41 protein-coding genes (2 of these 41 only partly in view) are annotated in these 57,671 nt (G+C 68.4%); 22 read left to right on the forward strand and 19 right to left on the reverse strand.

Translation table 11 applies throughout. From position 1 onward, the window contains the following. The 3 genes in view from brxD to BDW27_RS27220 are tightly spaced (at most 37 nt apart) and all read left to right on the forward strand, a layout consistent with a single transcriptional unit that may run on beyond the window. Positions 1 to 535 carry the end of a BREX system ATP-binding protein BrxD gene (gene brxD, locus BDW27_RS09295; protein WP_110049006.1) on the forward strand. 791 nt of this gene lie to the left of the window's left edge, so only the last 535 of its 1,326 coding nucleotides appear in the window; the start codon falls outside the window, past its left edge; it ends in the stop codon at positions 533 to 535. 32 nt (positions 536 to 567) lie between these two features. Beyond that, positions 568 to 2,724 (forward strand): DEAD/DEAH box helicase, encoded by a 2,157-nt coding sequence (locus tag BDW27_RS09300; RefSeq protein ID WP_110049007.1) that lies wholly within the window; start codon positions 568 to 570, stop codon positions 2,722 to 2,724. Between the two features lie 37 nt (positions 2,725 to 2,761). Continuing rightward, positions 2,762 to 4,294 (forward strand): hypothetical protein, encoded by a 1,533-nt coding sequence (locus BDW27_RS27220; RefSeq protein ID WP_158543571.1) that lies wholly within the window; start codon positions 2,762 to 2,764, stop codon positions 4,292 to 4,294. Between the two features lie 168 nt (positions 4,295 to 4,462). Here BDW27_RS27220 and BDW27_RS09310 read toward each other — a convergent pair whose 3' ends face one another. Genes BDW27_RS09310 through BDW27_RS09320 form a run of 4 tightly spaced genes read right to left on the reverse strand, consistent with a single transcriptional unit; the run spans position 4,463 to position 13,537 of the window. Beyond that, positions 4,463 to 7,261, reverse strand: a complete 2,799-nt coding sequence (locus BDW27_RS09310) for a pPIWI_RE module domain-containing protein (RefSeq protein ID WP_158543572.1) — start codon at positions 7,259 to 7,261, stop codon at positions 4,463 to 4,465. After that, positions 7,258 to 11,049: a hypothetical protein gene (locus tag BDW27_RS27225; protein WP_158543573.1), complete on the reverse strand. Its 3,792-nt coding sequence runs from the start codon at positions 11,047 to 11,049 to the stop codon at positions 7,258 to 7,260. Before BDW27_RS27225 ends, BDW27_RS09310 begins: the two co-directional genes overlap by 4 nt. A gap of 17 nt (positions 11,050 to 11,066) precedes the next feature. Beyond that, positions 11,067 to 11,972: an HU-CCDC81 and SPOR domain-containing protein gene (locus BDW27_RS09315; protein WP_110049010.1), complete on the reverse strand. Its 906-nt coding sequence runs from the start codon at positions 11,970 to 11,972 to the stop codon at positions 11,067 to 11,069. Continuing rightward, positions 11,969 to 13,537, reverse strand: coding sequence for a PD-(D/E)XK nuclease family protein (locus BDW27_RS09320; protein ID WP_110049011.1), 1,569 nt, complete (start codon positions 13,535 to 13,537; stop codon positions 11,969 to 11,971). The genes BDW27_RS09315 and BDW27_RS09320 overlap by 4 nt, the downstream gene beginning before the upstream one ends. Positions 13,538 to 13,819: 282 nt before the next feature. On the opposite strand from BDW27_RS09320, the gene BDW27_RS09325 reads away from it, so the two are divergent. After that, positions 13,820 to 15,148, forward strand: a complete 1,329-nt coding sequence (locus tag BDW27_RS09325) for a serine/threonine-protein kinase (protein ID WP_146223253.1) — start codon at positions 13,820 to 13,822, stop codon at positions 15,146 to 15,148. A 240-nt stretch (positions 15,149 to 15,388) separates the two neighbouring features. Here BDW27_RS09325 and BDW27_RS09330 read toward each other — a convergent pair whose 3' ends face one another. The 3 genes from BDW27_RS09330 to BDW27_RS09340 form a co-directional block, all read right to left on the reverse strand. Further along, entirely contained in the window at positions 15,389 to 18,277 is a 2,889-nt protein-coding gene (locus tag BDW27_RS09330; protein WP_110049013.1) for a dsDNA nuclease domain-containing protein, read from the reverse strand. A gap of 174 nt (positions 18,278 to 18,451) precedes the next feature. Further along, positions 18,452 to 19,678 (reverse strand): McrC family protein, encoded by a 1,227-nt coding sequence (locus BDW27_RS09335; RefSeq protein WP_110049014.1) that lies wholly within the window; start codon positions 19,676 to 19,678, stop codon positions 18,452 to 18,454. Then, a complete protein-coding gene (locus tag BDW27_RS09340; protein WP_199560594.1) occupies positions 19,675 to 21,369 on the reverse strand; it encodes an McrB family protein in 1,695 nt (564 codons plus the stop codon). Before BDW27_RS09340 ends, BDW27_RS09335 begins: the two co-directional genes overlap by 4 nt. Before the next feature lie 630 nt (positions 21,370 to 21,999). On the opposite strand from BDW27_RS09340, the gene BDW27_RS09345 reads away from it, so the two are divergent. Both BDW27_RS09345 and BDW27_RS09350 read left to right on the forward strand, forming a co-directional pair. After that, positions 22,000 to 22,404: a hypothetical protein gene (locus BDW27_RS09345; RefSeq protein ID WP_110049015.1), complete on the forward strand. Its 405-nt coding sequence runs from the start codon at positions 22,000 to 22,002 to the stop codon at positions 22,402 to 22,404. Further along, entirely contained in the window at positions 22,404 to 26,108 is a 3,705-nt protein-coding gene (locus tag BDW27_RS09350) for an AAA domain-containing protein (RefSeq protein ID WP_110049016.1), read from the forward strand. Before BDW27_RS09345 ends, BDW27_RS09350 begins: the two co-directional genes overlap by 1 nt. A 61-nt stretch (positions 26,109 to 26,169) precedes the next feature. Here the strand turns inward: BDW27_RS09350 and BDW27_RS09355 are convergent, their stop codons facing one another. Together BDW27_RS09355 and BDW27_RS09360 are read right to left on the reverse strand one after the other, a co-directional pair. Beyond that, positions 26,170 to 26,631, reverse strand: a complete 462-nt coding sequence (locus BDW27_RS09355; RefSeq protein WP_110049017.1) for a hypothetical protein — start codon at positions 26,629 to 26,631, stop codon at positions 26,170 to 26,172. Between the two features lie 125 nt (positions 26,632 to 26,756). Beyond that, complete coding sequence (locus BDW27_RS09360; protein ID WP_017544764.1) at positions 26,757 to 27,266, reverse strand: TspO/MBR family protein; 510 nt, start codon at positions 27,264 to 27,266, stop codon at positions 26,757 to 26,759. Positions 27,267 to 27,778: 512 nt separating this feature from the next. Between BDW27_RS09360 and BDW27_RS09365 the strand changes: the two genes are divergently transcribed. The 5 genes from BDW27_RS09365 to idi all read left to right on the forward strand — a co-directional run bounded on the left by BDW27_RS09365 (position 27,779) and on the right by idi (position 34,124). Next, positions 27,779 to 29,269 carry a cryptochrome/photolyase family protein gene (locus tag BDW27_RS09365; protein WP_110049018.1) on the forward strand — a complete coding sequence of 497 codons (1,491 nt, stop codon included), beginning with the start codon at positions 27,779 to 27,781 and terminating at the stop codon, positions 29,267 to 29,269. Between the two features lie 456 nt (positions 29,270 to 29,725). Next, complete coding sequence (locus tag BDW27_RS09370; RefSeq protein ID WP_017544766.1) at positions 29,726 to 31,129, forward strand: family 2B encapsulin nanocompartment shell protein; 1,404 nt, start codon at positions 29,726 to 29,728, stop codon at positions 31,127 to 31,129. Positions 31,130 to 31,160: 31 nt separating this feature from the next. Beyond that, on the forward strand, positions 31,161 to 32,411 hold the full coding sequence (locus tag BDW27_RS09375) for a family 2 encapsulin nanocompartment cargo protein terpene cyclase (RefSeq protein WP_110049019.1): 1,251 nt from the start codon (positions 31,161 to 31,163) through the stop codon (positions 32,409 to 32,411). A gap of 120 nt (positions 32,412 to 32,531) precedes the next feature. Further along, entirely contained in the window at positions 32,532 to 33,410 is an 879-nt protein-coding gene (locus BDW27_RS09380) for a geranyl diphosphate 2-C-methyltransferase (protein WP_017544768.1), read from the forward strand. Between the two features lie 111 nt (positions 33,411 to 33,521). After that, positions 33,522 to 34,124, forward strand: coding sequence for an isopentenyl-diphosphate Delta-isomerase (gene idi, locus BDW27_RS09385; protein ID WP_233515700.1), 603 nt, complete (start codon positions 33,522 to 33,524; stop codon positions 34,122 to 34,124). A 77-nt stretch (positions 34,125 to 34,201) separates the two neighbouring features. Here the strand turns inward: idi and BDW27_RS09390 are convergent, their stop codons facing one another. From BDW27_RS09390 to BDW27_RS09400, 3 genes are all read right to left on the reverse strand, one after another. Beyond that, the gene (locus tag BDW27_RS09390) at positions 34,202 to 34,504 is read right to left on the reverse strand and encodes a hypothetical protein (RefSeq protein WP_110049020.1); all 303 of its coding nucleotides are present in this window, start codon (positions 34,502 to 34,504) and stop codon (positions 34,202 to 34,204) included. Between the two features lie 110 nt (positions 34,505 to 34,614). Further along, positions 34,615 to 35,298 (reverse strand): HNH endonuclease family protein, encoded by a 684-nt coding sequence (locus BDW27_RS09395; protein ID WP_017544771.1) that lies wholly within the window; start codon positions 35,296 to 35,298, stop codon positions 34,615 to 34,617. A gap of 190 nt (positions 35,299 to 35,488) precedes the next feature. Continuing rightward, entirely contained in the window at positions 35,489 to 36,265 is a 777-nt protein-coding gene (locus tag BDW27_RS09400; RefSeq protein ID WP_233515701.1) for a hypothetical protein, read from the reverse strand. A gap of 379 nt (positions 36,266 to 36,644) precedes the next feature. On the opposite strand from BDW27_RS09400, the gene BDW27_RS09405 reads away from it, so the two are divergent. The 6 genes from BDW27_RS09405 (at position 36,645) to BDW27_RS09430 (ending at position 43,215) form a co-directional block, all read left to right on the forward strand. Beyond that, complete coding sequence (locus tag BDW27_RS09405; protein WP_110049021.1) at positions 36,645 to 38,201, forward strand: ABC transporter substrate-binding protein; 1,557 nt, start codon at positions 36,645 to 36,647, stop codon at positions 38,199 to 38,201. 70 nt (positions 38,202 to 38,271) lie between these two features. Further along, positions 38,272 to 39,183: an ABC transporter permease gene (locus tag BDW27_RS09410; protein ID WP_017544774.1), complete on the forward strand. Its 912-nt coding sequence runs from the start codon at positions 38,272 to 38,274 to the stop codon at positions 39,181 to 39,183. A gap of 3 nt (positions 39,184 to 39,186) precedes the next feature. After that, complete coding sequence (locus BDW27_RS09415; RefSeq protein ID WP_014910150.1) at positions 39,187 to 40,140, forward strand: ABC transporter permease; 954 nt, start codon at positions 39,187 to 39,189, stop codon at positions 40,138 to 40,140. Further along, complete coding sequence (locus BDW27_RS09420; protein ID WP_110049022.1) at positions 40,137 to 40,997, forward strand: ABC transporter ATP-binding protein; 861 nt, start codon at positions 40,137 to 40,139, stop codon at positions 40,995 to 40,997. Before BDW27_RS09415 ends, BDW27_RS09420 begins: the two co-directional genes overlap by 4 nt. Continuing rightward, positions 40,997 to 41,800 carry an ATP-binding cassette domain-containing protein gene (locus BDW27_RS09425; RefSeq protein WP_017544776.1) on the forward strand — a complete coding sequence of 268 codons (804 nt, stop codon included), beginning with the start codon at positions 40,997 to 40,999 and terminating at the stop codon, positions 41,798 to 41,800. Before BDW27_RS09420 ends, BDW27_RS09425 begins: the two co-directional genes overlap by 1 nt. A gap of 50 nt (positions 41,801 to 41,850) precedes the next feature. Continuing rightward, positions 41,851 to 43,215, forward strand: a complete 1,365-nt coding sequence (locus BDW27_RS09430; RefSeq protein WP_110049023.1) for an alpha/beta hydrolase domain-containing protein — start codon at positions 41,851 to 41,853, stop codon at positions 43,213 to 43,215. A 115-nt stretch (positions 43,216 to 43,330) separates the two neighbouring features. Here the strand turns inward: BDW27_RS09430 and BDW27_RS09435 are convergent, their stop codons facing one another. From BDW27_RS09435 to BDW27_RS09460, 6 genes are all read right to left on the reverse strand, one after another. Next, a complete protein-coding gene (locus tag BDW27_RS09435) occupies positions 43,331 to 44,428 on the reverse strand; it encodes a DUF5937 family protein (protein ID WP_110049024.1) in 1,098 nt (365 codons plus the stop codon). 95 nt (positions 44,429 to 44,523) lie between these two features. Beyond that, entirely contained in the window at positions 44,524 to 45,429 is a 906-nt protein-coding gene (locus BDW27_RS09440) for a GntR family transcriptional regulator (RefSeq protein ID WP_110049025.1), read from the reverse strand. Positions 45,430 to 45,577: 148 nt separating this feature from the next. Next, on the reverse strand, positions 45,578 to 46,600 hold the full coding sequence (pdxA, locus tag BDW27_RS09445) for a 4-hydroxythreonine-4-phosphate dehydrogenase PdxA (RefSeq protein ID WP_110049026.1): 1,023 nt from the start codon (positions 46,598 to 46,600) through the stop codon (positions 45,578 to 45,580). After that, positions 46,597 to 47,796: a four-carbon acid sugar kinase family protein gene (locus BDW27_RS09450; protein ID WP_110049027.1), complete on the reverse strand. Its 1,200-nt coding sequence runs from the start codon at positions 47,794 to 47,796 to the stop codon at positions 46,597 to 46,599. The genes pdxA and BDW27_RS09450 overlap by 4 nt, the downstream gene beginning before the upstream one ends. Next, on the reverse strand, positions 47,793 to 48,851 hold the full coding sequence (locus tag BDW27_RS09455) for a 2-keto-3-deoxygluconate permease (RefSeq protein ID WP_017544783.1): 1,059 nt from the start codon (positions 48,849 to 48,851) through the stop codon (positions 47,793 to 47,795). Before BDW27_RS09455 ends, BDW27_RS09450 begins: the two co-directional genes overlap by 4 nt. Positions 48,852 to 49,005: 154 nt before the next feature. Continuing rightward, positions 49,006 to 49,491, reverse strand: a complete 486-nt coding sequence (locus BDW27_RS09460) for a hypothetical protein (RefSeq protein ID WP_199560595.1) — start codon at positions 49,489 to 49,491, stop codon at positions 49,006 to 49,008. A gap of 123 nt (positions 49,492 to 49,614) precedes the next feature. Between BDW27_RS09460 and BDW27_RS09465 the strand changes: the two genes are divergently transcribed. After that, a complete protein-coding gene (locus BDW27_RS09465; RefSeq protein ID WP_110049028.1) occupies positions 49,615 to 50,445 on the forward strand; it encodes a hypothetical protein in 831 nt (276 codons plus the stop codon). A gap of 48 nt (positions 50,446 to 50,493) precedes the next feature. On the opposite strand, the gene BDW27_RS09470 is transcribed toward BDW27_RS09465, so the two are convergent. Continuing rightward, positions 50,494 to 52,779 (reverse strand): ATP-binding domain-containing protein, encoded by a 2,286-nt coding sequence (locus tag BDW27_RS09470; protein WP_110049029.1) that lies wholly within the window; start codon positions 52,777 to 52,779, stop codon positions 50,494 to 50,496. A gap of 370 nt (positions 52,780 to 53,149) precedes the next feature. Between BDW27_RS09470 and BDW27_RS09475 the strand changes: the two genes are divergently transcribed. From BDW27_RS09475 to BDW27_RS09485, 4 genes are all read left to right on the forward strand, one after another. Continuing rightward, the gene (locus tag BDW27_RS09475) at positions 53,150 to 55,366 is read left to right on the forward strand and encodes an anthranilate synthase component I (protein ID WP_110049030.1); all 2,217 of its coding nucleotides are present in this window, start codon (positions 53,150 to 53,152) and stop codon (positions 55,364 to 55,366) included. Between the two features lie 124 nt (positions 55,367 to 55,490). After that, positions 55,491 to 55,631, forward strand: a complete 141-nt coding sequence (locus BDW27_RS27460) for a GPGG-motif small membrane protein (RefSeq protein ID WP_026129297.1) — start codon at positions 55,491 to 55,493, stop codon at positions 55,629 to 55,631. Positions 55,632 to 55,879: 248 nt separating this feature from the next. Next, the gene (gene thyX / locus BDW27_RS09480) at positions 55,880 to 56,677 is read left to right on the forward strand and encodes an FAD-dependent thymidylate synthase (protein ID WP_017544788.1); all 798 of its coding nucleotides are present in this window, start codon (positions 55,880 to 55,882) and stop codon (positions 56,675 to 56,677) included. Between the two features lie 257 nt (positions 56,678 to 56,934). After that, a protein-coding gene (locus BDW27_RS09485; protein ID WP_017544789.1) for a DUF2382 domain-containing protein crosses the window boundary here: on the forward strand, positions 56,935 to 57,671 show its 5' portion. 193 nt of this gene lie beyond the right edge of the window; 737 of the gene's 930 nt are visible here — the first part of the coding sequence; its start codon is at positions 56,935 to 56,937; its stop codon lies off the right edge, out of view.

Genomic DNA, 57,671 nt, shown 5'->3' on the forward strand with positions numbered 1-57,671 from the left:
GCTGCGACAGCTACTGGACGAGATCGCCAACAAGCAGTTTCCCGGGCTGTACCTGGTCATCACCGGTACCCCGGCGTTCTTCGACGGCCCCCAGGGCGTGCAGCGGCTGGCGCCCCTGGCCCAGCGTCTGCACACGGACTTCCTCACCGATCCCCGGCACGACAACCTGTACGCCTCCCAGATCCGCCTCGGTGGTTTCGACCTGGACAAGCTCCACGAGCTGGGAGTGTCCGTGCGGGAGCTGTACGCCGACGGGGCCGACGCACCCCAGCGGGTCCGCAGCCGGGTGGACGACAGCTACCTACTCGGTTTCGCCGAGGCGGTTGCCGGTGAACTGGGTGGCAAGGTCGGCATCGCGCCCAGGCTGTACCTGCGCAAACTCGTGGACGTGATGGACCGGGTGGACCAGAACGAGGACTTCGACCCGCGTCTGCACTACAACCTCACCGTGGGTGGCAGTGAACTGACCGAGGTGGAACGCGGAGCCCACGTGCAGCGGGCCAGCAGCGCGGATGAGGTGGAGCTCGACCTGTGAATACCTCCTCTGCAGCAGGGGAGGGCGGCAGGGTGGGTGGTTCGGCTCCCGCAGGTGCGGAGCCGAGCACCCTGGACCTGCTGCACCCCACGCTCGCCCATCACGTCGTCAACACCCTGGGGTGGCCCGGGCTGCGCCCCCTGCAGCGCGAGGCTCTGGCCCCGCTCATCGACGGGGACGACGCGATCCTGCTCGCGCCCACGGCTGGAGGTAAGACCGAGGCGGCCCTGTTCCCCCTTCTCACCACCATGGCCGGGCGGACGGGGGAGGGGCTGTCCCTGCTGTACGTGTGCCCCATCAAGGCGCTGCTCAACAACCTGCTGCCCCGGGCGCAGGCCTACGCCGGGTGGATGGGCCGCACCGCCGAACTCTGGCACGGTGACATCTCCTCGGCAGGGAGGCAGCGCATCCTGCGCAACCGGCCCGACATCCTGCTCACCACCCCCGAGTCACTCGAGTCGATGCTCGTGAGTACCAAGGTCGACCACCGGGCGTTCTTCAAGAACCTGCACGGCATCGTGGTGGACGAGGTGCACGCCTTCGCGGGGGACGACCGGGGTTGGCATCTGCTCGCTGTCCTGGAACGTCTGTCCCGGGTGGCCGGGCGGCCCGTGCAACGAGTGGGGCTCTCCGCGACCGTCGGCAACCCCGAGGAGCTGCTGGCCTGGTTGCAGGGGTCCCTGGCCGGTGAGCGACCTGGGCGGGTGATCGCCCCCGGAGTGAGTCTGCCCCAGGCAGGACACGTTCCCGAAGATCCGCCACCCGGCGAAGTCGAACTCGACTACGTGGGCTCACTGCGCAACGCCGCCAAGGTCATCGCCTCCCTCCACGGGGGCGAGAAGCGCCTGGTGTTCTGCGACTCGCGCAAGTACGTGGAGGAACTCGGCCACACCCTGCGCGAGTTCGGGGTGACCACCTTTCTGTCACACGCTTCCCTTGCCCTGGACGAACGCCGCCGCGCCGAGGCGGCCTTCTCCGAGGCCCGCGACTGCGTCATCGTCTCCACCTCCACCCTGGAGCTGGGCATCGATGTGGGCGACCTGGACCGGGTCATCCAGATCAATGCCCCGGGGACCGTCGCCTCGTTCCTGCAGCGCATCGGCCGCACCGGGCGCCGCCAGGGGAGCGCCCGCAACTGTCTGTTCCTCGCGGTGGACAAGCCCGGCCTGTTGGACGCCGCCGCGCTCCTGCACCTGTGGGGCAAGCACTGGGTCGAACCGGTGGTACCCACTCCAGAACCCCGGCACATCGTCGCCCAGCAGTTGCTCGCCCTGTGTCTGCAGGAACCGCAGGTTGCCCGAGGGCTCTGGCCCGAGTGGTGGGGTGACCTGGAACCGTTCCGGCAGGGAGAGCCCATCGCAGCCCACCTGGTTCGCGAGGGCTTCATCGATCTCGACGGCGGGTTGATGATGGTCGGCCCCGAGGCGGAGAAGCGCTTCGGGCACCGCCACTTCATGGAACTGACCAGCGTCTTCACTGCGCCGCCCCAGTTCACCGCCCTGCACGGGCGTACCGAGATCGGCCGCGTGGACCCTTCGCTGTTGGCCGCGGACGAGAAGGAAGCCGGTCCGCGCCGCCTACTCCTGGCGGGTAGTACCTGGGCCGTCACCTGGGTGGACTGGCGCCGGCAACGCTGCCAGGTCGAACCGGTCGAAGGAGGGGGTGGCAAGGCCAAGTGGGACTCGGGTGGTCACCTGGGTTCCTTCTTCGCCCTGACCCGAGCCGTTCGGGAGGTGCTGCTCGGTGCAGACCCCAAGGTGCGGCTCACCCAGCGCGCGGTCAAAGCTCTGGCGGAGACCCGCGAGGACCATCTGGACATGGTCCACCCTGGGGGATCGGTCATCGTCCGTGCCTCCAATGGAGACCTGCGTTGGTGGACCTGGGCGGGGGCACGGGCCAACCTGACCCTGGCAGCCACCCTCGGTCCTGCCGCTGATCCCAAACAACAACCCACGGACGCGTGCCTACGCCTCAACCCTGAGTTGGACCCGAGTTCCTGGGCCGCCGCCAAACAGGCGGCCCAGGAACGGGTGGTGCTCCCCGAGGTCTCGACCCGCGCTCTGGAAGGCCTCAAGTTCAACGCGGCTCTACCGGAGCACCTGGCCGAACGCACCCTGTCCGCGAGGTTGGCCGACGTGGACGGTGCGCGCGCCCTCCTCACGGAAAGCACCTGGTTCATTGTCCGGTAACAGATCCTCGGATGTCCCCTCCGACGACTATGACCGCATGACACTGGGCCAGCTGCGGAAGCTGGCACAGAGGCGTCCTGTGGTGCACCTCGACAAGCCCAAAGCGGAGCTGATCACCGAACTGCGGGAACTGGATCGGCGTCGTGCTGAGGGTGAACCAGAGGAGGTGCCCCACCCACTCTGGAGGATGCAGAAGCTCGCCGAGAGCTTCGAGAGAGAAACACAGGAGAAGGAACGGGGCGCAGCGTCCCAGCGAGTCGAAGAACTTCTCCAGCCATGGAACACACCGGAGTACCGCAGAGGGGTCCACGCCGCGCTGTCCGCGCTTCACGAGAAAAGCGAACCCTCAGAGGAGGAGTGGAAAAACTACTTCGCTACGCTCCACACTCTAGTCGGCCCCTTGCTGGAGGGCGGCTGGGCGCTCTGGGAGGACGATCAGGAGGGTTACCACGAACCCGGGGACGGACCGCGAATCATGGCTCGGCTTCTTCGTACCGGTGTGTGTCTGTTGGTTACCTACGACGTCTGGGCCAGCCAGATCGAGTTCTCCTCGAACGAGTTCGTGGACGATGTCGAGGACCCGCCCTATGGATGCGTGGAACCGCTCGATGACCCGGTGACGGTGGACCTCCAAGAGGGCGTCGAACACGCTCAACGCGAGGTGGAGGCCCGGTTGGGGGCACTCGGTCTCCTGGATCCTCTCCGGCTGAAGGCTGCCGAGGGAAGCGACGTCAACACTACCGAACTCGTCTCCTGTGCCTACTCCGACTGGGTATTCGCGCCGGCGGCTTCCTACAGCGGACTCTCAACGCGGGAGTTGGCCGCCCGGCTGGACACAGAGGAGGGGATGTCGAGCTACTACGGCTTCGTGTGCCGGTTCGCCGGCGGTGATGTGCTTCCCGACTACGTGCCCGGCGCGGCGGCCCTCGGCATCGCCACCTGGTGTTGGCGCAACGACACCGCGGTGGAGGCATGGCACCTGCCCGATGACGTCCTCATGGCACGAGTCAACATCGCCGTGACCAAGGCGGTTCTTCCCCATCTCGACGCGATCGAGGGGACTGACTGGGAGGCCATCGAGACACAGCTGACCGATCCGGAGTGGGCGCTGCCGGACGGGCGGAAGATCTCAGAGCTGTTCGGCGAGGGCTGGCCGGAGGTACGACGCACGGTATCCGAGCAACTGCGCTTCTGGAGGCGGATGGACGAAGAACACCTGGGGCCGGAACCCACGCTGCGTCTGCTCAGCGTGGGAGGCGCGACGAGCTACACCCGGAGCTGGTGGGGACAGGGGCGTTGGAGCGCCATCTGTGGACGGATCGTGCAGGACGCGATCAAGGAGGGGTTCGCCCTTCCCGCTGCCTACCGGGAGGCCGGACCGAAGGCATTGCTTCGCGACCTGACCGAGCCCGACACGTTGGACGACGACACCCTTCTCTGGCTGATCGACATGCCCGATGCGGGCACGAACCAGCCGGGTGGATTGCGCCACCACTCTGAGGCCACCCGTCCCGTGCTCAGGGAGTTCACCATCGAACTCCTCGCTGAGGACCGCGCTACGGGAACGTGATCCCCGACCACAGGAGGGGCGTGTCATACCTGTTCATGGAATTCGTACCTTTTCAGCTCCGACGGCTTCCAGGGGCATGACTGCGGATGACATCAACATCCTGGCGGGGTTGGGCGAACGCTCCTGAGGTTCCCCAACCGAGACCGGGTGAGTGCCGATGCGCAGTAATCATCCCTCAGCGGTCGGAAGCACGTACTCGACTGCCAGCTTGGCCATGTGGAGGGGGTAGGGGAGCGCCAGTGGAGCTTTGATGTCTGGTGCGTAGCGCAGCTGATGGGCGCAGGCCGCCCACTCTTTGGGTACGTCCGGTTCTTCCCCTTTCTGCCGGGCGAGGACAGTAATCTCCAGCAGATTGGGGTTGTTGGCGTCCGTGTTCGTGTCGGAGACCACATTGCCGTTCGCGTTCGTCCGTGTCCCGTCCTTCACGGCCCCGATCGCGGAGTTCCGGGCGGTGAGAGCTTTGTCCGCGCTGCTGTAGAAGACCCGTTGGTCTAGGCCGTCGAGAACCGGCCTGATTCCGGGGGGTAGCCCGTGTCTGCCGTCAGTCCCGTACCACTGGGGAGTCTCGTCCCCGCCGCTGTCCCGAACCCGAAGCAGGCGCAGTCCCCGACCCCACTGGTGAATGGGGAGGCCTTCCTCGCCATCGTCCAACCAGATGCGGTCGCGTTCGAGATCGCCGTTGCGTAGCCAGGTCCAGCTGTCGCGAAGGTTCTGGGCATGGGTCATGAGAAGGCTCGGGCGTCCCTTCAACTGCGCGATGAGAGGTCGCAGGAGGGCGTTGGTCTTGCGTCGCCTTTCCTCACGGGTTCCCTCGGTGTGTCCAGAGACAGAGCCCCAGTCCTCGGGCTGATTCTCATGCCGATCATCCTCCGGCAAGGACTCACCGTACTGATTGTTGGCGGCCTCCGCGGAGTTGACATCACCCGCGAGCCACAGCAGGTACTCCCGGTAGGGAACCCAACGGCGGATGTCGTGGCGCCATCCGCACACCGCCCGTACACCGTCCTCAGGGCGCACCCGCAGAGCGAGTAGCCGCCAGGTGGACTTGCGGGTCGGACCGTCCCAGCGACGCTTGGCCATCCAGACAGACACGTACTGGAGTTCCGAGGGAAGGCTGGCGGTCAACGTGTGCCGTGGGACCCGAGACACCCCTATCTGGCGGAAGGCATCCAGCCAGGCCATTCGGGCCCGGTGTGTACGGCTCGTCTTGAGGTTTCCGGTGATGGCCGTCTGAATGAACTGAGTCACCACCCCGGCACTGGCACAGCCGATCCGGACGGCGAACTTGGGATCGGCCCGGCTGTCTTTGAACTCCGCGCCGTTATCGATCTCCACCAGGGCCATGAGCGGAATACGTGTCACTGCCTCCTCCTCCGGTTCTTTGCCGCCCATCGTCGCCTCCGCGAAGGTACGGCGTTGCCGGATGGCCTCCTGGAGATCCTTCGGAGTCACCTGTGACCTGTCACTCAGGTCTAGGGGAGAAGTGAGAGTCCCACTCGGACGGAGTTGAACATGAAGCTCCAAGCCCGGGATGTTCCAGGACAGGGTGTTGTCACGTGTGGTTTCCGGAAGGGGGAGATCCAACAGCGCGCGCAGCGCCGACACGAGAGCATCGCGAGTCTCGGTCTCCTGCCAGTGCACGCGCGCGACGAACGGCGCACCATCGAGTAGATTCCGCAGAAGGTCGCGTCGCTCGCGGACCTCCTGCTTTTTCTGCTCATGGACCTTCTCAGCCCTGATCCGATCCTTCTCCTCCTTGCTCTCCTTGGCGGGAACACTGGGAGGAGAGGGGAAGTTCGACGGATGGTTGGGCAGAGAGAGCTGTTCACACAGCGGCGCCCGAGTCAGGAAGGGCGAGAGCGCGTCATCGATCCAGTCCATCAGCGGGACGCGCTCTCCCGCCATCAACCCGGCCCCCACGTCGTGTGAGCCCATCCTCGTGTTGTACGGGATGGCCGCGACCACGCCGTCCACTCCACTGAGCCACCGCTCCGGTGCGTTGATCAGCTCCCGTGGTTCGGGCAGCCGGGGCAGGATGCTCGCACCACTCGGCAGGTCGGGCCCGTCGGTGAGCCGCCACACGTGGGTTCCCTTGCTGGGGTAGTAGCGCAGCCGGTTCACGGACAGCCGACTACGTTCACCTGAGATCCCCGCCCAGAGGGAGGTGGTGAGCAGATGGACCGAGACAGACCGGCCACCGTTGTAGAGGGTTCCACCGGAACCAGTATCTGTTGTCCACCGCCGGACACCTGTGCGTACGTGTACGCGGAACCGCGGGGTGAAGGGAACCGTCTGCACGCTGATGGTGATCACGTAGGAGAATCGGGCACCGGCCTCGCCGACCTGGTCAGTCATCGGTGGCCACGAGACCAGTTCCGAGCGCCGGGCACTTCCGGGCGATTCCAGAAAGGAGTGGCTGCGACCGCTGGGCCCGATGAAGGGCCCGGACAATCTGATGAGCCGCGCCAGGAAATCGGGGAGCAGGCGGTAGAGCGAGGAGGCGGGCTCAGCCGTTCCTCCGGGGCTGATCACCTGTTCCTTGAGGTCCACCTCTTGTTCCCGCCATGCGAGAGAGGTGGAGTCGATGAGGTCGAACACCTCACCGGGGTCGAGATCAGCGGAGCTGATGCCCTTCATCCCCCGCACCCAGAGCCCCAGAACTCCGCGGACGAGACGCAGGTCCACGGGGCCACGTGCGTATAGCCAGGGGGAGTCGTCCTTAACCGCGACGCTACGACCGACGGAGATCACGTCCGGCGCGGCTGCTGTCAGCACGTTGTTCAGTCGGTTGATGGGAAAACTCTGGAAACGCTGCTCGTTCGGATCGGCGAACCTGGAGTGATGGAACCTGTGGAAGGCCGAGCGGAGCTCCTCCGGCATGGGCAGGACATGGAAGCGGTGGTTGATCTCCCGCCCTTCGGGCAACTCGTAGGCGGTGAGGGTGATGGACTTGTAGTTGCGGCTCATGGTGTTTTCCGGTCGTTGCGCTCGGGGACGGGTGGGGGCGGCTGCCGCAGTAGGTCGACCAGGGCGTCGTACAGCGGTTGGTAGAGGGCTGCAGCTAGATACCTGGTGGCAGAGGAAACCGGCAGGCGGTGTGGCGGAGGCTTCTCTGCGGATCTGGGGAGTGTGTCTCCGAAATAGGGTGCGAGCACGTCGCGCATGCTCACCAGCAGACTCGTCTTGGCGGTGTCCCGGCTTCCCCTGGCCAGGCGTGGAGCGAAGGATGCATCGACGAAGTGCACGCGCGCGTCCACCCCGCCTCGAGTGAGACGGCCGATCACCTGCCACAGCACGACGAGGAGGTCCCAGGTCAGGTACTCGCGGTCCTCGGGGGATAGCCCTCGCCATGACAGCCGGCGGTTGGCCAGGCGCCGGAGTTCCTGGCGTGCCTCTTTGCGCCAGGCCAACCCGGCTGCGTCCAGGGACGCATGCTTGAGGAGCAGTTCATCGAAGCCGCCTCCGCGTTGGGTTCTGCGGACGGTCAGATCGTTGAGCGCGTGCACGAGGACGCCGACGTCCCCTGGGTGGGGGAAAGGCCGGGAGAGGAAGTAGACCGACCCGAAGATCGCCTTGTCCTCCTGGTTGAGGATGTTGTGGCCGCGCTCCACCGACAGCAAAGGCGCCACCAGAATCGTGCGTCCGGTGTCCCGGAAGCTGGCGAGGTCGCCCCTGCGCAGGATGGGCACGGCCATGGCGTCGTCCAGGTCCGGTGGCTGATGCTCCGAGGACAGGTCGGCGTCGTCGGAGGCCAGGACGCACACCTTGCCCCGCCAGCCAGGCGAGGAATGGATTTCCTCGGCGACCAACTGTGAGTCGGTGTAGCTACCCACGAGCACAAGAAGGTGCCTGCGTTGGAGAGGGAGCAGGCTGATCTCCTTTTGGAACCTTGACCGGCCCCCTCCGTCCTCCGGGTCCTCTCGCGTGAGGCCGCGCACCATCTGTCGCAGGATGTTGGGCCGGTCCTCGAGCGGGGCACCGGAGAGCTGTAGTGGTCGTTTAGGTTCGTCGGATGGGGATGAGGGTGGACGACCGCGCACGAAGGCCGTGTACATGAAGACCTGTGATTCGGCGGCCCGGCCAGTGGTGGGAACCGGTGTCCGTGTGTTGCTCGTGGAAGTGGTGGACCCGTTCTGTTCTGGGCGGGCGCGGAGCACGGCCTTGACCGGTTCGGCGACGTGGTACCGGGTAGAGGCGCTCGCCCAGCTTGTTCCCGACATCAGAACGACGTTGGGTCCGCGGCCGTCATCATCCGCGCCCAGCGAGGGCAATGCGCGTAGCAGTTCGCGCCCGACGCCTGTGCACCGAAAGAACCTTAGCTCTCCGGTGAGCGCGTCGCGTTTCCTGCTGTCGGCCACGAACTGGAAGGCAAGGATGTTTCCCATCGGGGACTCGGGAATGTGCGGTGCGTAGTCGGCGGGTGAACTGTGGTACAGCGCATTGGTTGAGGCGTCGAGCCTGAGTGCGGTCTCCACACGCGGCCAGAGCGTGGTAAGCAGGTTCAACCGGTCGTGCATGACAGCCAGGAGAAGGGTGAACTCGAACCTGTGCCGCTCTCTGTCGAGCTCGGCCAAGACGTTCTTCCGAACGCTCTCGTTCTCCCACTCCTCCTCGGGGATCTTCTGAGGGTTGAGTAGGCCGGTCAGGGACAGCAGGACCGAATCCAGCTCGCGGGCGACCCTCGGGCTGCCTGGACGGTTGCTGATGAGGCGGCGCGCCAGTTCGGCGAGCCGGAGGGTCTCCTGTGCCGGTTCGGGATTGATCAGCAGGTCCTCGTCATTGTCCTCCACCGGGTCGTCTCGAAAGTCATCCAGGAGCTGAAGGACCTCGGCCCGCCGCTTGTCACGCATCTCCTGGCCCGCTTTGGGATCGGGATCCAGATAAGCCAGCCATCGGGCCGTCTGGGCCCTTCGCGTGCCCACCTTGTCATCGCACAACATGTCGTTGGAGAACCTGGTCGTGGGCCATCGGCCAACCAACTCCAGTTGAAGGGACCACACGCTGAAGAAATCCTCCCGCACCCACGCCCTCAACTCCTCGTTGTTGACGAGCATCGCGTAGATGCGGTTGGCCGTGGTGGAGACGGTGTCCAGAGCCGCGGTCCACTGCTCGACCTCACTGTTGGTGAGCTGGATACGTCCCTCCCGGGCCAGTTCCGCCACCTTGTGCCGGTCGAGTTCGTCCAGCCAGGAGTCGTTACCCGGTTTGTACAACGTCGCGGTGGGGGAGAAGACGCGGTCCAGCCGGATCTGGACCTGGTCGGCTTCATCAACGATGATCATGTCGCTGGTGTGCGCGGCCAGCTCCAGGTAGCGGAGACGTTCGGCGTTCTGATGCCGGGGAAGTGAGGACACGGCCAAGGACTCGGGTGTGGCCACCCAGATCGTTGTCTCCCGGAGCTCCCGTGTGGTGTCGTAGCGCGAACAGCACGCCCACAGGGGACATCCCTGTCGGACCTTTCCCTCCTCAAGGTCTGCAGGATCGCTGTCGGAGGGTGTGTCAGAGCCGGGCCCCGAACTCTTCAGTGGAACCAGGGATTGGCACGGAGCCTCGGTGAAGGCCAACGGCTCAGGCGACTCCGTTGCGCGAAGAGCGCTCAGGGAACACGCGGTACTCAGATACGCGAAGGCCTCGTCGTGGTGGGCCAGCGGTGAGTCGTAGACCTGGCCGACCCGGTGATGGAGCCGGGAGGTGTGCTGTTCTCGAGTAGAGGAGCCGATGATCGGGGCGGCATGGAGGCGGGACCACTTCTCATACGCGGTGTCACCCTCCTGCGCTCGTCCCCTCGCGGCCCGGCCCATCCGGTTGAAGCGCTCGACCACACGCAGGGCCTCGGAGACGTCGCCGACGACCAGCGTGATGTGCCACCCTTTCTCCGCCACGGCGTGCGCGGTCACGATGTCGCGCAGGGTGCTCTTACCCACGCCGGGAACGCCGATGAGGTGGAGCAGGCCGTCGACGACCAGGCGGTCAGCCTTCGTGAAACTTCTGCTCTCCTTCTTCAGGGTGAAGAGTTCCATTCGCTGGAAGCGGCTCTCCCAGTCGTCGTGGCCTCGTTCACCGTCGGCCTTCTCGCGGGCGTCGAGTCCGGCCATCTTCCGTGCCGTCTCCTCTAGGAGCTCCACCTCGTCAGAGAACGGTTCGCGGCGAGACGGGGTCTCCAGGTCGAACCCGGTTACCTCGAAATCTGGCAGATCGTCGGGGATGGTGATGTACTCGGTCCCGATTCGAGGACCGCGGAACCGGTACTCGCCGGGTACAGCGAGTTTCAGGGGACGTGTGCGAAACGGCGGAGAGGAGCTCAGAAGAGCGTCGTAGATGTCCCTGCGATGGGCCGCGATCGAGGGCGAGCGCCACTCCGCGGACCGCTCGAGACCTAGCTCGTACCCGCGTATCCGCTCGGGTAACTGGATGTAGCGCAGGAGCCCCGAACGCCAGATCTCCCGTCGGTGCATGGGTTCGAGGTGGTGTCGGGCAGCGCGCAGGAGACGGGCCAGCTCCTCGTCTGGTGATCCATTGACGATTCCGGCAGCGCGTGCGAAGGGATAGCCCCCGAAGAACGTCCATCCGTCAATGGGGCGCAGTGGGGCCGCCCCGGGCACCCCGTTGCACCTTTCCAGGACACGGAGTCCCAATTCGATCGTGTAGTCCAGTTGACCTGGGTGTTTGTCGTGGATGAGTTTCCTGAACTCGGTTGCCTGGGCCACAGACAGGGTGTCGATGGCCTCGTCCAGATGGGCCTGTGTATCGCGCATCGGGTGGTCCTTTGAGGTCAGAGCTCACGGTCGGGGGAGGGAACGTAGCCAGACGTTCGCGCGGAGCGGTCGATGCGGACGGGTGCCACGACGAACTCACGGATGGGACGTATGACGTGGTGCAGTCCGCCCTCGTCACGGTGAAGGACCGGACCCACCGCGACCTGCTCACGGCTTGGACAGAAGCTGACCTCACACACCGAGGAGCTTCCCTTGGGAATGAGGAGCAGCCCGCAGTGCATGCAGGTGGCGGCTCCACCGGTCGGATCGAAGTACTTGTCGTGTACCTCTGTGTAGACATGCTTCATCGGTAGGTCCTGAAGGTGGACTCCGCCGATGACGCTCATCCTCTGGAGAGAGAAGTCCCGGCCCGTCATGACCGGAGTGTCGATGATGCTGCGTCGGAAGGCCAGGTACCCTTCCTCCTTGCCCTGTTTCTGATAGGCGTCGAACACCTCTTGCATGACGCGCTTCTCCACCTCCCGGTGAGGTGTGCTCGGGTCCATCCCCAGCGAGAGCCGTAGGCAGAAGGAGGACGGGCGTAGGGGGTCACTCTCGATGAGACGGTCGGTGACCTCCTCGAACTCCTCCGGGAGTTCGAGGAAGTACCAGTCGCTCACGGGTCGGTCCCGACACCAGGCCAAGAGCTCGGTGAGGCCACGGGGATAGCGTGGCCCCGACACGTGACGGGAGACCGCGTTCGGGTATCTGTAGGCGCCCAGGAGACAGATGCGGTCCAGCGCTGATTGCGCCATCAACGGGTATGGCGGGCCGAAGGCAGTGTTTCGGGGATGCTCGGCGAGGTCGACCACTGCCTGTGCGACCATGCGGAGCACCTGCAAGGACGCTTTCTCGTTGTAGGGGCCGCCAACGAGGTCATCCAGAGTGGTGGGCTTGTGTTCCTGGGGCGGGGACTCGGTCACGGGCTTTCGAGTTCCTCTTCGAGTGCGGCGGAGGAAGGGCACCAACGACGGTAGGAGCACTGACCGCAGATCTTCGGACTCGGGGTGGGAATGTGCGACATGTCTGCGTGCCAGGGACCGGCGAGTTCGTGGATCACTTCCCGGGCCTTGGATCTGGTCAGCTCCGAATGGGGATCGAGGATCCGCACATCGGGACCGTTCGGAGTGAGTGTTTCGAGTTCCACCGACGAGTTCGCCCCCAGAGGGATCACTCCACGCTCGAAGAGCAGAACTGCCAGGGCCAGCTGAGGGTGCCTGGACAGTAACCATCGGCCCCCCGGTGTGTAGTCGGACGACGTGGTCTTCAGCTCGCGGTAGACCCATGAACCGTCGCGCTGGTAGAGCAGATCGGGCCTGGCCAGGATCAGGACGTCGGCCTGTGGGTCGTCGGCAGTTACAGTCTGTTCCACATGGACATGGGCAGCGGGAAAGACGTCCTGAAAGGGACAGACCTCGATGTGCCCAACGAGCATCTCCGTGGCCTGCCTGGCCTCCTCCCCGATGAGAGTCCATTCGCCGGCCGTCCATGAGTCATGGTTACGGGGCAGGTCATCGAGGGTGCAGGGTCGACGGGGAAAGCGGGAGTGTAGCTCTTCCAGCCAGGCGTGGACGGCACGGCCCTGACGGACGGCGACAGGGTTCTCCACACTGTTCTCGGGGGGAAGGTGGAGAGACCGGAAGTGCTCCTTGGCCGGGCATTCGAGAAAGTACCGTCCCGCCGTGACCGACCAGGACCTTCGTGGACGGGACTGGTTGTTGACGCCGAGCAGTCCCGGGGTACGGCGCAGTTCTGTGCAGCCCTCACGCACCTTGCAGGAGAGACAGCCGGATCCGGGCACACGAGTGTCTGCCTGGAGTACCGCATAGAGCGCCTTCTGACCCGAAGAGGTATAGAAATCCTCCGCCTCGGTGATGCTCCCGTCGAAGAGGGCTGGTGACGAGGTGGAGGAGTCTAGGCAGGAGGCCTCGACGATCCGTACTCGGTGGGGCGGCTGAAGCCTAGACGCATCACGGCGCATCGGATACGGAGCCCCGCCCAAGTAGTAGCCGGGATCGACGTCGAACATGTCCTGATCCACATGTGTCTCCGTGGCGAGGACGAACGCGGCGACCGCGAGTTTGGCTTCGTCATGTTGGCGCTTGTCGAGGGTACCCAGGACGGGGATGCGCAGTTCGCGAACTGTCTCATGACCGTCCTGGAAGGTGTATCTACGACCCCACACACAGAATTCGTGCGGTCGGGTGAGGCTGGGGTAGTCCTTCGGGAGGTACTGCCTGACCCAGGGCTCGTGGACGGGGGTTCGGTTAAGGCCGCTCGCGCGCTCGTCCGCTTCCAGGGCGTTCAGGTAAGTCTGCGCCGCGTGTCGTGTCCATGTCAGAAGACCCTCGTGCACGGGCCGGACAAACTCACCCATGATCCTCTTGGAGCGCTCACCGGGGGCAGGAAGCTGGTTACAGGCCCTGTCGATGGACTGACCTAGGTGTTCGACGAGATCGAGGACAGCGTTGAGGGGGTTGAAGGGCATGTCGGAGTGCGTGGGGTACTTTCTTCCTCCTGTCTGTTTTATGGAACGGTCAGACTTTGAACGTGCATGTACGGGGCAGTATTTCCGAGAGGTGTCGACGGCTCCGCTGAAGACCCGAATGACCGATTCATGGCCAATCGGGTGTTTCGAGTGATGGGTCAAGTTTCCTCCAGATGGAGATTATGGCACGCGCATCCGGATCCGGTGGGACTTTTGCGAAAAAGGTCAGAACTGGTCCTTGTTTGCCCTAGCCTGCTGTCGTTGGTGAGGTGTCCCTGATGCGTGGAGGAAGAAGTGCAGGAAGCTGTGCAGAGCGGTGCCAAGACGCCCGACGGTCGGTACACATTCGTGGACCGTCTTGGTGGCGGGGGTATGGGCGAGGTCTGGCTAGCACGGGACGAGAGGTTCGGGCGGTACGTCGCTGTCAAGTTCCTCCTTGAGGAGCATCAACTGACGAAGGACTCCCAAGGAGAAGGGTGGAACTACCAGGAGCTGGAGAGGAGGTTCCTACGAGAAGCGCAGGTCATGGCCTTGCTTGACCATCCGGGCATCCCAGCGGTCTTCGACTGGTGTATGGACCCGGGAGAGGAGTTCAAGCGCCGCTATATCGTGATGCAGCGCGTCGAGGGTAAGACGGTCGGAGCTCTTCTGGAGGAGCATCACTCCCTCGCCGTGGAAGAGGCGGCCTGTCTGGCAGCGCAGGTCTGTTCTGTCCTCGCCACGGCACACGACATGGAGCTTGTTCACCGGGACCTCAAACCCAGCAACCTCATGGTGGACCGGTCAGGGATGGTCAGGGTCCTCGATTTCGGTATCGCGATTCTGACGGATGAGAACTTCACCAGGATGACGAGAAGTTCCCAGGGAAGTCCTGGAACCACCGGGTACATGGCGCCTGAGGTCCGAACCAACGAGAGTCCCGGGGTAGAGGCGTCGGATCTCTACGCGCTGGGCTGTGTGATGTATGAGGTGTTGGGTGGGCCCGTGTTCACTGGGACGACGGACCAGATAACCGCAGCGCACTTGAAGGAGACCCCCGAACCACTCAGGGAAAGGAATCCGAACGTTCCAGAAAATCTCGGTGCGTTGGTCGATCAGATGCTACTCAAAGTGCCAGAGGAACGTCCGAGCGGGGCCAGGGAGGTTTACGACCGGCTGAGGATACACATCCCTCAGCCGGGTTTCCGGGGGAGGGGTTCCTTCGATCTCACTCGGCCGTTCGTGGATCCGTGGCGTCCACTTCCGCGGGAACGCGTTAAGGCGACCGGGTTCCGGGTTCCACCGACCGTTATCGACAAGCCGAAGGTTACTAATTCCTCTGTTGCTGCAGAGCTCCGGGACGTCGAGCAACTCTGGGAAGCGGGTCGCCGACAAGAAGCTCTCGCTGCGACCCGAGATCTCCTAAGCAGGGCCAAGGACGCACTGACTGACGAAGCGAAGCCGACGCTTAAAGCGGGGATCGCCTACGCCTCCATGCTCAAAGAGGATGGCAGAGGATCCCAGGCATCAGAGGAACTGCGTAATCTACTGAATGGGGCCTTGCCCAAGCGGGGGGAGAACGACCCCCTGGTGAGCAAGGCCCGGAAACTACTCGAAGAGACCGAACAGTGAAGAGTTGAGAGGGGTGGCGACCCCTCGGATCAGTGGTTCTTCGGCGGCTTCTTCGGGCTAGTCGGACGGTATCTTCGCATGGGCTTCCTTTCATTGCTCGACAGGTGGATATGCCCTGGTCGCTGCTCCACGGAGATCGATCAAGGAGTAGATCCCCAGTTACTTGATCATACCATTCGGGGGTAGTGGGTGCTGTGCCGTATCTAAACAGTATGGCTTGGGATCCGCCGTGGGTTTGACCTAAGCAAGGCCGTTCATCTTCGTTCGTATTTTCTCTTCGGATGGCGAGGAGATCGCTTCGAAGAGTGCGAGGGCTTGTTCCCAGGAGGAGCGAGCCTCCTCGACATCTCCCATGTCCTTGTACAGGTCGCCCATGCTGTCCAGCGTGCGCGCCTCGTTCGACCGATGGTGAATCGACGTGTAAATCCGGAGACATGCTCGATAGTTTTCGAGAGACGCTTCGTGTTCGCCTAGTTGGTGTCGGATGTAGGCGATACTGTCGAGGTCGGCGGCTTCTCGGTTCCGGTCTTTCGACGAACGATGGATGTCCCATGCCTGTTGGCAGTAGGCGAGGCCAGTGGTGGGATCTCCGGATTCCGAGATGCTCCATCCAAGACCGTTGAGAGCATCGCCGGTTCGAATCTCGTCCTGGTGCCCGTGGAAACCCTGAAGAGCATGCTGGTAATGCGTGACGGCCTTCTCGTGGGAGCCAGCATAAGAACATGCCACCGCGAGTTCGTAGTGACTATCCGCTGCGTCTACATTCGATGCGGTCGGACCCAGGGCCGACAAGGATTCTTGCGCGTATCGGATTGATTCGTCGTGCAGTCCTCTTCTTCTCATGGTGACGGACTGCTGGCGTAGGTAATACGATCGGCGCTCTGGGGGAGTGTCCGGGCCTAGGGCGGACAGTGCGGACTCGAGTGTGTTGGTACAGTCACCCAATCGTCCCTCGTGCCACAAGTATTCAGTGATCGCGTCCACGATAGCCCAGAGGTCATCGACCGCTTCATTCTGGCTGCAGTAAGCAATGATGGATAGTAGGGCGTCGATATTCTGATGAACCCAAATGTATTGGTCATGGTGGGGCGGTGCCTCTGATCTGCTCGATGCCAGGCGCGCATAGTATTGTGCGATCCGCGCGTTGGCTCGGTCGATTTTTTGTTGAAGTTCGTCTGATGCGTTGCTCAGTGAGACTGCATAGTCGCGCAGAAGATCATGCATCTGGAACCGGCCGTCTGACCGCTCCGTCACAAGATTGAACTGCTGCAATCGCCGGAGGGCAGTTCTAGGCCTACTGATCTGAAGAAGCGCGCCGGCCGCCTCTGGGTCCAGGTCTGGTGCAGGGCAGGCCCCGAACAAAACGAATACCTCGCGTAGCTCCGGCTCGAGGGCGTGGAAGGTCCATGAGAAAACGGTTCTGATGCTCGAACGTTCCTCGCCGAGTTCGAAGAGGTCAAGTCTGTCGTCGGGGTCATCCAGTTCTGACATGAATCGCGACAGCGGGTGATCTGGTAGCTGGTTCAGGTGCGCCGCGAGGATAGTGATGGCAAGGGGTATGCCGCCGCATACAGCGAGTAGCTGATTGGTGGCCACCGGGTCGGTGGCTAGTCGCCCCTCGCCGACCAGACGCCTGAGGAGCTCGTGTGCTCTGTCGGGCGGCAAGGGGCCCATATGGACGCGCGTGGCCTGGTGGCTGATCATGAAGTCGCTCAGAGGTCGACGGCTGGTGATGATGACTGCAGATGCACATTTGGCGGGCAGGAGCGGACGAACAGTCTCGGTTTCGGACACGTTGTCCAGGACGACCAGGTATCGTCCTTCCTCAATGATGTCGGTGAAGCGCATACAGCGCTCTTCCAACATCTCATCTCCGGTTCTGCGTCGCTCTCCTAGCTGGCCGAGGAGGATCTCGACGATCTCCTCAGTCGACATCGGCGGAGAGGGGCCGAAACCTCGTGCGTCAACGAGTAACTGACCGTGGGGAAAGTCGTTGCGGGCGAGCTCTGCGAAGCGGCGTGCCGTGGAAGTCTTCCCAATGCCTGCGCCACCGGTGATCAGGATTGGCCCTCCATCCCAAGGTAGATGAGACCACCCGTGGGATGTGTTGTCGATGAAAGAGAGCCCGGGTGGTCCGATTGTTCTCGCTATTCCGTGTCGCCCGGTGGGCGCACCTCGGGCACGCTTGCGTAGCGCTTCCATGACCTGTCTGGGGTCGACTACTCTCGTTGCCCAACTGACTTCCGGACTGTTCCGCCCGGCGGGATCCAACAGAATCTGGAAACCGAGGGCCCCATGTTCCAGGCGGCGGACATCTCGCTCACCCCGCATCCCTTGTAGGACTAGGTTTTCGACGGTATCCCAAGCATCCTCGGTCAGCATTTTCGGTATGCCCAGATGTTCGAGACAGGGCCGGATGGTGTCGCTGTCCAGCAACGCGTTGGTGATATTTCTTTCCGGTAGGTCGGTGATCAGCGTGAGCACTTCGAGGAAGGATCGGAGGTGTCGGCGCAACGAAAAAGAGGGTGGTTCGCCCTGGGCTGTTGAAGCCAACTCTTGTGGGAGTGTGAAAGCTCCTCGGCCGAGGTGTGCCTTCAGGGCGATTCGCCCCATTGCTTCGACCACTTCGCGGATCAGTTTTTCTTCGTGTTCCGAAAGAGTTTGCCCTTTGTGACGATGGAGGATCTCTGCGGCCAGTTTGATCCGCTGCGCCTTGTGTCCGAGCAGATCTGAGTTGGTGTACAGGGAGGCCCGGCAGGAACGGTCCAGGTACCACCAGTTTCTGAAAAGGTGAAGGAGGCCACCTTTTTCTAACAGATCCTTGTCACTCCATCTGCTGCGTGTGGTCTCGCGGTGTTTGACCGCGCACAGTTCCGCCTCGCCCGCGTGTAGGACGCAGAAGTCTTCATGCCACTCACACACGAGCACCCATCCGTTGGCTGCAGGAACCCGGATTTCGGCGTCGAGATGCGCAAGAAGTAGTTCGAAGACTCGGCGCACAGCGACTTGGGTCTGCCAGTGGTACCGACCATGTGTCGCCTCACCGTCGTTCTCTCGCGGTGGACGGGAGAGAACGATATTGGCTATCGTGTCCTGATCTGAGATAGTGGTTTGTGCGCTGCGAGCCATGTCTAACTGGGTCCCTCTAATTCCGTAGTCCGATCCGGACCTACATACCGTTGTGGATCAGTGCTCTGCGCGTGAAGCGATTCTCTCAGTAATTCGTGGCACGCGGTGGGCGAATGGTGTTCGTGACCACGAGCCTGTGACCCCTGTGGAGTGGGCGCCAGGTGGGTCTCGTTATCATGCGGACTTGGTCTTCGGGCTCGTGTTGCGGACAGCCGCGGCGATGGTGTCGATCTGGGCCAGGAGGGACCCCGGCTCCGTGTCCAGGTGAAGGGCGTGCTGGTGGATGGTGACGCCCGGACCTCCGTGGAGGTGGTGACGCGTGGTCGCAGTCCCTGGGCCCGCCGCATAAACCAAGTGACCCTCGGGCAGGTTGAGGCGCGTGCAATAGGCCAGCATCTGGTAGAGGTCCCCCGTGTTTCCTCTGGTGCCCCTGACCTGCTTGTACTTGACGTCCACCACTCCGCCAGGACTGTGGGCCCCTGGCGGCTCGTAGACGAAGTCCGGGCGGAGTTGGGCGGACTTCGCGTGGTCCAGGTGGAAGCGCCGGTCCTGAGTCAGGCAGCGCCCTCCCATGGGACGTAGCGCGTCGGTGAGGGCGCGGGTCACGAAGTCCTCGAAGACCTGCCACATACGCAGGACGAGACCGTCAGCGTGCAGACCAGGGTTTTCCTCGAACTCGTAGGAGCCGGACCTCAGCACGATTTCGGCCAGGCGGAGAGACGACTGGAGTCGGGTATTCAGCCGACTCGGTCTCCAGAGGGGCAGGATCTGGCTGGAGTCCAGAGAGCTCACCCCATCCAGGCGGAGGAGGATCCGACGAAGAAGGGCGCGGGTGGCGGGTGCGAGGTCCTGCTCACGAAGCAGCTTCCGTGCTGCGGTCAACAGGAGTCGGTTCTCCGGGATGTCCACGGTGTGGTCGTCGTAGCGGATCTCTGCGGGCAGGGGCCTGCCGAAGCGGTGGCGGATCTGGTCGGCGGTTCGCAAACGGCCCCGGAGAACCATCGCTGACTCCTCGACGGTGCTGTAGCCCTGGAGAACCCCCTGGTTCAGGGCACGCTCACACATGCGCGCGAAGGCATGCGCGATGGCGGGAACCAGCTCCTGGTGCTCCTGAACGTTCGTGGCGTGCCGGTGCCAGTCGACACCCTTCTGTGCGTGGCCGAGGAGGAAGAACAACCGCCGGACGGGCAGCTTGGGGGTGATGACAAGATTGATCGAGGTCTGTGCAGAGCTCAGCCGCGTGGATCCGACCATTTCGCGGTCAGCGGTGACACACCAGCCGCCGCCGGGTTCCGGAGCCACGGTGACCAGCTTCGACAAGGTGAGCAGCGCGGCCTGCGCGGTCGTGAGGGGGACACCTCGCTGCGGCCTGTGCTCGGTCAGCCGCAGGACCCCGGTCATGGCCGCTCGTCCAGTGCCAAAGCCTTGTACAAGGATTCGAGTCCGTACCTCGCGTGCACGTCCGTGCCGTCGCCGTAGTGGTGCTCCTCGAGCAGCGGCAGGATCTGGTGTCGCCAGACGCGTTCCAGACCGACGGCGGACTCGTGCACCGATGGTCTCATCAGGTATGAGGGGCCGACACGGAAGTCGTGGTCCTCGATCCGGCTGTTGAGTTCGTCCAACAGTAGAGCCGGGGTGTCCGGCAGAGCGTGGTGTTCCAGCCAGCGCCGCAGGACCGACGACACCGGCACGGAGCTGGGGTGCAGTTCGGTGAACCAGAACCGTCGGCGCATCGCTGTGTCGACGAGAGCGATCGAGCGGTCCGCAGTGTTCATCGTGCCGATGATGATGAGGTTCTGGGGGAGGCCGAACCCGGCGTCGCCCTCGGAGCCGTAGAGAAGGCGGACGGATCTGTTCCGGTACTCCAGCAGGAAGTAGAGCTCTCCGAAGACCTTGGCGAGGTTGCCGCGGTTGATCTCGTCGATGATGAGGACGAACGGTTCCGCTGGGTGTCGGCGAGCAGCGCTGGCGAGCGTGCGAAGCGGACCGTGGGTCAGAGTGAAGCCCGCGGATCGTTCCGCGTCACCGGGGTGCGGCCGGTACCCCTCGAAGAAGTCCTCGTAGGAGTAGGACGGATGGAACTGGACGAGTTGGACGTTCTCCGGTCGGTCGCCGGTGAGGTGGCGGGCGAGTTCCTGAGCCAGGTACGTCTTCCCGGTTCCGGGGGGACCGTAGAGGACGAGTTGGGGTCTGTCGCTCAACAGCGCGACGCACTCCTCGAGCCATTCCTGGTCCATGAACACACCGCAGGCCAGCTCCTCTGTGGGAGGGGGTAGAACGGCTCTCACCGGTGTCGAGGGACGACGCGAGGCTCCGGAAAGGAGCTCGTCCAGTTCCTTGGTGAAACCGGTGAGGTCGAGCAGGTCAGTGTTGGGTGTGCCGATTCTGGACGCGAGCTCGGTCGAGAGATCCGCGAACACGTCCAGCGGCGAGGATCGGGTGTGCCAGTCAACGCGACGTACCAGGTGGCCTGGCAGGGACGAGACATCGGTTTCCAGCTCGTTATCGGACACCGTTCCGAGGTGGACCTGCCGACCCACGTTGGTCAGGAGGGTGTCCCCGGCGCGCATCTTGGAGACGAAGCTGTGCAGCGCGTAGCTCAGCTGGTCGTGTTCCCTCACCGACCAGTGCGGCAGTAGCTGCTGCACGGTGTCGCGCACCTCGGCTTCACCCACCCCTGTGCGCAGGGTGTCGGCGCCTGCCGAGGGTATGGCGCAGATGCCGCGCGCCAACCAGAGCGCGTCGACGCTCGAGTCACCACCCACGCCTGTGCTGCGGAGCAACCAAGCCCTCGGAGGAACGCTGATCTCCTCCTGCATGTCTCCCTGCGTGGTCGATCCGAGCAGATCCCGCAACTCCTTGAGGGAGACACGGTGGCTCGTGAGTGTCCACCCTCCGGGCCCGAGGATGGCATCCGCCTCCAACAGCTTGTTGGCCTCGGAGTTCTCCCGCTCGGTGAGATGCGCCGAAGCCGGGAACCTGGCTTCCTCGTCGAGAACGCGGTGCCAGCCCTCGGGGCGGACCGCGGAGAGGTGCTGGGCGAAGCACTCCTCCTCCAGGCCCGTCAACGCGGCGAGATCGTGCAGAGCCACCCAACCTTCTTCAGGCAGGGACTGGAGCACGGCGTAGGCGCCTTCGTGCTCGCTCTGCTTCCGCCTCCACGTCAGGTACCGAGTTCGGATGAGACGGTAGAGCTCACTTCCGTCAGTCGTCTCGGAAAGAATGTGCAGGCCTGCTCCTGTCAGCGTCCAAGTGCCGTTGCCGTCCTTGCGTATCCAGCCGGCCTTGACAGCTTCGGTGGCAATCCATCCCATGTGCATGGAGGGGGTGGTCGTGCCTTCCACCACCTTGACCCATTCCGTTTCCAGGCGGGGAATCGAGCCGCGAACACGGTCTTGGACCGAGTTCTTGTGGAGGCCCTCCGGATTCTCACTCAAGACCTCGAACAGGGCACGTGTGATGCGGGCGCTGAGTTCGCTTCGGGACGCCACGTGGTTCGCCTTCCGGACAGGGGGCACAGCCGGGAACGAGCGTACAAGTCGCTTAGATGCCTGTTGTGCACTCGTGGCATTCGCAGCGCGTTCCTGTTGTCCTGTGGCCGGTTCCGGTCAGTGGTCGAAAGTCCCTGACGAACGAGGGTTCCGGCTGGTAGACCTGCGTGGCGGAGTGTCAGCGGGTCGTGACGGAGCGGCCCCTTGCAGGGGAATCGGGAGAACGCGCGCGTGGAGCCGAGCGAGCTTGTGGCCAGGGTCGACTTCGACGAGGACGTCACGGAGGAAGAGGCGGAACAGCACACCCGGGACCTGGTGCTCCTGCTGGAGGACCTGGACGTCGACGAGGTGGGTGTGGCGGAGGGCGACGCGGTGGCGGGAACCAGGTCCGCCGACCCCGCGCTGCTCGCGGGGGCTGTGGTGCTGGCGGGTGCGTTCCTCAGGCCCGTGCTCGCCGGGCTGGTGACGCTGCTGGGGAAGTGGATCGAACAGAGCGGCCAACGGTCGGTGACGGTGGAGCTCGGCGACGCCAAGGTCACCGTGAAGGGGCGCGTGGGCACGGGGGAAGTCGAGGCCTACGTGCGCGCGCTGAACGAGGGGCGCAGGACCCAGGTGACCGCGAAGGACGGTGACTGATGCGCCGGACAGCGATCCTCATCGGGGTGAACCGCTACGACGACCTGGCGCCGCTCGACTCGCCGCACGAGGACGTCCGCGCCATCGAACGGGTCCTCAAGTCCAACGGGCACTACGACCGGGTCCAGCCACTGCTGGACCCCACCCGCAACGAGGCCATGGAGGCCCTGGAGACGGCGCTGTCAGAGGGCAAACCCGACGACCTCCTCCTTGTCTCGTTCTCCGGGCACGGGGTCAAGGACAAGCGGGGACGCCTGCACCTGGCGCTGCGGGACACGCGCCGCAAGCGCCTGGAGACGACCGCGCTGTCCGCGGAGGTCCTCAAGCGGTTGTTGGAGGACTCCCGGATGCGCAGCAAGGTGCTGTTGCTGGACTGCTGCCACGGAGGCGCGTTCGCCGACGGGTTCGCGACCCGGTCCGCTGGTGGCGAGGAGGCCGAGCCCCTTGATCTGGAGCGCCAGCTCAGCGATGGAGCCGGGACCTACGTGATCGCGGCCTCGGGCGCCCTGGAGCTGGCTCGGGAGGGTGACAACAGCGCGGGTGCGCGTCCGTCCCCGTTCAGTGCCTCCGTGGTGCGCGGGCTGGCGGGGGCGGCCACCGACTCCAACGGTGACGGGTGGATCGACGCGGTCGACCTCTACCAGCACGTCCACCGCGAGGTCGACCACGTCGAGGGCCAACGCGTCACGGTCTCGTCCCTGGGTGTGCGCGGTTCACTGGTACTGGCCCGGCACACGGGGTCGGCGACCGCCGCTGATCTGCCGAAGGCCCAGGCCGGAACCGGGGAACAGGGGAGCGCCGCAGAGGAAGGAGCGAAGGCTCCCGCAGGGGAGGCGGGCCGCGGCGGGCACCGTGCGGGTGGTGTGTGGGGCTGGGGTCCCTACCTCGACTACCTGCGGGACTGCCTGATGAAGCAGAGCGTGCTACAGCAGCTGCCGGACGCGAGCGGGCGGGACGTCGCTGTCTGCGAAATGGGCTCGGAGGTGCTGCTCAGCAGGGCTGCGGACCGGTGGAGACTGGCCGGGAGGGCGGAGGGCCTGGCCCGGGAAGCGGTCGACGAGGGCCGCCACCTGCGTTACGGCTATCCGGCGGTGCTCTTCGATCCGGTGCGGTCCGAGCGCGGCCGTGGCCGCAAGGCCAAACTCGCCCCGCTGTTCGTGATGGACGTGGAGGTCGAGGAGGAGGACGGCGAGCGCTTCCTGGTTCCCGTCGGTGAGCCGGAGCTCAACCGGGAACTGTTGGTCTCGGCCGCCGACCTGGACGAGGGTGACATCGAGGAGCTGGTCACCTGGTTCGAGGTCGACTGGGACGGGGGAGGGGTTTCGGGCCTTGCCGACAAGGCGCGCACGGTCTGCGTCAAGCTGGACCTGACCAGGGTCGATGATCTGATCGCCGGGGAGTTGCGCACGGCGTTGGACGTGCGGCACGGCGCCCGACGGGGCGCCCAGAACGCCGCCGTCCTCTACCGGGCAGACCCCGCTGGAGCGGCGGTCAAGCAGCTGCTCGGCGACCTGGACCGGAGCGGCGGTGGGATCCGCCTGGAGACGATCGACAGGACCGCGCTCGCGGCCCTGTCCGGCCCTCCGTCTGCCGCCGGTGGAGGGGAGCCGGTGCTGCCCGTCGTGACCGGCCGCAGCAACACCGCGCAGGAGGAGATCCTCGCCTCCGCCATGGGCCGGGTGCTGACCGTGGCCACTGGCGCTCCCGGAACCGGTAAGAGCGAACTCATCACCTCCGTGGTCACCACGGCCGTCGCGGCGGGTCAGTCGGTCCTGGTCGCCTCCACCAACAACACGGCCGTGGACGAGGTGGTCACGAGGGTGAACAAGCTCGCGCCGGACGCGGATCTGATGGTGCGCACCGGCAACCAGGAACGCCGTGCCCGTGAGTCCGAGATCCTCAACGCCCTGATGGCCGCCGAGTGGGGTGCGGCGGATGCGGCCACCGCACACGCACGTCTGGTGGTCCACCAGAGGGGGTTGGACGCGGGCCGTCACGAACTGGCGGAGGCGGAGCGGACGGAGCGACGTCTGGCGCTCCTGGCCGGAGAACGGAACCGGCTCCGGCGGAGTCTGCCGAGGGCGGTCGACCCCTCCGCCTTCGAGAGGCCACGGGACCGGAACCGCTGGACACGCAGGGTGGAGGCGTCACTGGAGTCGCGTTGGACGGGCTGGTGGCACCGGTGGTTGACGCGTCGGGGACTCGGCATCCCGGGGACGGACCAGGAACTGTCCGGCGTCCTGGCGTACCTGACCACGGAGAACGAGTGGTGGGAGCTGCGCGGGCGGGCGGAGCGGGGAACGAGCCCCGAGCAGACGGTGGCCAGGATGCGGGGCCTGAGCGAGCAGCGCCGCGAAGGGAGCACGGAGTACCTGCTGGGCAGGGTCGCGGACTCACTGCGCCGGGGGAGGGGCGTCGTCGAGGCGCGCCTGCGCAATCTCGCCTCGGGGCAGAACGGCTGGAAGGGCATGAAGGCGCTGGTGCGCACCGTGCCCGCGTGGGCCACCACGTCACGTTCGGTGCGCGGGGTCTTCCCTCCCGAACCCGGGCTGTTCGACCTGGTGGTGATCGACGAGGCCAGTCAGTGCACGGTCGCTGACCTGGTTCCGCTGCTCTACCGGTCGCGTCGGGCCCTGGTGATCGGCGATCCCTACCAGCTGCAACCGGTCAACCCCATGACCACGCAGGACGACCGTCGGATCCTTTCCGTGCATGGGTTGCCAGCGGCGGAGACGGAGGAGCGCTCGCTCTCCTTCGGCGGCTCCTCCGCCTACCACGCGGCAGCGTCAGCGCTGGTCGCGGGCGGCGGCGAGGTTCTGTGGCTCGACGAGCACTACCGCTGTCACCCCGACATCGTCGCGCCGGTGAACCGGCGCTTCTACGGCGAACGCCTGGCGGTGCGCACCAACAGCGCCGCTCTCGTCGCGCCGGGCGACCCCGCGGTGCAGTGGATCGACGTGCGTGGTGCCTGTGAACGTCCCGGAGGACGCTCCTGCCGCAACCGGGAGGAGGCGGAGTCGGTGCTCGACCTGCTCCGTAAGCTGGGGCGGTCCCTGCCTCCGGAGGCGAGCATCGGAGTGGTCTCGCCGTTCGCCCCGCAGGTCCGCCTCATCGAGGACAAGCTCGGGGAGGGGGCCGCCGACCGTATTCGCGTGGGCACGGCTCACCGGTTCCAGGGCGGGGAGTGTGACGTCGTTGTCGTCTCGACCGCAGCGGCGGCCGGAGTGCACCGGAGCAGCGGGAACTGGGCGCGCCAGCAGCAGAACCTGTGGAACGTGGCGGTCACCCGCGCTCGTTCGCGCCTGTACGTGGTCGGCGACCGCGAGTACTGGGCCGAACAGGGTGGGCTGTTGGGCGACCTCGCGGCACAGGACGAGGTCTCGGGCGTCGGTGCGCTCGACGAGGCTGGCAGCCTGCTGTTCGAGGCGCTCACCGTGCGCGGAAGGGCCCCCAGGGTCAGCCACCGTGTCGAGGGATACTCCTGTGACCTGCTGGTGCCGGGGGAGCACAAGGATACGGCGGTGATCGTCGACCGCGCCGGTGTCGGTTCCACGGCCGCTCCCGCTCCGGGGCGGACACTCCAGCGGGTCCTGGACAGGGCGGCCCTGTTCGAGGAGGTCTCCGGTGCGCGCACGGTGCGCGTACCCGCCTGGCGATGCCTCGTCGAACCCGAGACGGTGGCGGGCGAGCTCATCGGCGGTTGAGCCGGGCCGAGCTCCTGGAACGTTCTGTCCATCTATCCGCCCCGTCGGGCGAAGGTGACTGTCAGGGCGGGGCGGGGTTGCCGTTCCAGTAGTGGCCGGAGACCCCGCCCGCCTCCTCGGAGAGCGTGGTGGTGAGGTCGGGGTCCCAGCCCTGCTCCAGGAACCAGGCGCGGACGTCGTCGCGTTCCTCGCGGATGCGCCGGTAGGCGTCCCGAACCCCCGAATACCGGTCCCCGCGTTCGGGGCGTTCGCGCCGGAGGTCGCGGCGGGCCTTGGTGATCCTGCGCCCGTAGTACTCCTCGATCACCGCGGCGGCGTTGAGGTGGCTGAGGAAACCCCGTTCCTGCCAGTCGGTCAGTTCCCGGGCGCGCAGGAGCTCCACCTCCCTGCCGGTGCCGCCTGGATCGCCGCCCGAGGCGCGCGCGGAGCGTGCCGCGCTCTGGGTCTTCTCCAGGCGGCCGGCGAGGTACTCCTCGATGGCCGCCAGCGCCGTGGACCGCGTGGCCTGTGCGTCCGACGCCATGGTCGCCCCCTGGTCTCGATGCTGCTCGGTGCGGGTGCGTGACTGCGTGTCACCCACGCCCAGGTTCGCACGCGGGCGGTGCCGAGTGGTAAGCGAGACGGGCCACGGAGTCGGACGGCCGGTGGTCAACTCCCCGTGTTGAGCGACCAGATGGAGAAGTTGAGCGCGGTCGCGAACGCCACCCAGGCCCAGTAGGGCACCAGCAGGGCCGCGGCCCAACGGGACACGCGGGCGAACAGGAGGATGGTCACGGCCAGGGCCGCCAACAGCAGCACGATGTCGACCAGGGCGGTTCCCCGGAGTCCGGCGGTGAAGAACAGCGGCGACCACGCCGCGTTCAGGAGCAACTGGACGGCGAACAGGGACAGTTCCGTGCGGGCTCCCTGCCAGCCTCGCTGGCGCCAGACCAGCCAGCCGGACACGGCGATCATCGCGTACAGCACCGTCCACACCGGGCCGAACAGCCAGGACGGTGGTGCCCACGACGGTTGCTGGAGAGCCGCGTAGTCCCCGGCGGTTCCGGGATTGGAGAGCACACCGACCAGCGCGGCCGCGGTCACGGCGGCGGCGAACACCAGGGCCGCGAGGAGTGCGGACGTGGTCGACGGGGTGATTCTGGGCGTGGCGGTGGTCATGGCTTCCCTTCGAGCGCAGGAGCGCTGGCTTGTGGTCGGCTGGCGCCTGAGGTGGCGGCGCCGACACCGTCGGCTTATTACTCGTATACCGAGTAGCTCGTTTTCCAAACGTTTATGTTGTCAGAGAGTACGCGTTCCCGAGCGCAGCGTCCCGCCTCTGTGCCTCCCACTCCCAGTGCGGAGTCGGCCACATACTGTCCCCATGGGCGATGCCGCCGTCGAGGGAGCCTGTGGGAGCGGAGGACTCCACCGCTGGTCAGCGCGTGGGTGGAGCCCTGCTGTGCGCGTCCCCGCGACCATCGGGTGCGCCCTTCTCGTCCTCGTCAGCCCCGAGGTGATGACCGATGCGATCGGACAGTGGGGGCGGCCGACCCGGACCCGGCCCTGCTCACCCGCACCATGCTCCTGCGTCACCTGGCCTGTGGCCTCGCGATGGTGTGCGCACCTGCGGGGTGGCCCCTGCTCACAGCGCGTTCCAACACGACCCACGACACCGAAGGAATCGGGCGCACATGACCCAGGACAGACCTCTGTGGTTGTTCGGTGACCAGCTCGGCGGGCACTTCCACGGAACCCACCGGAACCGGGGCCGGCCGATCCTGCTGATCGAGTCCGAGCTGGCCCTGCGGCGCAGGCCCTACCACCGACAGAAGCTGCACCTGGTCCTGGCGGCCATGCGGCGGTTGGCGCGGGACCTGGGCGAGCGGGTCACCTATGTCCGGGCGGCGACCTACCGGGAGGGGCTGCGCCGGTTCGGTCGGACGGTGGACGTGCACGAACCCGGGTCGCACGCCGCGTTGGCGCTCGTCGAAGGCCTGCGGGACGAGGGGTTGGTCGGCGAGGTCCTGCCCACTCCGGGGTTCGCGTTGGGCAAGGGCGAGTTCGCCGAGTGGGTGGAGGGCCGGTCGGGCTTCCGGATGGAGGACTTCTACCGGGACCAGCGCCGCAGGTTCGGTGTCCTGCTGGAGCCGGACGGTGGGCCCGTGGGTGGCGGGTGGAACTTCGACAAGAGCAACCGTGAGGGACCGCCCAAGGCCGCGACTCTGGGGGTGCCGGCTCCGTGGCACCCGCGGGAGAACGCCATCGACCAGGGGGTTCGCCGGGACCTGGACGCGTTGTGCGGGGAGACTGGGAGCAGGGTGGTGGGCGAGGACGGTCCCCGCCTGTTCGCGGTGGGCCGCGCGGAGGCCGGGCGGGCGCTGCGCCGGTTCCTCGACGAGCGGCTGCCGACGTTCGGCGCCCGTCAGGACGCCATGTTGGAGGGCGACTGGAGCATGTCGCACTCGCTGCTCTCGGTCCCGCTGAACCTGGGTCTGCTGGACCCGCTCAGGGTGGTCGAGGCCGCCGAGCGCCGGTACCGGGAGGGCACCGCGCCGCTCGCCTCGGTCGAGGGGTTCGTCCGGCAGATCCTCGGGTGGCGGGAGTGCACCTGGCACCTCTACTGGCATCTGGGGCCCGACTACCTGCGGTCCAACCACTTCGGGGCGCGCACGGAGCTTCCCGGGTGGTGGCGCGGACTCGACTCCGAGGGGATCGGGGCACGGTGTCTGAGCCAGACCATGGCGGGGGTGCGGGAGCGCGGCTACGCCCACCACATCGAGCGGTTGATGGTGCTGGGCAGCCACGCCCTCCAGCGGGGCTACCGGCCCGAGCGGCTGAGCGAGTGGTTCGCCACCTCGTTCGTGGACGGCTTCCCCTGGGTGATGGCCACCAACGTCATCGGGATGAGCCAGTACGCCGATGGAGGAGAGGTGGCGACCAAGCCCTACACCTCCGGGGGCGCCTACATCCACCGGATGAGCGACCACTGCGGCTCGTGCCGGTTCGACCCCGGGGTGCGGGTGGGGCCCCGGGCCTGTCCGTTCACCGCCGGGTACTGGGCGTGGATGAGGCGCAACGAGGAGGTGCTCTCGGGCAATCACCGGATGGCGCAACCCCTCGCGACGATGCGTCGGTTGCCGGACCTCGAGGCACTCGTCGAGCAGGAGCGGCTCCGGGAGTAGCCCCGGGTGTTTTGTGGCTTTGGGGTGATTTCTGGGGTGACCGAAAATCGGGGAGTTCGGTGGTCCTGGATGCAGGGTTAATGCGGTCTTCGGGTGGATCTTTGGTCTTTTGTGGGTGCCTTGGGGGATAATGTCCTCGCTGTCTTCGGGGAAGGGTGAGGAACTCCGTTGGTGCTGCTCATGAGGTGTGCTGGGTCTTTGAGGTGGGGTGATGTGCCTCGAAGGTCCGTTTTGGGAATCGGAGTGTGGCGGGAAGCTCTTCTTGTGTCTGAAAAAGAGGTTCCTGTGATTTCGGTACGGTGTTTCTCGTAAGGTGGGCCGCGGTTTGTGGGGGACGGTTCGGGAGCGCTCGAAATGAGCTCTTCCCTGCGTTTCGTGTCCCCTTCGCCCTCTCAGTCCCGCGCGGCCCAACCGCCGTGCGGGTACACGCGACCACCATGAGGAGAGACACCTCCGATGTCGATCGACTCAGCCCCCGAGGTTCGGACCAGCGATCAGCAGAGCCTGGCGACCGCGGCCGCGCGGAACCTGGCCACCACCACCAAGTCCGCTCCGCAGATGCAGGGGAAGAGTTCCCGCTGGCTGCTCAAGACGCTTCCGTGGGTCCAGACCGACGGTGGCGCCTACCGGGTCAACCGTCGCCTGAGCTACACCATCGGCGACGGCCGGATCGACTTCGAGCAGAACGGCTCCGAGGTGCGCGTGATCCCGCGCGAGCTCGGGGAACTGGCCGTACTGCGCGGCTATGACGACATCGAGGTCCTGGAGGCCCTGGCCGGGCGCTTCACCCAGCGAGAGTTCGAACCGGGTGAGGTCCTCGCGCAGGAGGGCACCCCCGCCGACCGGCTGTTCCTCCTGGCGCACGGCCGAGTCCACAAGACCAGCGAGGGCGCCTACGGGGAGACCAACCGCCTCGGTGTGCTCGCGGACGGCGACAACGTCGGTGAGCGGTACCTCCTGGACACCGACCCCATCTGGGGGTTCACCGTCAAGGCGGCGACCGCGGGCACCCTCCTGGAGCTGCCGCGCCGGGAGTTCATCGCGCTCCTGGACGACTCTCCCAGCCTCCAGGTCCAGGTCCAGGGCTACCTGTCCGCACCGGGGCACAGCCAGAACAAGTACGGCGAGGCCGAGATCGCCCTCTCCTCCGGGCACTCCGGTGAGGTCGAGCTCCCCGGCACCTTCGTCGACTACGAGCTCAAGCCCCGAGAGTACGAGCTGAGCGTGGCCCAGACCGTGCTGCGCGTGCACACCCGGGTCGCCGACCTCTACAACAAGCCGATGAACCAGACCGAGCAGCAGCTCCGTCTGACCATCGAGGCGCTGCGCGAGCGCCAGGAGCACGAGCTGGTCAACAACCGCGATTTCGGCCTGCTGCACAACGCCGACTTCCGCCAGCGGATCCAGACCCACTCCGGCCCGCCCACCCCGGACGACCTCGACGACCTCGTCAGCATGCGGCGCAACACCCAGTTCATGTTCGCCCACCCCCGGGCCATCGCGGCCTTCGGCAAGGAGTGCAACAAGCTGGGCCTCAACATCGGCACGGTCGAGGTCGGCGGACACCACCTGCCCGCGTGGCGCGGGGTGCCGATCCTGCCCTGCGGCAAGATCCCGATCTCCGACCACCAGACCTCCTCGATCATCGCCGTGCGTACGGGCGAGGACAACGAGGGCGTCATCGGCCTGCACCAGACCGGCCTGCCCGACGAGGTCGAGCCCGGCCTCAACGCCCGGTTCATGGGCATCGACGACAGGGCGCTCATCTCCTACCTCGTGAGCACCTACTACTCCGCCGCCGTGCTCGTCCCGGACGCCCTGGGCGTCCTGGAGAACGTCGAGGTCCGCCCCCGTGCCTGAGCCGTCCACACCCTCAGGGAAGGGGGACTGAGTGTCACTGCTGTCCCGGATGTCCTCGACCAGCGCGGGGCACTCGACGGCGGAGCTGGTGCGGTCGCTGCTGCGCGACCCCCAACGCCCCGGGAACGCCGACCTGCTCGCGACGTCGGCGAGACCGGTTCGCGGACCCCGTCTGCCTGGCGGGCCCTCGGGGCTGGGGACCTCCGCCGCCCGGATCCTGCTGCCCGACCGGCCGCCCGTCTCCGAGCCGAGGGGCCAGAGGGCCGCCACCCTGGTCCCGGCCTCGCCCGCGGGTCCCGGACTCCCGCAGGGCGACGGCGGATCACCGGTCCCCGTGCTCTACTGCCCTCCCGCCGTCCGGGACGACCCGGCACTGGGGGAGGAGGTCAACGACCGGCTGGTCGAGTGGGCCGAGGAGGTCGGTGTGTACCCCGGTCAGCTCGACCGGGTGCGCGCCTGCGACTTCGGACGCCTCATCATGCTCGCCCACCCCGAGACCGACGACCCCGAACGGTTGCTGGCCGCGGCCAAGTGCGCGCTGTCCGAGTGGTCGGTGGACGACCACTACATGGACGGTGAGGTGGAGGAGGCCCAGCCCGAACTGCTCGGGCAGCGGCTGGCGATCGCCCACTCGGTGATCGACCAGGCGCACCTGCCGCTGCGCTACGCACCGCAGCTGGAGGAGGTCGTCCAGGCCGATCCGGTCATGGTGGCGCTGCGCGCCGCCCTGGACAACCTGTCCGACTACGCCTCCGCCGCACAGGTACGCCGTCTCCGGCACGAGCTGGCCATCATGTTCGTGGCCTACAACCAGGAGGGGGTCTGGGCGGCGACCGGCCAGCGTCCCCCGGTCTGGGAGTTCCTCATGCACCGGCACGAGAACAGTTTCGTGCCCTGCATGGTGCTCATCGACGCGGTCGCCGGCTACGAACTCTCCCAGGCCGAGTTCGCCGACCCCCGGGTGCGGAGGGTCTTCACCCTGGCAGGGTCGGCGAGCGTGATCGTGAACGACCTCTACTCGATGGGCAAGGAGGACCCCTCGGACTTCAGCGTCCCCCGGCTGATCGCCACCGAGGAGAACTGCTCGGAGCAGGAGGCCATCGAGCGCACCGTCCTCATCCACGACGAGATCATGCACACCTACGAGGCCGAGGCGGCCGCGCTCGCCCTTTCCGGTTCACCGGAGCTGCGCCGCTTCCTCGCCGGTGTGTGGGCCTGGCTCGGGGGAAGCCGGGAGTGGCACGCCCGGACCGCGCGCTACCACGGCGCCTCCGCCGCCTGACCCCACCGCATCCGAGACCCCTCCGAGCGGGGGCGCGTGCCCCCGCTCCGGTTCGGTGTGCGCCGCGAACGCGGTGCGCCCGAGCCGAGGACGAACACCACCATGACAAGGAGCAACACGATGACCACGACCATGCCCTCTCACAACCAGGTGCGGAACCAGGGCCAGGTCCTGCGTACCGCCTACCAGCAGTCCGTCGCCGACTACTGGAACGCGGAGAAGGACCCCGTGAACATCCGCCTGGGTGAGGTCGACGGTCTCTTCCACCACCACTACGGGATCGGCGACTACGACCCCTCCGTGCTGGAGGGCCCCGAGGAGACACGGGAACAGCGGATCATCGAGGAGATGCACCGCCTGGAGACCGCGCAGGCGGACGTGCTCCTGGACCACCTCGGTGACATCACCCCGGACGACCGCATCCAGGACACCGGCTCCGGCCGCGGCGGCACCAGCTTCATGGCCAACGCCCGGTTCGGCTGCCACGTGGACGGGGTGAGCATCTCCGAGCAGCAGGTGGAGTTCGCCAACGCCCAGGCCCGCGAGCGGGGTGTGGACGACAAGGTGCGCTTCCACTTCCGCAACATGCTGGACACCGGCTTCGAGACGGGTTCGATGCGGGCCAGCTGGAACAACGAGTCCACCATGTACGTGGACCTGTTCGAGCTGTTCAGCGAGCACTCCCGCCTCCTGGAGTACGGTGGCCGCTACGTCACCATCACCGGTTGCTACAACGACGTGACCGGCGGCCGCTCCAAGGCGGTCAGCCGGATCGACGAGCACTACACCTGCAACATCCACCCCCGGAGCGAGTACTTCCGGGCGATGTCCGCCAACAACCTCGTGCCGATCAACGTCGTCGACCTCACCGCCGCGACCATCCCGTACTGGGAGCTGCGCGCGCAGTCGCAGGTCGCGACCGGCGTGGAGGACCCCTTCCTGACCGCCTACAAGGAGGGCAGCTTCCACTACCTGCTCATCGCGGCGGACAAGGTCTGACCCCTCCGCGAGCACGGCCCGGTGACCGGGGTGCCCCTCCCTCGGGGGCCCCGGCCCGGGCCGTCGTCACCACGCGGCACGCCACAACACCGTCGAACACGAAGGGCGCTCATGACCACCGACACCCATGCCGGAGTCCCCGGGTCCGTGAACGAGACCGTGCGGGACGAGCACCGGCCGATCATGCTCGAACTGGTCGACGAGGACGGGACGACGACGGGCACCGCCGAGAAGCTGTCCGCGCACCAGGCCCCGGGTCAGCTGCACCGGGCCTTCTCGGTCTTCCTCCTGGACGAACGGGGTCAGCTGATGCTCCAGCGCCGTGCCCTGTCCAAGTACCACTCGCCGGGCCTGTGGTCCAACACCTGCTGTGGTCACCCGGAACCGGGCGAGCTCCCCTTCGTGGCGGCCTCCCGGCGCACGGGTGAGGAGCTGGGGGTGGCCCCGACCCTGCTGCGCGCCGCGGGGACGGTGAGCTACCACCACACGGACTCGGTCTCCGGGCTCGTGGAACGCGAGTTCAACCACCTGTTCGTCGGGGTGGTCCGGGGCCGGACCCGGCCCGACCCGGAGGAGGTGGCCGAGACGTGCTTCGTGGACTCCGTCGGACTGGAGCGGCTGCGCGGGACGGCGGAGTTCTCGGTGTGGTTCCCGACGGTCCTCGACGCCGTGCGGCCCGCCCTGCGGGAGCTGGGCGCCACTGCCGGCTGGTGAGCCGGAGGCCGGGGCGGTGGGCCGTGCCCACCGCCCCGGTCAGGGCGGCGGTGGGACCCGGATCGGCGACCGGGGGATCAGACGTCGCAGTCCTTGCAGCGGCTGGTGGCGATCCGGTCGGTGTTGCCGTGGGTGGCCCTCAGGGGCGAGCCCTCGCTGATCCTGCGCCACACGGAGGGATCGGCGTCGAGGACCCATCCCCACTTGGGGGCGCTGACCCCGCTCGGGTACTGGTGCTGGCAGCCGGGAAGGTGCGCCTTTCCGCTGCTGTGGATGTGGATCTCGCTCACGGGGGTCGCCTCGCCGCGACGACGGTCGGTTCTGAGCGCGCAGGCGCAGCCGCCGTCCAGGGGGAGTTCGCAGAAATCACAGCGTCTCATCGCACCATCATGCAGAGCCGGTGAACCGTGCGGAAGCCCCCTTCCGCCACCGCGCCGAACACGTCCGGGGCCGTGTGGACCACCGTCCACACGGCCCGGGTCGTCGGGGGTCAGCAGCGGGAGTTGATGGTGCCCTGGATGGAGGACTTCTCGGTGCTGGTCACGGACAGGCCGTAGCGGTGCTTCACGTTCACCCAGGCCTTGACGTAGTCGCAGTGGATCGCGGTGCGCGGCGGCATCCACGCCGAGGGGTCCCGGTCGCCCTTGGAACGGTTGCTGCTCGCGGAGACCGCCCACAGCTGGGGCGAGGAGACGTCGTTGGCGAAGGCGCGGCGCTGGGCGGCGGACCAGCCGTTGGCGCCCGACCGCCAGGCGTCGTAGAGCGGCACCATGTGGTCGATGTCGAACGAGGACGCGTTGTCGGTCCACACGCCGTCGTACTCGCTGGACCACCGGCCGGAGGTCGGCTGGCAGTTGCCGTCCACCTGGACGGTGTGGCCGTCGCGTCGCAGGACGGTCTCGCGCGCGTCGCAGGGGCTGCTGATGATCACCCAGTGCGGGAAGAGGCTGCGGTCGTAGCCCGCGCCGTTGTTCTTGGCGCGGACGGTCAGGCCGTTGAGCTGCGACTGCGCCGCTGACGTGGAGGGGATGCCGGGCGGCAGGACGTGGTGGGCCAGGGCCGGGGTGGCCCATCCGAGGACGGCGACGAGTACGGCGGCGGTGAGCGCGGACAGGGCGCGGACCACCGTCCGGCGCGCGTGGGTCAGGGGGAACGTACGGGGGATCGCGGGCAACGTTGCTCCTTGGGGGAGGAGGGAGTCGGTCGAACCCTCACACCATGGGGCCTCGCGGGCGTTCTGACCAGACCCCCCACGTGAAATCCGTACCGCGTTCCGGTTGCGGCGCGGTGACGGCGCTGGTGGACGCCCGGTACCCCCTGGCGCCGACGATGGACCGCGCGCCCGATCCACCGCGGCCGCGCCTTCACACACCCTGTTCGAGTTCCCGCAAGGCGACGGTCAGGAACTCGTCGAACTCGGTGTCCGCCTCGTCCAGGGCCTCCCGTGCGCGCTCCCGCGTCAGACGTTCCCGACACTCGCGGAATTCGCGGAAGTCACCCTCGCACTCGCCCGCGAGCTCTCCGGCGGAGAGGCCCCCGCCCGAGTCCAGGTCCATGCGGATCAGGATGAAGTGGACGTCCTCGATCTGCCCCCAGGCGGTCCACATCGCCGTGCTCATTCCGTCCGCGAACATCTCCATGACGAACTTGCCGCCGTCGTCGGGCAGCGCGGGGGAGTCGGACGAGCTCAGGGTGGCCTCCATCTCGACCCCCTCGATGACCACGGTCATGGTCGAGCAGGTGTCGAGCAGCAACTCGTACGCGGACGTGTCGAGGTCCGCCTCGTCGAAGTCCCCGGTGACCAGTACGTAGGAGTAGATGGAGGGTCCGGAGCGGGCGTTCACGGCCACCTGCCCCGCGCTCTCGAACGACTCCTCGGGGAGGTCCGCCGGGCCCGCGTTCATCGCCGCCGCGCACTCGGGGGGTTCAACGGAGTCGAAGTCGGTGCCGGGGGCGCTGGTGCCGTCCACCTCGGCCATGTCGATGCTCTCCACGTCGTACCCGGCCGGGTAGTCGGATCCGGAGGGCAGGAGGGACTCCAGGCGGTCACTGGCGGTGACGTTGATCTGCTGATCGCAGGCGGTCAGTGGCAGAAGTAGCGCGAGGGGGAGCAGGGGAATGAGGGCGGTCCTCTGACGCACGGGGTTCCTTCGCGGTCGGGGGCTCGTTCACCAGTGTCGGACCGCCGTCCCGGCGACAAGGTTGCGCTTGTGTCCGGACCCGGCCAGACCGGGACCCACGGCCGGTCGGAACGGGCCCCACGAATGAGAATCGAGGAGCCGTCGGGGCGGACGCGGGCCCGGGGACGGGTGCGTCCGGGGGAGGCGGCGGCCCCGGAGTGGTCGCTGTGGGTGGGGTCACGGACACCCACGGTCCCACCAGTCACACCTGTAACTCCCGTCACCTGATCGTTTCTTACCGGGGTCGCGGTAAACGATGCCTTTCACGTGGGTGGATCATGCCTAACCTGTGGGTGTCCCCACGGGACCACCATCCCGATTTCCCCGAAAGGCCTGATCCGTGATCTCTCAGCGCAGCGCGGCCGCACTAGGACTGGTGGGCGGCACGGCACTCCTCCTGTCCGGTTGCGGCTCCCCCCAGGGCGGCGGAGCCTCCTCGGAGCCGGTGACCGGAGGCGAGCTCGTGGTCGCCTCCCTGCCCGCCGTCATCGACCCGCACGCCACCACCTCGCGCTCCAACTGGATGGTCGCCGCCTCGGTGTGTGAGGGCCTGTTCGCCAACGCGGCCGACACCTCGATCCAGGACGGCCTCGTGGACTCCTACGAGTACGACGCCGACGCGGGCGTGTACACGCTGCGCCTGAGGGAGGGCGTCCCGTTCCACGAGGGCGGTCAGCTCACCGCCGCCGACGTCGTGGCCTCGCTCGACCGCTACGCCGACTCCGACCCGGGCGAGCTCTTCAACAGCCTGGTGGAGGAAATCGTCGAGACCGACGACCTCACGGTCACGATCACCACCGTCAACCCCACCGGCGCGATCCCCGCACTGCTCTCCACGCCCGACACCGGCGCCTACGTGATGTCCGCCGCCTCGCTGGAGGCCGCCGGGGACGACGAGCTGTCGTCCCTGGACTGCACCGGCCCCTACAGCCTCGACGAGTTCACGGTGGACCGCCAGGCCACGGCCTCCCGGTTCGACGACTACGCCCCGCGGGACGAGGACCCGGACGGCGCGGCGGGGGCCAAGACCGCCCACGCCGACACCCTGAGGTTCATCCCGTTCAACGAGTCCAACACGCTCAACCAGCTGCGCACCGCCGAGGTGAACGTCGCCCCGCAGTTCCTCGGCGTCGACCAGTTGGACGTCTACGAGGCCGACCCCTCGCTCCAGGCGGTGCTGAGCGAGGACTCCGAGTTCTCCATCATGCAGTTCAACCTGCGATCCGAGCTGATGGGCGACGTGCTCATGCGCCGCGCCGTGCTCAACGCGCTGGACTTCGCGGAGATCGAGACGCAGTACCTCGGCGGGACCGACTACTTCACCGAGGACTCCAGCTTCTTCCCGCCCGGTTCGCCCTGGTACTCCGACGCCGGATCCGAGGCCTACACGGACCGCTCGGCCGAGGAGGCCGAGCGCCTGCTCGACGAGGCCGGGTACGACGGCACCCCGGTGCGCGTGCTCTACCGCCCCTCCAACGACAACTACGGCCCCATCGTCCAGCAGCAGCTGGAGGCGGTCGGCCTCAACGTCGACCTCCAGGCGATGGACGCCGCCACCTTCGGCTCCACGCGGACCGAGGAGGACACCTGGGAGGTGTTCCTCGGCGGGGGCGCGGCCTACTCCGACCCCCTGACCGTGGTCTTCCTCAACGACGACTTCCCCGGTTGGTGGGCCACCGAGGAGAAGGCCGAGCTCATGGCCGCCGTCACCGAGGGCGAGGACACCGAGAGCCGCAAGCCCGCCTGGGACGAACTCCAGGAACTCATCTGGGACGACGTCCCGTTCATCCGCTTCGGCCACGAACCCCGTCTCGCGGTGACCTCCGCCGACGTCGGCGGTTTCGAGGCCACGCAGGGAACCGTCCGGGGCTTCTACAACATCTGGATCGACCAGTAGGACCCCGCCGCCCGGCGGCCCGCCGCAGGGCCGCCGGGCCCCGGAACCCACCGCGCACGAAAGACTCCTCATGAGAACCACCCTGCGGTCCCTCTCCAGGGACCCGAGCGCGATGACGGGCGCCGCGATCGTCGCGGTCATCACGCTGTTGGCACTCCTCGCGCCCGTCCTGGGCGGCGACCCCGACCTGCTCCGACCCAGCGAGCGACTCCAGGCGCCCGGAACCGGTGGCCCCCTGGGCACCGACGAGCAGGGCCGCGACATGTGGACGGTGCTGCTCCACGGAGCCCGCACATCGCTCGGCATCGCCGCCGCCTGCACCCTGCTCGCCATCGTCGCCGGGTTCCTCACCGGCGTCGTCTGCGGCTACTTCCGCTGGGTGGACGCGATCGTCATGCGCGTCATCGACGGACTGATGTCGTTCCCCAACATCATCCTGGTCATGAGCCTGGTCGGTGTCCTGGGCCGGGGGGTGGGACCGGTCCTGTTCGGCCTCACGGTGGTCCTGGTGCCGCCGATCGCCCGTGTGGTCCGCGCCGCCGCGCTCACCGCGCGCTCCGCGCCCATGGTGGAGTCGGCCCGCGCGCTGGGCGCCCGGGACTCCTGGATCCTCTTCCGCTACGTGGCACCCGAGTCCGTCTCGGTGCTCATCGTCCAGGCCACCATGGGCTTCGCCGCCACGGTGCTGTCCATCGCGGCCCTGAGCTTCCTCGGCATCGGGCTGCCTCCGGACGTGCCCAGCTGGGGCGCGAGCCTGTCCGCCGCGCAGCAGTACGCGGCGGTGGCCTGGTGGATCGGGGTGTTCCCGGGCGCGGCCATCCTGCTGACCGTCCTCGGGCTCATCCTCCTCGGCGACGGACTGCGCGACGCCATGGACCCGAGGGCCCGGCGCCTGGCCGAACTGGCGCGCTCCTCCAAGTCCTCCGCCCGGTCCTCGCGACGGGTCGCGGCCACCGCCCGCTCCGACGAGAAGGACGGGTGACCCGTGCTCTCCTACGTGTTCAAACGCCTGCTGGCGCTCATCCCGACCGTCGCCGTGCCGATGGTGCTGCTCTTCGTCCTGCTGCGACTGACCCCGGGTGACCCCGCCGCCGTCATCCTCGGTGAGAACGCCACGGCGACCGAGATCGCCGAGCTGCGCACCGAGCTGGGACTCGACGCCCCGATGTGGCAGCAGTTCCTGGACTGGCTCGCCAGGATGGCGCGCTTCGACTTCGGGGAGTCCATCTTCCTGCACGCGCCCGTGGCCGAACTGGTCCTGTCGGCCGCGCTCGTGACCGGCCAGCTGGCGCTGATCTCCATGCTCCTCGCGCTGCTCATCGGCCCCGCGCTCGGCGCCGTCGCCGGAGCCACGAGGTCGAGGGCCCTGGACCGGACCATGGTCGTCGGTTCGGCGGTGGGCGTGGCCATGCCCACCTTCTGGCTGGCCATCCTGATGGTCATGCTCTTCGGGGTGACCCTCCAGTGGCTGCCGGTCGCCGGTTTCACCCCGATCACCGAGGACCCCGTCCAGTACGTGCGCTACATGGCGCTGCCCTGCCTGGCGCTGGGCACCCTGGAGGCGGCCACGCTGTTCCGGTACTCGCGCAACGGCGTGCTCGACGCCAAGCACCAGCCCTTCGTGGCCACGGCCCGCGCCCAGGGCCTGCCCGAGCGCACCATCACCCGCTCCTACGTCTTCCCGGCCGCGCTCGCGCCCCTGGTCACGGTGGTCGGGCTCTCCCTGGCCTCCATGCTCGGCGGAGCGGTCGTGACCGAGAACGTCTTCTCGCTGCCGGGGCTGGGCAAGCTGCTGCTCACCGCCGTCGAACGGCGCGACTACCCGCTCATCGAGGGCTGCATCTTCTTCATCGCGGTGGCCTTCGTCCTCGTCAACCTGCTGGTCGACGTGGTCGCCGCCACGCTCGACCCCCGCATCAGGCTGGAGGCCAAGGAGTGACCACGAACTCCACCGACGACATCCTGCTGGACGTGCGCGGCCTGGACGTCGACGTCCTGACCCCGGAGGGTCCGCGCCGCGTGGTCCACTCCCTCGACCTCACCCTTCGCCGCCGGGGCACCCTGGGGATCGTGGGCGAGTCCGGTTCGGGCAAGTCCATGACGGCCACCGCCGTCATGGGCATCCTCCCCGAGACGGCGATCGCCTCCGGGCAGGTGCTGTACCGGGGCCGCGACCTGCTGTCCCTGCCCGCCCGGGAACGGCGAGCCATGGCCGGACGCGAGATGGGCTTCGTGTTCCAGGAGCCCATGAGCGCGCTCCACCCCACCAAGACCATCGGCGCGCAGATGGCGGCACCCCTGCGCCTGCACCTGGGGCTGACCCGGCGCCAGGCCCGTGCACGCAGCGCCGAACTCCTCGACCTGGTCGGCATCCCGCCCTCCCGTGGCGTCCTCGACGCCTACGTGCACCAGCTCTCCGGCGGAATGCGCCAGCGCGTCATGATCGCCATGAGCATCTCCTGCGAGCCCGACCTGCTGATCGCGGACGAACCCACGACCGCGCTCGACGCCACCATCCAGAAGCAGATCCTCGACCTGCTGGCCGAGCTGCGCGAGGAGCTCGGCCTGTCCGTCCTGCTCATCAGCCACGACCTCGGACTGGTCTCCCGGTACACGGACGACGTCGTGGTCATGCTCGACGGCCACGCCATGGAGTCGGGGCCCACCGACCGCGTGGTGTCCGCCCCGGAGTCCGGGTACACGCGCGGTCTGCTGGAGGCCTCACCCCGGCTCGGGGACAGTCCGGACCGCCTCCCCGTCATCGACAAGAGCCGATTCACCAAGGCGGTGCAGTGATGAGCACGACCGACGGCGCCGCGGGTGCCGAACCCGTCCTGCGCATGGAGAACGTGACCAAGAGGTTCCGACTCGGCGGGATCCTGCGCCGGACCGCGCACGTGGCGGTCCGGGACGCGTCCCTGGAACTGGGCCGCGACGAGGTCCTGGGCCTGGTCGGCGAGTCCGGTTCGGGCAAGTCCACCCTGGGCCGCATGGCCATCGGCCTCATCCGGCCCACCTCGGGCTCGGTGACGGTGCTGGGCCGGGACATCCTGTCCATGCGCCGGGCCGAACTGCGCGCCTACCGGCGCCGCATGCAGATGGTCTTCCAGGACTCGTCCAACTCCCTCAACCCGCGCATGACCCTGCGCGAGCTGCTGGAGGAGCCCTACCGGGTGCAGGGACTGCACACCCCCGCCGAGAGGGAGGCCCGCGCCCTGGCACTCGCTGACGAGGTCGGGCTCGCCCGGTCCTGGATGGGGCGCCTGCCCCACGAGTTCTCCGGCGGTCAGCGCCAGCGCGTGTCCATCGCCCGCGCCCTGGCCCTGGAACCCGAACTGATCGTCGCCGACGAGCCGGTCTCGGCACTGGACGTGTCCGTGCAGGCCAAGGTCCTCAATCTGCTCAAGGACATCCGCCGGGCACGCGGGCTCTCCCTGCTCTTCGTCAGCCACGACATGGCCGTCGTGGACTTCATGTGTGACCGCGTCGCCGTCCTGAACGGCGGCCGGGTCGTCGAGTCCGGCCCCACGTCCCGGGTGCTCCGCGCCCCGGAGGACGACTACACGCGCACGCTGCTCGAGGCCGTGCCCCGACTCTGACCGTCCGTTCCCGCCCGCCCGCCCCCCTTCCGTTCTGGAAGAAGGAGAACATGACCACCCGACACGCGCAGGCGAAGCATGCCCTGATCCGGGGTCCCGTCCCCGAGACCGACGGGAACCGGGCCGTGGTGCTCGAACCCTACGGGGTCGACCGCATGCCCACCTACGACTACGTCCAGGAGGAGTACCTCGTCTCCGGCACGGCCGCCGGTGACCCCTACAGCACCCGCATCCTCATCCGGCGTCCCGCGGACATGTCGCTGTACACGGGTCGGGCGCTGGCCGAGGTGAGCCACATCTGGGGCGGGAACTCGGTGTGGCGGGCCTTCAACCGCCAGATCATGCGCGGGGGCTTCATCTGGGTGGGCATCGACTCCCAGGCCCCGTCCGCGCTCGACCTCATCAAGGGGGTCGACGAGCGCCGGTACGCGGACATGACCTTCTCCCCGGGGGAGCTGGCCAAGGACTTCGCGGGCAGCATCCCCTTCACGGAGAACCCCACTCCGGAGGTGCTGGCCCGCGAGTACGACGAGTTCAAGGAGCGGTGGTGGCGCGCCACGCCGCAGTCGTTCGAGATCGTCGCCCAGGTGGCCAACGCCCTGAGGGAGGGGCTTCCCGGCCTGCCCGAGGCCGCCGTGCGCACCCTGCTGTTCGCCGGGATCTCCCAGACCGGCGGGGTCGTGCGCAGGTTCGTCGAGCGCCACCACGGCGTCCTGCGGCGCCCGGACGGCGGCCCCGTCTTCGACGGGTACATGCCCTGCGCCTCCGGCGGCCCCGCGCTGCCGGACGTGGACGCCCCGGTCATGGAGGTTCTGGGGGAGGCGGAGTTCCAGTCCGTCCGCTGGGCCTGCGGGGTCTCCGGCCAGGTGCGGGGGCTCACGCACCGCAGGCCGGACTCGCCGACCTTCCGGTTGTACGAGGTGGCGGGGATGGCGCACCGGGAGACCCGCCAGATGAGCGACCGGGACCGCGAGCGGCTCCGGGACTGCCCGCTCCCCGAGGGTGCCCGGTGGTCCACCTTCCCCAACTCCCACGTGTACAACGCCCTGCTGGAGTCCCTTTCCGCGTGGGCGCGCGGCGAGGCGGCGCCCCCGGCGTCCCGCCTCCTGGAGACGGTGGACGACACCGACACCGTGCTCAGGGACGGTGACGGCAACGCCAGGGGAGGGCTGCGCACCACCTACACCGACGCACCGCTGTCGACCCTGGTGGCCGCCACCCCCATGGGTCGGCCCTCCTGGTACCACGGCAGTGAGACGCCGCTGGGCACCGAACGGCTCGTCGAGCGCTACGGGGACGCGGACGGCTACCGGCGCGAGCACTCGCGGGTCCTGGACCGGATGCTGGCCGAGGGGTTCGTCCTGCCGGAGGACGCCGAGCAGCTGCGGCTGGCCGCGGAGCCGGTCGACTTCTGACCGGCGCGGGTCCCGGTTCCGCGCGGACGCGGACCGGGGCCCGTGGCGTCCCGGGCCGCGTCGCCGCACGGGGCACGGGGGATCGGGGCCACGGAGCGGCTCCCGGGTTCCGGCGTCACTGCACGAGCCGGGTGAGGAACTGGTGTCCCAGCGCGTAGACGGTGCCCAGCCTGATGCGGTGGCGCACCAGCCTGCCGTCGCGCACCGACTCCAGCAGCCCGGCCTCGCGCAGGCGCCGCAGGTGCCGGGAGACCTGGGGTTCGGTCATGCCGACCCGTGCCGCCAGCTCGCCGGTGGTGCAGTGCTCGTTGACCAGGTGCCGGCACAGCTCCAGCCGGGCGGGGTCCGAGAGCACGGCCATACGGTGCTGCAACTCCTTGAGGGGGACGTCGGTGGTGCCCATCTCGGTGATGGGGAACTGCACCACGATGGGCAGGTTCGCGCGGGGCTGCGCCTCCTCGAACTTCACCACCAGGTGGGGGCGGGTGAACAGGCTGGGCACCAGGACCAGGTCGCGTCCCGCACAGGAGACGAAGGCGTTCTGGAGCTTGTCGTAGGCCACCTGCGCGGTCTGCGGCAGGTAGTGGCCGCCCGGTGTGAGCGAGGCCAGCACGACCCCGAGCCGGTCCCTGGAGAACCGCCCCCGCACCTCGCGTTCGGCTGTGGCGAGCTGGGGCAGGGTCGCCTCCCAGCGCGCGCGGAAGAACGTGTCATGGCAGTGCTGGAGCAGGTCGGACAGGTTGCGGCGAAAGGCCGCGCGGTCGGCCAGGAAGAGTTCGCCCAGCTCCTCGCGCTCCTCGCTCTTGGCCCGGCACACCTCCAGGAACTCCGCACGGTGGTCGTTGGGGTCGCGCAGGCCGTAGTAGCGCTCCCAGCTCCCGCTCGCGATGGTCTCCGCCACCATGGAGTCGAACACCGACGCGGGCATGGCGTTCATCAGTGCCAGCTCGTCCTGGAACGTCGCCGGGTGGCTGGTGTCCAGGGGCAGCAGCGCGCGCAGACGGAACCGCGCCCACAGGGGGGCGAACGTGCGCAGGCGCCGATCGGTGGCGCGGTCCACACCGGTCCGCACGGCGCGGATGTCCCGGCTCGCGCCGGGGTGGTGGCCCGGTTCGGCGACGCTGTGCAGGAACGCCATCAGCTCGGCGAGCGGCGAGGGGCGCACCACCACACGTGAGGCGTCGGTGCTGACCAGGTCGAACACGATGGGCATGCCCAGATCCTAGTGACCTCTCGCACGCGGGCGACCCCGGGCACCCCCGTCGCCGTGGGACCCGTCCGGCGTGACCGCGAGGACCGCGGGAAGCATCAGCTCCCGGCGCGCAGACGGTCCAGCTCGGTGCGCAGTTCGGCGGCGAGGGCCGCGGCGCGGTCCAGCCCGGAGTGCGGCGCGGGAGCCTCGGACGCGGCCTCCTGCGGGCCCTCCGGGGACGGGGCGACCGCCAGCGACGGACCCGGAGCGATGCGGATCTGGTCGGCCGCACCGTCCGCCTCGATGTCGAAGACGACCCGGTCCGAGCGGTGCCAGCTCTCGAACCACTCCAGGGGCAGGCCGTCCTGGTCGAAGGTGCCGCCCTCCAGGAGCAGGAGCGGGACTCCGTCGGAGACACCGAGCTCACGGGCGATGCGCGGGTCGGCCGGGACCGCCCGGATCTGCCTGCGGCCGCTGCTGGGAACGGCGTCGAACCGCGTCTCCATGAGCCGGTGCAGGGAGGCGTTGGCCAGCATCGCCGAGTCCAGGTCGGCGAAGCGCCCCGCCGGGAGCCAGGTGCGCACGTAGGACAGCGCCTCGTCGTCGACCGACCGGACGCGCTCCAGGCGCAGCAGGTCCTCGGTCACCAGGTGGTGGACGGCCGAGGGCGGTCCGCCGCGGGTCCGCTCCAGGGAGAGCACCGCGGTGCGCAGGCTCAGACCCTCGGCGGAGAACTGGTCGAAGAGTCCGGTCACCCGCTGCACCAGGCGGTGGTGCTCGGTGGGGACCGCCGCGACCGGGGCCCGGCCCCTAGTCCGGCGGACCGTCCCGTCGTCCTCCAGGGTGGCCAGAGCCTGACGGACCACGCTTCGGGAGACGCCGAAGCGTTCGCGCAGGGCGGCCTCGCTGGGCAGGGCGTCTCCGGGCGGGATCGAGCGGTCGCGGATCTCCGCGCGCAGCGCGTCGGCCACCTGGGCGTGCAGGGGCCGGGGGTCGGAGCGGTCGACAGGCATGGCCGTCATTCTAGGGCGTGTGGCGCGGGTGCCACGGAGCGTCGGAGGTGCCCCCGGGCCCGCGGGTCGCGCGCGACGGGGCGCGCCCCCGCCTCCCCGGAAACCAGGGGAGACAGGGGCGTCCCGGCCGCCTCGCGGCGGTGCGTCGTCCGTGCCGTCAGGAGGCGGTGGCCTTCCAGACGTGCCCCCAGCCGGGAGCGAGCTCGGCGGCCCGGCGCAGTGCCAGGACCAGGCTGGCCTCGCGCGCGATGCCCTGGCCCGCGATGTCGAAGGCCGTACCGTGGTCGACCGACACCCGGACCACCGGCAGTCCCGCGGTGATGTTGACGCCGTCGTCGCCGTAGACGGCCTTGAAGGGCGCGTGCCCCTGGTCGTGGTAGCAGACCGCGACCAGCTTCCACTTGCCTCGCACGGCCGCCGGGATGAGCGCGTCGGCCGGGATGGGCCCGTGGGCGTTGATGCCCTCCGCGCGGGCGCGTTCGATGGCCGGGGCGAGCACGTCGGCGTCCTCGTCGCCGAACAGGCGGTTCTCCCCGGCGTGCGGGTTGAGTCCGGCCACGCCGATGGGCTCGTCGGCCTCCCCCTGGGCGCGGGCGAACGCGCTCATCAGTCGCAGGACCTCCAGGGTGCGTTCCTGGGTGACGTCCTCGATGGCACGGCGGAGCGAGACGTGCGTGGTCAGGTGGAAGAAGGACAGCTCGCCCGCGGACAGCACGAGGCTGTAGTCGCTGACCCCGAACTCGTGCGCCAGCAGTTCGGTGTGCCCCGGCCACAGGTGCCCGCCCAGGTGCATGGCGGCCTTGTTCAGCGGGGGTGTGACGATCCCGTCGACCAGACCCCGCTTGGCCAGGTCCACGGCCGCGATGACGAAGCGGGCCGCGCCGTCGCCCGCCTCAGCGCTCAGTTCGCCGTAGGGGACGTGGCCGAGCGAGGGGCCGGTCTGCACGACGTCGATCACGCCGGGGGTGTCGGCCGCGTCGGCGGGGGAGTCGAGCGGGTTCACCGCCGACGCGTCCCCGCCCACGGCGGTGACGGCCCTGCGCAGGGCGTCGGCGTCGCCGACGACCACGGGCCTGGCCAGCTCACGGACCTCCGGGTGGTGGAGGAGCGCCTTGGCGGTGATCTCCGGACCGATACCCGCGACGTCACCGAGGGTGACCGCGAGGGTGGGGCGGCTCATACGTTGCTGCCTTTCGTGTTGCGGACCGCGTCAGCGGCCTCGATGAGGGCGGTGGGGGAGCCGAAGCCCCCGGCCTTGGTGACGATGGAGAGTCCCTCGCGGGGGCCGCCCGCCAGGGAGCCCAACGGGATGCCCGGGGCCACCTCGCCGGTCAGAACGATGGCCCTGGCCTGGAGGGAGGCGGTCAGGGCACGTGCCCCGTCGCCGCCGGTGACGACGAACCCGGACAGCGGGTATCGCTGGGCGACGCGGGCCGCCAGCTCCCCGAAGCGTCGGGCGACCAGGGCGGGGTCCAGCCCGCTGGTGCGGTCGTCGGGAGCGACGAGGGCGGTGTGCGGGCAGGCGGGGTCGAAGGTGTCCAGCACCCGCTGCGACCACTCCCGCCAGGCGGTGTCGTCGGCCAGCGCGTGGGCGTCGGGCTGTTCCACCCGCGTCCACTCGTCGGCCATCAGCTCGGCCACCTGACCGCGTGCGGCCTGGTGGAGGGAGGTCACCACCACCAGGGTCGGGTCCGGTTCCAGGACGGGGCGCCAGGCCTCCGCCAGCCGTGTGGCCAGACCGGCCGAGCCCACGGGGACGGCGCGGTCTCCCAGGGCGGTGACGGCGGCGGCGATCCGGGCCAGGTCGGCGTCGCTCTCCGCGTCGACGACGGCCACCGGGGCGGCGGCGCGCAGCAGCTCCGCGTTGGCCTCGGTGTCGTCACCGGTCAGCCGGACGTACCTGGCGTCCAGGAGTTCGGCGATCCGGCTCTCGGTCACCGGGGAGACCGGGTCGTCGCCGACGGCCGTCCGGTGTACCTCGACCCCGTCCACCAGCAGGACTCCGTCGCGCACGACGCGCCCGTTGGCGGGGAAGGCCGGGCAGACCACGGCCACGGTTCCGGGTGGGGACACGGAGAGGACGCCGTCGATCTCCGCGCGGATGGGTCCGCGCAGGGTCGAGTCGACCTTCTTGTAGATCAGGTCCACGCCCGCGTCACGGAGTCCGCGCACGGCCTCGGCGGCCACCGTGGCGGCCCGCTCCGGAGCGAGGGCCCGCGAGTCGGTGGTCACGGCGACCACGTCGGAGGTGGACTCCGCCGCGCTGAGCTGGAGCTCGGTGCGCCAGCCGGCGCGCACGAACTGCACGGCGGTGTCACCGGCGCCGGTGAGGTCGTCCGCGACCACGGCCACCCGTGGTGTGCGTGTGTGGGTCATGACCGGGTCTCCTCCTGGTCGGGACCGTCAGTGGCGGATCCACTGTCGGCCTTCTGCTGTTCGGCGATCTCCGCGCGCTCCGCCTCGGCGGGCGCGGCTCCGGCACGGCGCAGCACCCAGGTGGTCACCAGCGGTGCGAGCAGGGCGGTGACCAGCACGCTCGCGGCGACCTGGGTGGTGGCGGTGCCCGCGTAGGAGAGGAAGGAGGGGTCGGCGGCCGCGATGATGGCCGGGGTGGCGACGGCGTTGCCCGACGCGGTGCCCGCGGCGAAGCCGATCCCCGACTCCTTGCCGCGCCGCAGCAGGAAGCGGTAGCCGAGGTAGACGAGCCCACCGGTGACGAGGGTGATCGCCACGCCGAGGAGGACGCCGGACAGGCCGCCCCTGGCCACGTCCGCCAGGTTGATCCCGGTGCCGAGTGCGAAGGCGAAGAACGGGATGACGATCGCGGGGACCGGGGTGAGGAGCTCTCGCCACTGGGAGTCGAGATTGCCGACGAGCACGCCGAGCAGGAACGGGATGATGGCGGCGACCAGGGTCAGGAAGGGGATCTGCCCGAGCCCGGAGGCGCCGATGAACAGCAGGGCGAAGAACGGGCCGTCGTTGATGGCCCCGGCGATGTAGGCGCCGCGGTCCTTCGTCCGTCCGTACTGTCCGGTCAGGGCGAGCCAGAGGCCGCCGTTGGCGTTGGTGGCCGCGGCCAGCATCGCCATGATGGAGATCCCCAGGACGCCCTCGGGGCCGGTGACCATCGCCAGGGCGATGATGAGCAGGCCCGGGATGATGCTCTTCCCGAGGAGGACGACACCCGTGGTGGCCAGCACCGGACCGCTGGTGCGGAGGGTGACCTGGGTTCCGGTCGCGAAGATCAGCAGGGCGATCAGCGGCATCGCGCTGTCCTTGAACAGCGCCGTGGTGAAGCTGCCGATGTCCAGCGCGGCCGGTGCGAAGGTGCCCAGGATCGAGCCCAGGACGAGGGGTATGAGCATGGCCCCGCCGGGGACCTTGTTCATCCACTTGAGAAGGGGTACCAGCGACCCCTGGCTGTCACTCATAAGTGTCCGTTCACATGGGACCGGGTTCGTGGACCGACGTCTCACGGCACCGGTACACGCTTTGTCCGTACAGAGTGTACGTACAATTTCGCGATAGTCCACCGAACAGGCACAGAACTTCACAACGCGCCCGTGTCCACGGGCGGGCCTGGGCCTATCCGCGTGTCCGGGTGTGCGGCATGGGCGGGATGGGGCGGTCGATCCGTGCGTTCCTTCCGGCCTGGCGGGGTTCGCGATGTTCCCGGACGCAGTCCAGGATCTCGACGGCGGCGCGCCTGCCGGCGATCTCGAAGCTCTGGGGGTTGGAGTCGACCCAGCTCCACGCGGCGTCGCGGAACACGATCCGCGTGGCGTAGGGGGACCTGCCCCGGCCCCGGTTCTCCAGGCCCTCGCGGACCCCCGTTTCGAAGGCCCTCCTGTACTCCTCGGGGAGGGGCTCGTCTGGGTGGGGGCAGGTCGCCGGGAGATCATCGACGAACGCGAAGTCGGCGCCGGTGTGCAGGGGTTCGGCGTCGAGCCACACCAGGGCCAGGTAGCCGGGGCACGCGGTCTGGAGGACGTTGCGGACGAAGACGCCGGTGACCGGTCGGGGCAGCGGAGGCAGGGGGTGCGGGGCGGGGGAGCCCGGGGTGTGGGTCATGCTCCCTGTCTAGCCTTTGGGTCCGCGGTGGATCGTGACGCAAGTGTGGCGATCCCGGGCCGTCAGGAGTGAAGAAGGCGGACTAAGTTCTCATTTGCCACATAGAGAACGAAAGTCAGCGTCATGCCCCCACGTATCGCCGCCGCCCCCTGGGCGACGGTCCTCCTCTTCCTGCCCCTCGTCGGCTGTGCGCCGGCCCAGGACCTCCTGGACCGCGCCGTGCCCGGGACGGGCGTTCTCACCCAGCTGGACCCCGTCCACCGGGTGGACCGGGACGCCCCCTTCGCGGGCAGCCCCGCCGAGGACTACGGGCTGGGTTTCCCCGTACCCGAGGCCGAGGCGGTCGGCCCCTACTCCCAGGAGCAGGTCGAACGCTCCTACGCCCACACCCAGGAGCTGCTGGAGGCGGTCTACCTCAACGAGGACGCCGTGTTCGGTGAGGACAACAGCGAACTCACCGGACTCCTCACCGGACAGACCCTGGAGTGGTACCTGGACAACCTCGGCAACAAGGACCACGAGCTCAACAGCCGCCACCTGCCCTTCAACCTCACCCACGGCACCGCCGAGCCGATCGGGGACGAGGTGCGCGTGGACGGCGGGATGCGCGCGGAGGCAGCCCGGGACGACCAGGGGTGGGACTACCTCTCGGTGGTCACCGAGTACACGATCGTGCACCCCGTCACCCGGCCCGGCGGATCGGCCTCCACCCGCCTGGTCACCTCGCACATCGGCGAGGTCGGCTTCTACGACGTGGGCGCGGAGGAGCTGGAGGCGGCGCCGATGTGGTCGCGCGCGGTGGCGCCCGTGCACTGCGTGGAGGAGTACACCTTCACCCCCAGCTACGGGGACGACCACCCCGAGGGGGATCAGCCCAAGGGGGCGGTCGAGGACGCCTACGACCTGGAGGCCTCACGGGACCTGGAGCAGTGCGGGTCCGTCAGGGACACCTGACCGGCGCCCGTCGGGGCCCCTTCCGGGAGGCTCCCGACGGACCCGTTGTCATCCGGCCAGGCGCTTGAGGAGGTCCGGGAGGTCTGCCTCGTGCGCGACCGTCAGGCGCCTGGTCGCGCGGGTCACCGCCACGTACAGGTCGTTGGCGCCGCGCGGCTGCGCCAGCAGTTCCTCGGGGCGGACCACGATCACGGAGTCGAACTCCAACCCCTTGGACTGCGTCGCGGACAGCACCACCACGGCGTCTCCGAGTGCGTCCCGCGCACCCGGGTCCGTGCGCAGCGCGTTCGGCAGAGCCTCCCTCACCCCGGTCAGGGAGGCGTCGGAGGTGACGACCGCGACGCGGCCCTCGCCGACGGCCCTCCGCTCCTCGGCGACCAGCGCGGGCAGGTCACGGAGGTCCGCGATCCGCACGGCCCGCGGGGCGTCGCCTTCCTCTCGCACGGACTCGGGCACCTCCTGGTCGGGGGCGGCCTCGCGGAGAACGTCGGCGGCGACGGCCATGATCGGCGCGGGGGTCCGGTAGTTGACCCTCAGGTGCTCCACGTGCACCTTGCCCGGGGCGTACCGCTCCAGGGCGGCGTCCCACGAGCTGGTCCCCGCCGCGCTGCCGGTCTGGGCGACGTCGCCGACGACGGTCAGGGACCGGGTCGGCACCCGGCGCATCACCGTGCGCCAGGCCATCGGGGACAGCTCCTGGGCCTCGTCCACGATCACGTGCCCGTAGGCCCAGTCGCGGTCCGCGCCGGCCCGGTCGGCGGTGCTGAGGTCGGGTCCGGAGTCGTGGTGGCGGTCGGCGAGCAGGTGCGCGTCCAGCCCCTCCCTCGGGTCCTCGGTCAGACCGGTGAGGTCCAGGACGCCCTGCGCGTACCGGACCCGTTCCTCGTGCTCCGCGTGGTCCCGCCGTTGGCGGGCCCGCAGACGGCTGTCGTCCCGGCCGAGGAGGTCGGCCGCCTCGTCCAGCATCGGCACGTCCTCGACGGTCCAGTGCGCCCCGGCCGGGCGCGCCAGGCGCTCGGCTTCCGTGACCCCGGCCCGCGCCCCCACCCTGAGCAGGGCCTCGGGGTCGGCGTAGAGGTCGCGTAGCAGCTGTTCCGGAGTGAGGTCGGGCCACAGGGCGTCCAGTGCCCGCTGGACGGGTTCCTCCTGCCAGAGCCGTGCGCCCACGTGCGGGAGGTCCTCGTCCGAGACCGGCCGGCCGAGCCCCTGGGACTCGGCCCGTGCGAGCTCGCCGAGCAGCGTGTTGACCAGGTACTTGCGCGCGGTGTTGTGGGGCAGCCGCAGGTTGCGGGTGGTCTCCAGCACGTGCTCGCACACGTCGGCGGGCACGACGAGGGTGCCCGCGTCGGTCTCCACGCGCAGGTCCGCCTCGCCGAAGGCGTGCCGGGGGGCGCGCTGCCGGTCCGCCACCGCCGCGCGCACGAGCGCGACCATCCGAGGGGAGCCCTTGAGTGCGGCGATCGTGTGGGGCTCGTGGTCGGAGGACTCCACGCCGGGGAACAGTTCGCCGACCGTGCGCATGACCACGTCGGTCTCCCCGAGGGAGGGCAGGACGTCGCCGACGTAGCGTAGGAACGCCGGGTTGGGGCCCACCACCAGGACACCCCGGCGCTCCAGGACCCGGCGGTGCGTGTAGAGGAGGTAGGCGGCGCGGTGCAGGGCCGCGACGGTCTTTCCGGTGCCCGGGCCGCCCTGGACGACCAGGACCCCGGCCAGCTGCGCGCGGATGACCCGGTCCTGCTCGGCCTGGATGGTGGAGACGATGTCGGCCATGCGTCCGGTCCGGCCCCGCTGGAGGGAGGCCAGCAGGGCCGCCTCACCGACCAGCTGACGGCGGTCGCCCTCGGTGAGGCCGTCGGCGTCGAAGACCTCGTCGTCCAGCCCGACCACCCGCCTGCCGCGCACCCTGAGGTGGCGGCGCCGGGTGACCCCCTCCGGGGCACTGGGTGTGGCCGCGTAGAAGGGGCGGGCGGCCGGGGCCCGCCAGTCCACGAGGATGGTGTCGTACTCGGCGTCGCGCAGCCCGATCCGCCCCACGTAGCGCGCCTCGGTGTCACCGGGGCCGTGGGAGACGTCGATCCGGCCGAAGCACAGACCCTCCTCGACCGAACCGAGCTGGGCCCTGCGGCGCGCGTGCTCGTAGGAACGGGTCTCGCGTTCCACGATGGCGGCGTACCCGGAGCGTTCCTGGAGGTGGGCGTCGGCCAGCCGCTGGCCGGTCCGGGCGCGCAGGGCGTCGAGGCGTTCGTACATGGCGCTGACGCGGGCCTGCTCGACCGTGACCGCGGCCTCCTGAGCGGAGGGCGTCGAACGGTCGTATTGACAGGAGTCCATCTGGTGGCTAACCTTGCCCTTAGGAAGTTTTGTGATGCCGTATTGAAGTGGCGTGGGTGCCGTAGCTTAGCAGGCCGCCGTGTCGCACGCCAGTCCGCCCGTGCGCGGACGAGGACCGAACCCTCTCCCGGAACCGGGCGGGGGTTTTCGTGTTCGGGCCCACCCGCCGCCGCGTACCCGCTACACTCGGCCACATGCGAACCAGTCCGACCCACCAGGGACAGTGGTGGCGCCGCTCCTAGGCGGCGCACCGACAGTTCGCGTTCCACGAACACCGCAGCGACCGCCCCCAACCGGCGGTCGTTTGTCGTATCCAACGGCCCCGGACGGCGATGACCACCCGACCGCAGAGCGCCAAAGGACCCCGGCCGTGAAGCCCAGCGACGCACAGACCACCACGTACCGCACCCCGAGCGGCGTGACCGTCCGACGCAACGCCACCCCCTGTGACCCCGAGATCCTCACCGGACTCGTCACCTCCCTGGAGGGGCGCCGGGGCGGGGTCCTCTCCTCGGGGATGGAGTATCCGGGCCGCTACGACCGCTGGCACCTGGGGTACGTGGACCCCTGCCTGGAGATCAGCACCCGTGGGCGCCGGGTCACCGCCACCGCCCTCAACGAGCGGGGCCGGGTCCTGCTGCCCGTCCTGGCCGACGCGCTCGACACCGTTCCCGGGAGGAGCGACCGCGAGCGGGGCGCCGACCACGTCGCCGTCACGGTCCCCGACCCCGACCCCGACACCTTCTTCACCGAGGAGGAGCGCAGCCGCCGTCCGAGCGTGTTCACGGCCCTGCGCGCCGTCGTCGCGGCCCTGCGCAGCCCGGAGGACTCCAACCTGGGCCTGTACGGGGCCTTCGGCTACGACCTCGCCTTCCAGTTCGAGCCGGTCCAGCGGCACATCGACCGTGACCCCGCCGACCGCGACCTGGTCCTGCACCTGCCCGACGCCATCGTGGTCCGCGACCGCAAGCGCGAGACGTGCGTGCGCTACACCTACGAGTTCACCGTCCCCGCCGCCGAGGAGCGCGCGGAGGCCACCACGGAGGGGCTTCCCCGCGAGACCGGCCCGACCCCGCCCGTGGTCGCCGCCGAGGTCCCGCCCGGCCCCCAGCCCGGCTCCTACGCCCAGGTGGTGGCCGAGGCCAAGCAGCGGTTCCGTCGCGGTGACCTGTTCGAGGTGGTCCCCGGTCACCGCACCTACGCCCGCTGCACGTCCCCGGCCCGCTTCTACGAACTGCTGCGCGAGCGCAACCCCGCGCCCTACGAGTTCTTCTTCAACCTGGGTGAGGGCGAGTACCTCGTCGGCGCCTCACCGGAGATGTTCGTGCGGGTCACCGGCGAGCCCGGTACCGGTCAGCGGGTGGAGACCTGCCCGATCTCCGGGACCATCCGCCGAGGGGAGGACGCCCTGGGCGACGCCGAGAACATCCAGGAGCTGCTCTCCTCGGTCAAGGAGAAGTCCGAGCTCACCATGTGCACGGACGTGGACCGCAACGACAAGTCACGCGTGTGCGAACCGGGCAGCGTCAAGGTGATCGGCCGCCGTCAGATCGAGATGTACTCACGGCTCATCCACACCGTCGACCACATCGAGGGCACCCTGCGGCGCGACTTCGACGCCTTGGACGCCTTCCTCACCCACATGTGGGCCGTCACCGTCACCGGGGCGCCCAAGACCTGGGCGATGCGGTTCATCGAGCAGCACGAGACCAGCCCCCGCCGCTGGTACGGCGGCGCCGTCGGGGTGGTCAACTTCGACGGCTCCATGAACACCGGCCTCACCCTGCGCACCGCCCACATCCGCGACGGCGTCGCGGCCGTGCGCGTGGGAGCGACCCTTCTCTACGACTCCGACCCCGAGGCGGAGGAGAAGGAGACCTTCCTCAAGGCCCGCGCGCTGCTGGAGACCCTGGCCCTGGGGGAGGAGCTCGCCGACGGCCCGGCGCTGGACGCCCGGCCCGAGCCCGCCCCGGCACCGCTGCCCGGAGCGGGCATGAAGGTGCTGCTGGTGGACCACGAGGACTCCTTCGTCAACACCCTCGCCGACTACGTGCGCCGGCACGGCGCCGAGGTCACCACCGTCCGCTACGGGTTCGCCCCCGACCTCCTGGACCGGCTCGCCCCGGACCTCGTGGTCCTCTCGCCCGGGCCCGGTCTGCCGGTGGACTTCGCGATGGCGGACCTGCTGGACGCCCTGGCCGCCCGTGGCCTGCCGGTGTTCGGGGTGTGCCTGGGTCTCCAGGGGATGGTCGAGCACGCCGGGGGAGAGCTGCGCACCCTGGCCGCGCCCGTGCACGGAAAGCCCGGCCGCGTCCGGGTCTCCGGCGGGAGGCTGCTGTCCGGCTTGGGCGAGGACGACACCTTCCCCGCCGCCCGCTACCACTCCACCTACAGCACCCCGGACCTGGTGAAGCACTTCGAGGTCACCGCCGTCCTGGACGGCGAACCCGGTGAGGAACCGGTGGTGATGGCGATCGAGGACCCGGTGGCGCGCTGGTACGCGGTGCAGTTCCACCCGGAGTCGATCCTCACCGCCAGTGTCGGTGAGGGCGTCGTCGCCCGTGTCCTGGAGCTCGCCCGAGGGTGAAACCCGTGGTGGCGGCGGTACGACCTGTGTCACAGTGACCGCCGCCCACCTGGAACGATGTCGTGCGACAACAATTATCCCAGGGATACTGTTTGATCGGTTTGTGACCGGACAGGGGTGGTGTATGGGTATTTTGCTTACGATCCTCGGTATCGTCCTCATCGTCTCCGGCGTCCTCGGTGTGCTGCGTGGTCAGCTCCTCTGGGGCATCGTCGCCATCGTCATCGGCCTGTTCGTCGCGCCGGGCTACTTCTACGGGATCTGACCCACGGGAGTCCGCCCCCATCGGACCGGCGAGGGGCCGGGTGTCCGACCACGCCCGAGCGCGTGTCGGTCACCCGGCCCCTCGGCTTGGTGCTCCCGACACCGGACCGACCACGGCTGACCAGCGGGACGTGTACCCTCGGGGGAGGTCAATCGGCCCCGCCCCACACACGCTCCCGTGCTCCGGAACATCCCTGGTCGCGGCCATGACGCGTGCCCTGGGCGGGGGAGTTGCTAGGAGAGGGTGCCGTGAAGAAGGTCGAGCCCCAGGTCCGCCTGGTTGCACGTCCGCAGGTGGACTACGACGCGATCGCCGACTACCTCAAGGAGGTCGGCGGCGAGGCGTGGTTGGAGCGGTTCGACCGGGGTGACCTGGACGCCCACCTCAACGACCCCCAGAACCTCGCCGAGTTCGCCGGGCGCCTGTGCTACCGCTCGTGGGAGCCGGGCCTGAACCCGAACGTCACGCGGGTGCGCAAGGACCAGGACGCCTACCTGGGCAACATCCTGGCGAGCCTGCACGGTTCGGTCCTGGAGCACGTGAGCTTCAGCTTCGTGCTGCACAACGTCTCTCGGGTGCTCACCCACGAACTCATTCGCCACCGGCCGGGCGTGGCCGTCTCGCAGGAGTCGCTGCGCTTCGTGCGCCTGACCGACCTGCCCTTCTGGTTCCCGGAGTGGGCCGAGGAGGACCCGGAGCTGATGGAGCGCGCCAGCGCCATGCTCCAGCAGATGGAGGACTTCCAGTTCTGGATGGCCGAGCACTTCGGCCTGGACGACGACGGCGTGAAGTTCGCGGAGAAGAAGCACAAGACCTCCTTCATGCGCCGCTTCGCCCCCGAGGGCGTGGCGACCGGGCTGGTGTGGACCGCCAACGTGCGCACGCTGCGGCACACCCTGGAGGCCCGTACCGCGCCCGGCGCGGAGGAGGAGATCCGTCTCCTGTTCAACCTCATCGGAGAGACGCTGAAGGCGGAGGCCCCCGCGCTCTTCGGCGACTACACCGTCGAGGACGGTGTGTGGGTGCCCCAGCACCGCAAGGTCTGACCGTTCCACCCCGTGCGCCCGTCCCTCGCCGAGGGGCGGGCGCCGTGTCGTCCACGGGGTGTGCCACGCGTCAACGGCCGGGCTACGGCTCGTCATCGGGGGTTCATCGAAGTCGCCGCAGGCCAAGGGGGGTTTTATGGTCGGCACTTCCTTGTTCACGGAGTGACCGAAAGGCCTTTGCGGGCTCCGTGTGGGGGTAGAGCCCCGGCGAGTACGGGGCACACGTCCCGTTGCCGTGAACCAGGAGGGGATGCTCCGTGACAGGCGAACTCGTACCAGAGAACCTGGTCGGTCACCGCGTGCTCGACGCCGAGGGCGCCCACGTGGGGAAGATCAACCAGGTGTACCTCGACGACAGCACCGGGGAACCGAGCTGGGTGTCGGTCCACACCGGGATGTTCGGCATGCGGGAGACCCTCGTGCCGCTCCAGGGGGCGCGTCCCGTGGAGGAGGACATCCAGGTGCCCTACGACAAGGCGGTCGTCAAGGAAGCCCCGCAGGTCGACGCCGAGCGGCACATCACCCCGGAGGACGAGGCCCTGGTCCGCGACTACTTCGCGAGGCAGGGCGGGTTCCCCCGGCAGGCCCAGGGGGAGAGCGACACCGCGATGGCGGACCCGGGCGCCGGGACCGCGGAGGGGACCGCATCCGGTGCCGCCATGACCGGGGGGACCGGCAGCCACGGTGACTTCGCGGACCAGCGTGAGGGCCGGGGAGACGAGCCGCAGGCCGGTGACCCGCTGGAGCGGTTCCGGCCCGACGAGCGTCTGGGCGGTCCCGGCGCGGGCGACACCGACGACCTCTCCGTCCTCCGCCACGAGGAGCGGGTGGACATCGGGGTCGAGCGCCGTGAGGGCGGGCAGGCGCGGATGCGCAGGCACGTCGAGACCGAGCGCTTCGAGGAGACGGTCCCGCTGCACCACGAGGAGTTGGAAGTGGAGCGGCGGCCCATCACCGATCCGTCGCAGGTGCCCGATCCCGGGCACATGGAGGA

It is taken from the genome of Nocardiopsis sp. L17-MgMaSL7 (assembly GCF_003182025.1).
Classification (GTDB): domain Bacteria; phylum Actinomycetota; class Actinomycetes; order Streptosporangiales; family Streptosporangiaceae; genus Nocardiopsis; species Nocardiopsis prasina.

Coding starts and splice junctions, on each gene's coding strand:
- BDW27_RS27220 (WP_158543571.1), top strand. CDS start 2,762: ATGACACTGGGCCAGCTGCGGAAGCTGGCACAGAGGCGTCCTGTGGTG.
- BDW27_RS09310 (WP_158543572.1), bottom strand. CDS start 7,261: ATGAGCCGCAACTACAAGTCCATCACCCTCACCGCCTACGAGTTGCCC.
- BDW27_RS27225 (WP_158543573.1), bottom strand. CDS start 11,049: ATGCGCGATACACAGGCCCATCTGGACGAGGCCATCGACACCCTGTCT.
- BDW27_RS09320 (WP_110049011.1), bottom strand. CDS start 13,537: ATGCCCTTCAACCCCCTCAACGCTGTCCTCGATCTCGTCGAACACCTA.
- BDW27_RS09330 (WP_110049013.1), bottom strand. CDS start 18,277: ATGGCTCGCAGCGCACAAACCACTATCTCAGATCAGGACACGATAGCC.
- BDW27_RS09335 (WP_110049014.1), bottom strand. CDS start 19,678: ATGACCGGGGTCCTGCGGCTGACCGAGCACAGGCCGCAGCGAGGTGTC.
- BDW27_RS09350 (WP_110049016.1), top strand. CDS start 22,404: ATGCGCCGGACAGCGATCCTCATCGGGGTGAACCGCTACGACGACCTG.
- BDW27_RS09355 (WP_110049017.1), bottom strand. CDS start 26,631: ATGGCGTCGGACGCACAGGCCACGCGGTCCACGGCGCTGGCGGCCATC.
- BDW27_RS09360 (WP_017544764.1), bottom strand. CDS start 27,266: ATGACCACCGCCACGCCCAGAATCACCCCGTCGACCACGTCCGCACTC.
- BDW27_RS09365 (WP_110049018.1), top strand. CDS start 27,779: ATGACCCAGGACAGACCTCTGTGGTTGTTCGGTGACCAGCTCGGCGGG.
- BDW27_RS09370 (WP_017544766.1), top strand. CDS start 29,726: ATGTCGATCGACTCAGCCCCCGAGGTTCGGACCAGCGATCAGCAGAGC.
- BDW27_RS09380 (WP_017544768.1), top strand. CDS start 32,532: ATGACCACGACCATGCCCTCTCACAACCAGGTGCGGAACCAGGGCCAG.
- idi (WP_233515700.1), top strand. CDS start 33,522: ATGACCACCGACACCCATGCCGGAGTCCCCGGGTCCGTGAACGAGACC.
- BDW27_RS09390 (WP_110049020.1), bottom strand. CDS start 34,504: ATGAGACGCTGTGATTTCTGCGAACTCCCCCTGGACGGCGGCTGCGCC.
- BDW27_RS09410 (WP_017544774.1), top strand. CDS start 38,272: ATGAGAACCACCCTGCGGTCCCTCTCCAGGGACCCGAGCGCGATGACG.
- BDW27_RS09425 (WP_017544776.1), top strand. CDS start 40,997: ATGAGCACGACCGACGGCGCCGCGGGTGCCGAACCCGTCCTGCGCATG.
- BDW27_RS09430 (WP_110049023.1), top strand. CDS start 41,851: ATGACCACCCGACACGCGCAGGCGAAGCATGCCCTGATCCGGGGTCCC.
- BDW27_RS09435 (WP_110049024.1), bottom strand. CDS start 44,428: ATGCCCATCGTGTTCGACCTGGTCAGCACCGACGCCTCACGTGTGGTG.
- BDW27_RS09440 (WP_110049025.1), bottom strand. CDS start 45,429: ATGACGGCCATGCCTGTCGACCGCTCCGACCCCCGGCCCCTGCACGCC.
- pdxA (WP_110049026.1), bottom strand. CDS start 46,600: ATGAGCCGCCCCACCCTCGCGGTCACCCTCGGTGACGTCGCGGGTATC.
- BDW27_RS09450 (WP_110049027.1), bottom strand. CDS start 47,796: ATGACCCACACACGCACACCACGGGTGGCCGTGGTCGCGGACGACCTC.
- BDW27_RS09455 (WP_017544783.1), bottom strand. CDS start 48,851: ATGAGTGACAGCCAGGGGTCGCTGGTACCCCTTCTCAAGTGGATGAAC.
- BDW27_RS09460 (WP_199560595.1), bottom strand. CDS start 49,491: ATGACCCACACCCCGGGCTCCCCCGCCCCGCACCCCCTGCCTCCGCTG.
- BDW27_RS09465 (WP_110049028.1), top strand. CDS start 49,615: ATGCCCCCACGTATCGCCGCCGCCCCCTGGGCGACGGTCCTCCTCTTC.
- BDW27_RS09470 (WP_110049029.1), bottom strand. CDS start 52,779: ATGGACTCCTGTCAATACGACCGTTCGACGCCCTCCGCTCAGGAGGCC.
- BDW27_RS27460 (WP_026129297.1), top strand. CDS start 55,491: ATGGGTATTTTGCTTACGATCCTCGGTATCGTCCTCATCGTCTCCGGC.